Annotated in this window: 61 protein-coding genes (1 of these 61 only partly in view); 28 read left to right on the top strand and 33 right to left on the bottom strand. The window is 68.8% G+C overall.

The window, feature by feature from the left end:
• Nucleotides 1–49 precede the first annotated feature (49 nt).
• The 5 genes from ACFYPD_RS16650 (at nt 50) to ACFYPD_RS16630 (ending at nt 7034) form a co-directional block, all read left to right on the top strand.
• The gene (locus ACFYPD_RS16650) at nt 50–1195 is read left to right on the top strand and encodes an ROK family protein (protein WP_387113706.1); all 1146 of its coding nucleotides are present in this window, start codon (nt 50–52) and stop codon (nt 1193–1195) included.
• Between the two features lie 12 nt (nt 1196–1207).
• The gene (locus ACFYPD_RS16645) at nt 1208–2677 is read left to right on the top strand and encodes a M81 family metallopeptidase (protein ID WP_387113704.1); all 1470 of its coding nucleotides are present in this window, start codon (nt 1208–1210) and stop codon (nt 2675–2677) included.
• Between the two features lie 4 nt (nt 2678–2681).
• Nucleotides 2682–3641, top strand: a complete 960-nt coding sequence (locus tag ACFYPD_RS16640; RefSeq protein ID WP_387113702.1) for an ROK family protein — start codon at nt 2682–2684, stop codon at nt 3639–3641.
• Between the two features lie 166 nt (nt 3642–3807).
• Nucleotides 3808–5184 carry a M1 family metallopeptidase gene (locus tag ACFYPD_RS16635; protein WP_387113700.1) on the top strand — a complete coding sequence of 459 codons (1377 nt, stop codon included), beginning with the start codon at nt 3808–3810 and terminating at the stop codon, nt 5182–5184.
• Nucleotides 5185–5369: 185 nt separating this feature from the next.
• Nucleotides 5370–7034: a DUF885 domain-containing protein gene (locus ACFYPD_RS16630; RefSeq protein ID WP_387113698.1), complete on the top strand. Its 1665-nt coding sequence runs from the start codon at nt 5370–5372 to the stop codon at nt 7032–7034.
• A 186-nt stretch (nt 7035–7220) separates the two neighbouring features.
• Here ACFYPD_RS16630 and ACFYPD_RS16625 read toward each other — a convergent pair whose 3' ends face one another.
• The 3 genes from ACFYPD_RS16625 to ACFYPD_RS16615 form a co-directional block, all read right to left on the bottom strand.
• Nucleotides 7221–8078 carry a PhzF family phenazine biosynthesis protein gene (locus tag ACFYPD_RS16625; RefSeq protein ID WP_387113696.1) on the bottom strand — a complete coding sequence of 286 codons (858 nt, stop codon included), beginning with the start codon at nt 8076–8078 and terminating at the stop codon, nt 7221–7223.
• Nucleotides 8078–8521, bottom strand: a complete 444-nt coding sequence (locus ACFYPD_RS16620; RefSeq protein WP_387113694.1) for a carboxymuconolactone decarboxylase family protein — start codon at nt 8519–8521, stop codon at nt 8078–8080. The genes ACFYPD_RS16625 and ACFYPD_RS16620 overlap by 1 nt, the downstream gene beginning before the upstream one ends.
• 202 nt (nt 8522–8723) lie before the next feature.
• A complete protein-coding gene (locus ACFYPD_RS16615) occupies nt 8724–9011 on the bottom strand; it encodes a winged helix-turn-helix transcriptional regulator (protein WP_387113692.1) in 288 nt (95 codons plus the stop codon).
• A gap of 177 nt (nt 9012–9188) precedes the next feature.
• Between ACFYPD_RS16615 and ACFYPD_RS16610 the strand changes: the two genes are divergently transcribed.
• Nucleotides 9189–10337 carry an HAD-IA family hydrolase gene (locus ACFYPD_RS16610; RefSeq protein ID WP_387113690.1) on the top strand — a complete coding sequence of 383 codons (1149 nt, stop codon included), beginning with the start codon at nt 9189–9191 and terminating at the stop codon, nt 10335–10337.
• Between the two features lie 193 nt (nt 10338–10530).
• Nucleotides 10531–10842 (top strand): EthD family reductase, encoded by a 312-nt coding sequence (locus ACFYPD_RS16605; RefSeq protein ID WP_357346010.1) that lies wholly within the window; start codon nt 10531–10533, stop codon nt 10840–10842.
• Nucleotides 10843–11287: 445 nt separating this feature from the next.
• Here ACFYPD_RS16605 and ACFYPD_RS16600 read toward each other — a convergent pair whose 3' ends face one another.
• Nucleotides 11288–12154: a GNAT family N-acetyltransferase gene (locus ACFYPD_RS16600; RefSeq protein WP_387113688.1), complete on the bottom strand. Its 867-nt coding sequence runs from the start codon at nt 12152–12154 to the stop codon at nt 11288–11290.
• A 112-nt stretch (nt 12155–12266) separates the two neighbouring features.
• Here ACFYPD_RS16600 and ACFYPD_RS16595 point away from each other — a divergent pair, with 112 nt between their 5' ends.
• Nucleotides 12267–13004, top strand: coding sequence for a VOC family protein (locus tag ACFYPD_RS16595; protein ID WP_387113685.1), 738 nt, complete (start codon nt 12267–12269; stop codon nt 13002–13004).
• Nucleotides 13005–13286: 282 nt separating this feature from the next.
• Here the strand turns inward: ACFYPD_RS16595 and ACFYPD_RS16590 are convergent, their stop codons facing one another.
• From ACFYPD_RS16590 to ACFYPD_RS16580, 3 genes are all read right to left on the bottom strand, one after another.
• Entirely contained in the window at nt 13287–14894 is a 1608-nt protein-coding gene (locus ACFYPD_RS16590; protein WP_387113683.1) for an alpha/beta hydrolase fold domain-containing protein, read from the bottom strand.
• A 363-nt stretch (nt 14895–15257) separates the two neighbouring features.
• Entirely contained in the window at nt 15258–15485 is a 228-nt protein-coding gene (locus ACFYPD_RS16585) for a hypothetical protein (protein WP_387113681.1), read from the bottom strand.
• A gap of 44 nt (nt 15486–15529) precedes the next feature.
• Nucleotides 15530–15751 (bottom strand): hypothetical protein, encoded by a 222-nt coding sequence (locus ACFYPD_RS16580; RefSeq protein ID WP_387113679.1) that lies wholly within the window; start codon nt 15749–15751, stop codon nt 15530–15532.
• A gap of 71 nt (nt 15752–15822) precedes the next feature.
• Here ACFYPD_RS16580 and ACFYPD_RS16575 point away from each other — a divergent pair, with 71 nt between their 5' ends.
• The 3 genes from ACFYPD_RS16575 (at nt 15823) to ACFYPD_RS16565 (ending at nt 17797) form a co-directional block, all read left to right on the top strand.
• Nucleotides 15823–16449: a hypothetical protein gene (locus tag ACFYPD_RS16575; RefSeq protein ID WP_387113677.1), complete on the top strand. Its 627-nt coding sequence runs from the start codon at nt 15823–15825 to the stop codon at nt 16447–16449.
• Nucleotides 16450–16456: 7 nt separating this feature from the next.
• The gene (locus tag ACFYPD_RS16570) at nt 16457–17053 is read left to right on the top strand and encodes a suppressor of fused domain protein (RefSeq protein ID WP_387113675.1); all 597 of its coding nucleotides are present in this window, start codon (nt 16457–16459) and stop codon (nt 17051–17053) included.
• Nucleotides 17054–17191: 138 nt separating this feature from the next.
• Nucleotides 17192–17797, top strand: coding sequence for a hypothetical protein (locus tag ACFYPD_RS16565; RefSeq protein WP_387113673.1), 606 nt, complete (start codon nt 17192–17194; stop codon nt 17795–17797).
• Between the two features lie 377 nt (nt 17798–18174).
• On the opposite strand, the gene coaD is transcribed toward ACFYPD_RS16565, so the two are convergent.
• Together coaD and ACFYPD_RS16555 are read right to left on the bottom strand one after the other, a co-directional pair.
• Nucleotides 18175–18579, bottom strand: coding sequence for a pantetheine-phosphate adenylyltransferase (coaD, locus tag ACFYPD_RS16560; protein WP_387113671.1), 405 nt, complete (start codon nt 18577–18579; stop codon nt 18175–18177).
• 56 nt (nt 18580–18635) lie between these two features.
• A complete protein-coding gene (locus tag ACFYPD_RS16555) occupies nt 18636–19169 on the bottom strand; it encodes a DUF6817 domain-containing protein (RefSeq protein WP_387113669.1) in 534 nt (177 codons plus the stop codon).
• 551 nt (nt 19170–19720) lie between these two features.
• On the opposite strand from ACFYPD_RS16555, the gene ACFYPD_RS16550 reads away from it, so the two are divergent.
• The 4 genes from ACFYPD_RS16550 (at nt 19721) to ACFYPD_RS16535 (ending at nt 23470) form a co-directional block, all read left to right on the top strand.
• A complete protein-coding gene (locus tag ACFYPD_RS16550; protein ID WP_387113667.1) occupies nt 19721–20647 on the top strand; it encodes a DUF1062 domain-containing protein in 927 nt (308 codons plus the stop codon).
• A 30-nt stretch (nt 20648–20677) separates the two neighbouring features.
• On the top strand, nt 20678–21358 hold the full coding sequence (locus ACFYPD_RS16545) for a GNAT family N-acetyltransferase (protein WP_387113666.1): 681 nt from the start codon (nt 20678–20680) through the stop codon (nt 21356–21358).
• Nucleotides 21359–21581: 223 nt separating this feature from the next.
• Nucleotides 21582–21953: a VOC family protein gene (locus ACFYPD_RS16540; RefSeq protein WP_387114375.1), complete on the top strand. Its 372-nt coding sequence runs from the start codon at nt 21582–21584 to the stop codon at nt 21951–21953.
• A gap of 938 nt (nt 21954–22891) precedes the next feature.
• The gene (locus tag ACFYPD_RS16535; protein ID WP_387113664.1) at nt 22892–23470 is read left to right on the top strand and encodes a LuxR C-terminal-related transcriptional regulator; all 579 of its coding nucleotides are present in this window, start codon (nt 22892–22894) and stop codon (nt 23468–23470) included.
• A 200-nt stretch (nt 23471–23670) separates the two neighbouring features.
• Here ACFYPD_RS16535 and ACFYPD_RS16530 read toward each other — a convergent pair whose 3' ends face one another.
• Nucleotides 23671–23889, bottom strand: a complete 219-nt coding sequence (locus ACFYPD_RS16530) for a hypothetical protein (protein WP_387113662.1) — start codon at nt 23887–23889, stop codon at nt 23671–23673.
• Between the two features lie 20 nt (nt 23890–23909).
• Nucleotides 23910–24080 (bottom strand): hypothetical protein, encoded by a 171-nt coding sequence (locus ACFYPD_RS16525; protein ID WP_387113660.1) that lies wholly within the window; start codon nt 24078–24080, stop codon nt 23910–23912.
• Nucleotides 24081–24312: 232 nt separating this feature from the next.
• On the opposite strand from ACFYPD_RS16525, the gene ACFYPD_RS16520 reads away from it, so the two are divergent.
• Both ACFYPD_RS16520 and ACFYPD_RS16515 read left to right on the top strand, forming a co-directional pair.
• Nucleotides 24313–25740, top strand: coding sequence for a cytochrome ubiquinol oxidase subunit I (locus ACFYPD_RS16520; protein ID WP_387113658.1), 1428 nt, complete (start codon nt 24313–24315; stop codon nt 25738–25740).
• Complete coding sequence (locus tag ACFYPD_RS16515; RefSeq protein WP_387113656.1) at nt 25737–26732, top strand: cytochrome d ubiquinol oxidase subunit II; 996 nt, start codon at nt 25737–25739, stop codon at nt 26730–26732. The genes ACFYPD_RS16520 and ACFYPD_RS16515 overlap by 4 nt, the downstream gene beginning before the upstream one ends.
• Before the next feature lie 326 nt (nt 26733–27058).
• Here the strand turns inward: ACFYPD_RS16515 and ACFYPD_RS16510 are convergent, their stop codons facing one another.
• Nucleotides 27059–27337, bottom strand: coding sequence for a hypothetical protein (locus ACFYPD_RS16510; RefSeq protein WP_387113654.1), 279 nt, complete (start codon nt 27335–27337; stop codon nt 27059–27061).
• Between the two features lie 118 nt (nt 27338–27455).
• Here ACFYPD_RS16510 and ACFYPD_RS16505 point away from each other — a divergent pair, with 118 nt between their 5' ends.
• Together ACFYPD_RS16505 and ACFYPD_RS16500 are read left to right on the top strand one after the other, a co-directional pair.
• On the top strand, nt 27456–28466 hold the full coding sequence (locus ACFYPD_RS16505) for a mechanosensitive ion channel family protein (protein WP_387113652.1): 1011 nt from the start codon (nt 27456–27458) through the stop codon (nt 28464–28466).
• Between the two features lie 341 nt (nt 28467–28807).
• Complete coding sequence (locus ACFYPD_RS16500) at nt 28808–28951, top strand: hypothetical protein (protein WP_387113651.1); 144 nt, start codon at nt 28808–28810, stop codon at nt 28949–28951.
• A 208-nt stretch (nt 28952–29159) separates the two neighbouring features.
• Here ACFYPD_RS16500 and ACFYPD_RS16495 read toward each other — a convergent pair whose 3' ends face one another.
• Nucleotides 29160–29468 (bottom strand): hypothetical protein, encoded by a 309-nt coding sequence (locus ACFYPD_RS16495; RefSeq protein ID WP_387113649.1) that lies wholly within the window; start codon nt 29466–29468, stop codon nt 29160–29162.
• A gap of 25 nt (nt 29469–29493) precedes the next feature.
• Complete coding sequence (locus ACFYPD_RS16490; protein ID WP_387113647.1) at nt 29494–29850, bottom strand: hypothetical protein; 357 nt, start codon at nt 29848–29850, stop codon at nt 29494–29496.
• Between ACFYPD_RS16490 and ACFYPD_RS16485 the strand changes: the two genes are divergently transcribed.
• A complete protein-coding gene (locus ACFYPD_RS16485) occupies nt 29849–30757 on the top strand; it encodes a hypothetical protein (protein ID WP_387113645.1) in 909 nt (302 codons plus the stop codon). The two genes, ACFYPD_RS16490 and ACFYPD_RS16485, sit on opposite strands and share 2 nt — an antisense overlap.
• 236 nt (nt 30758–30993) lie before the next feature.
• Here ACFYPD_RS16485 and ACFYPD_RS16480 read toward each other — a convergent pair whose 3' ends face one another.
• The gene (locus ACFYPD_RS16480; protein ID WP_387114372.1) at nt 30994–32091 is read right to left on the bottom strand and encodes an IS630 family transposase; all 1098 of its coding nucleotides are present in this window, start codon (nt 32089–32091) and stop codon (nt 30994–30996) included.
• A 155-nt stretch (nt 32092–32246) separates the two neighbouring features.
• Between ACFYPD_RS16480 and ACFYPD_RS16475 the strand changes: the two genes are divergently transcribed.
• Complete coding sequence (locus tag ACFYPD_RS16475) at nt 32247–32942, top strand: suppressor of fused domain protein (RefSeq protein WP_387113643.1); 696 nt, start codon at nt 32247–32249, stop codon at nt 32940–32942.
• A 313-nt stretch (nt 32943–33255) separates the two neighbouring features.
• Here ACFYPD_RS16475 and ACFYPD_RS16470 read toward each other — a convergent pair whose 3' ends face one another.
• The 6 genes from ACFYPD_RS16470 to ACFYPD_RS16445 all read right to left on the bottom strand — a co-directional run bounded on the left by ACFYPD_RS16470 (nt 33256) and on the right by ACFYPD_RS16445 (nt 39090).
• Nucleotides 33256–33822 carry a heme-degrading domain-containing protein gene (locus ACFYPD_RS16470; protein ID WP_387113641.1) on the bottom strand — a complete coding sequence of 189 codons (567 nt, stop codon included), beginning with the start codon at nt 33820–33822 and terminating at the stop codon, nt 33256–33258.
• A gap of 186 nt (nt 33823–34008) precedes the next feature.
• Entirely contained in the window at nt 34009–34911 is a 903-nt protein-coding gene (locus ACFYPD_RS16465; RefSeq protein WP_387113639.1) for a shikimate dehydrogenase family protein, read from the bottom strand.
• A 67-nt stretch (nt 34912–34978) separates the two neighbouring features.
• A complete protein-coding gene (locus ACFYPD_RS16460) occupies nt 34979–35239 on the bottom strand; it encodes a hypothetical protein (RefSeq protein ID WP_387113637.1) in 261 nt (86 codons plus the stop codon).
• A gap of 39 nt (nt 35240–35278) precedes the next feature.
• A complete protein-coding gene (locus ACFYPD_RS16455; RefSeq protein WP_387113635.1) occupies nt 35279–35695 on the bottom strand; it encodes a YeeE/YedE thiosulfate transporter family protein in 417 nt (138 codons plus the stop codon).
• Nucleotides 35695–36351 carry a YeeE/YedE family protein gene (locus tag ACFYPD_RS16450; RefSeq protein ID WP_387113633.1) on the bottom strand — a complete coding sequence of 219 codons (657 nt, stop codon included), beginning with the start codon at nt 36349–36351 and terminating at the stop codon, nt 35695–35697. Before ACFYPD_RS16450 ends, ACFYPD_RS16455 begins: the two co-directional genes overlap by 1 nt.
• 1440 nt (nt 36352–37791) lie before the next feature.
• Nucleotides 37792–39090, bottom strand: coding sequence for an MFS transporter (locus ACFYPD_RS16445; RefSeq protein ID WP_387113631.1), 1299 nt, complete (start codon nt 39088–39090; stop codon nt 37792–37794).
• Nucleotides 39091–39148: 58 nt separating this feature from the next.
• On the opposite strand from ACFYPD_RS16445, the gene ACFYPD_RS16440 reads away from it, so the two are divergent.
• Nucleotides 39149–40108 (top strand): ArsR/SmtB family transcription factor, encoded by a 960-nt coding sequence (locus ACFYPD_RS16440; protein WP_387113630.1) that lies wholly within the window; start codon nt 39149–39151, stop codon nt 40106–40108.
• A gap of 99 nt (nt 40109–40207) precedes the next feature.
• Here the strand turns inward: ACFYPD_RS16440 and ACFYPD_RS16435 are convergent, their stop codons facing one another.
• The 4 genes from ACFYPD_RS16435 to ACFYPD_RS16420 all read right to left on the bottom strand — a co-directional run bounded on the left by ACFYPD_RS16435 (nt 40208) and on the right by ACFYPD_RS16420 (nt 44124).
• Nucleotides 40208–40792 (bottom strand): hypothetical protein, encoded by a 585-nt coding sequence (locus tag ACFYPD_RS16435; RefSeq protein ID WP_387113628.1) that lies wholly within the window; start codon nt 40790–40792, stop codon nt 40208–40210.
• Between the two features lie 703 nt (nt 40793–41495).
• Nucleotides 41496–42077 carry a dihydrofolate reductase family protein gene (locus tag ACFYPD_RS16430; protein WP_387113626.1) on the bottom strand — a complete coding sequence of 194 codons (582 nt, stop codon included), beginning with the start codon at nt 42075–42077 and terminating at the stop codon, nt 41496–41498.
• A 66-nt stretch (nt 42078–42143) separates the two neighbouring features.
• Nucleotides 42144–43148 (bottom strand): helix-turn-helix domain-containing protein, encoded by a 1005-nt coding sequence (locus ACFYPD_RS16425; RefSeq protein ID WP_387113624.1) that lies wholly within the window; start codon nt 43146–43148, stop codon nt 42144–42146.
• Nucleotides 43149–43389: 241 nt separating this feature from the next.
• Nucleotides 43390–44124, bottom strand: a complete 735-nt coding sequence (locus ACFYPD_RS16420; RefSeq protein ID WP_387114369.1) for an SDR family NAD(P)-dependent oxidoreductase — start codon at nt 44122–44124, stop codon at nt 43390–43392.
• A 175-nt stretch (nt 44125–44299) separates the two neighbouring features.
• On the opposite strand from ACFYPD_RS16420, the gene ACFYPD_RS16415 reads away from it, so the two are divergent.
• From ACFYPD_RS16415 to ACFYPD_RS16405, 3 genes are all read left to right on the top strand, one after another.
• The gene (locus ACFYPD_RS16415) at nt 44300–44626 is read left to right on the top strand and encodes a TraR/DksA C4-type zinc finger protein (protein ID WP_154937180.1); all 327 of its coding nucleotides are present in this window, start codon (nt 44300–44302) and stop codon (nt 44624–44626) included.
• Between the two features lie 262 nt (nt 44627–44888).
• The gene (locus ACFYPD_RS16410; RefSeq protein ID WP_387113622.1) at nt 44889–45977 is read left to right on the top strand and encodes a hypothetical protein; all 1089 of its coding nucleotides are present in this window, start codon (nt 44889–44891) and stop codon (nt 45975–45977) included.
• 210 nt (nt 45978–46187) lie between these two features.
• Nucleotides 46188–46667 carry a GNAT family N-acetyltransferase gene (locus ACFYPD_RS16405; RefSeq protein ID WP_387113620.1) on the top strand — a complete coding sequence of 160 codons (480 nt, stop codon included), beginning with the start codon at nt 46188–46190 and terminating at the stop codon, nt 46665–46667.
• Between the two features lie 141 nt (nt 46668–46808).
• Here the strand turns inward: ACFYPD_RS16405 and ACFYPD_RS16400 are convergent, their stop codons facing one another.
• Nucleotides 46809–47378: a dienelactone hydrolase family protein gene (locus tag ACFYPD_RS16400; protein ID WP_387113619.1), complete on the bottom strand. Its 570-nt coding sequence runs from the start codon at nt 47376–47378 to the stop codon at nt 46809–46811.
• A 65-nt stretch (nt 47379–47443) separates the two neighbouring features.
• Here ACFYPD_RS16400 and ACFYPD_RS16395 point away from each other — a divergent pair, with 65 nt between their 5' ends.
• Together ACFYPD_RS16395 and ACFYPD_RS16390 are read left to right on the top strand one after the other, a co-directional pair.
• Entirely contained in the window at nt 47444–48007 is a 564-nt protein-coding gene (locus ACFYPD_RS16395) for an ArsR/SmtB family transcription factor (protein WP_387113617.1), read from the top strand.
• 337 nt (nt 48008–48344) lie between these two features.
• Nucleotides 48345–49019 carry a PhzF family phenazine biosynthesis protein gene (locus ACFYPD_RS16390; protein WP_387113615.1) on the top strand — a complete coding sequence of 225 codons (675 nt, stop codon included), beginning with the start codon at nt 48345–48347 and terminating at the stop codon, nt 49017–49019.
• A 179-nt stretch (nt 49020–49198) separates the two neighbouring features.
• Here the strand turns inward: ACFYPD_RS16390 and hemC are convergent, their stop codons facing one another.
• On the bottom strand, nt 49199–50140 hold the full coding sequence (gene hemC, locus ACFYPD_RS16385) for a hydroxymethylbilane synthase (protein WP_387113613.1): 942 nt from the start codon (nt 50138–50140) through the stop codon (nt 49199–49201).
• A 130-nt stretch (nt 50141–50270) separates the two neighbouring features.
• The gene (locus ACFYPD_RS16380) at nt 50271–50726 is read right to left on the bottom strand and encodes a GNAT family N-acetyltransferase (protein ID WP_387113611.1); all 456 of its coding nucleotides are present in this window, start codon (nt 50724–50726) and stop codon (nt 50271–50273) included.
• 1202 nt (nt 50727–51928) lie between these two features.
• Between ACFYPD_RS16380 and ACFYPD_RS16375 the strand changes: the two genes are divergently transcribed.
• Nucleotides 51929–52309: a hypothetical protein gene (locus tag ACFYPD_RS16375; RefSeq protein WP_387113609.1), complete on the top strand. Its 381-nt coding sequence runs from the start codon at nt 51929–51931 to the stop codon at nt 52307–52309.
• Between the two features lie 156 nt (nt 52310–52465).
• On the opposite strand, the gene ACFYPD_RS16370 is transcribed toward ACFYPD_RS16375, so the two are convergent.
• The 5 genes from ACFYPD_RS16370 to ACFYPD_RS16350 form a co-directional block, all read right to left on the bottom strand.
• On the bottom strand, nt 52466–52855 hold the full coding sequence (locus ACFYPD_RS16370) for a hypothetical protein (protein ID WP_387113607.1): 390 nt from the start codon (nt 52853–52855) through the stop codon (nt 52466–52468).
• A 126-nt stretch (nt 52856–52981) separates the two neighbouring features.
• Nucleotides 52982–53806, bottom strand: a complete 825-nt coding sequence (locus ACFYPD_RS16365; RefSeq protein ID WP_387113605.1) for a MarR family winged helix-turn-helix transcriptional regulator — start codon at nt 53804–53806, stop codon at nt 52982–52984.
• Nucleotides 53807–54058: 252 nt separating this feature from the next.
• Nucleotides 54059–54400 carry a hypothetical protein gene (locus tag ACFYPD_RS16360; RefSeq protein ID WP_387113603.1) on the bottom strand — a complete coding sequence of 114 codons (342 nt, stop codon included), beginning with the start codon at nt 54398–54400 and terminating at the stop codon, nt 54059–54061.
• A gap of 625 nt (nt 54401–55025) precedes the next feature.
• Nucleotides 55026–55505 carry a hypothetical protein gene (locus tag ACFYPD_RS16355; RefSeq protein WP_387113601.1) on the bottom strand — a complete coding sequence of 160 codons (480 nt, stop codon included), beginning with the start codon at nt 55503–55505 and terminating at the stop codon, nt 55026–55028.
• A gap of 57 nt (nt 55506–55562) precedes the next feature.
• Nucleotides 55563–55566, bottom strand: partial view of a DoxX family protein gene (locus tag ACFYPD_RS16350; protein ID WP_387113599.1) — the 3' end only. It continues 404 nt past the right edge of the window; only the last 4 of its 408 coding nucleotides appear in the window; the start codon falls outside the window, past its right edge; its stop codon occupies nt 55563–55565.

Genomic DNA, 55566 nt, shown 5'->3' with positions numbered 1-55566 from the left:
GCGACACTGAGGCGGCGCCGGAGGACCGCCCGAACAAGGAGAGGCACCCTTGGAACCATCGATCTCCGCCACGCTGCGAGACCAGACCCTGAGCCTGCTGGCCAGCGGCACGGTCACCTCGCGCGCCGACCTCATCGAGGCGTTGCAGGTCGCCCCCTCGACCGTCACGAGCGTGGTACGCCGGCTGCTGGAGGAGGGCGTCATCCTCGAGGAGGGGGTGGGTCGGTCCACCGGGGGACGACGCCCCCGGATCCTGCGCCTGCGGGAGACCAAGGGGATCCTCGCCGTCGCGGAGCTGGGCGGCAGGCACGCCCGGGTGGGGTTGTGCGCGCCCGACGGAGGGCTGCTCACCACCGAGGAGGTGGCCATCGACATCGCCGCCGGGCCAGCGGAGGTGTTCGAGGTCGTCGGGGCGACGGTCGACCGGCTCCAGGCGGCGACCGCGGCCGGCCAGGAGCTGCTCGGGGTCGGCGTGGCCCTGCCGGGTCCGGTCGAGTTCCCCGGTGGGCGGCTGATCGGCCCGGCCCGGATGCCGGGCTGGAGCGGCGTCGACGCGAGGGCCCGCCTCGCCGAGCGCTTCCCGGTGCCGGTGGTCGTCGACAACGACGCCAAGGCGGCGGCGATCGGCGAGTACGTCACCCGGAGAGACGAGTTCGGCGACATGATCTACGTCAAGGCCGGCACCGGCATCGGCGCCTGTCTGGTCAGCGGCGGTCAGATCTACCGGGGCGGGCGCGGCCTCAGCGGCGATGTCACCCACGTCCGTGTGGCGGACAGCGGCGAGCGGGAGTGTTCCTGCGGCAGCCGGGGCTGCCTGGAGACGGTTGCCAGCGGTGCCGCCCTGGCCCGCCAGTTGGCCGAGCAGGGCTCGTCGGCGACCTCGATCCGGGAGATCGTGGCAGCGGTCAGCGACGCCGACCCGACCGTGGTGACCATGGTGCGGCACGCCGGCCGGCTGCTCGGCGTCGCCCTCTCCGGCCTGGTCAACTTCCTCAATCCCGATGCCGTCGTCATCGGCGGCGCGCTGTCCAGCCTCGACGTCTACGTGGCCGCGACCCGGGGGATGCTCTACGAGCGCTGCCTACCGTCCGTGACCCAGTCCCTGACCATCGAAGCCAGCGTCGCGGGCCCGGATGCGGCCCTGGTCGGCCTCGGGCACCTGCTGCGCACGACGACCGACGTACGACCCTCCTGAGGAGCAACACCCGTGCCCCGTCCCCTCCGCGTCGCCATCGGCGGCGTCCACATCGAGTCCAGCACGTTCTCGCCGCACCTGAGCACCGCCGACGACTTCGAGGTCACCCGCGGCGATGCGCTGCTGGCGCGATACGACTGGCTCTCCCCCGCCCAGCCCTGGGCCGCCGACGTCGAGTGGATCCCGCTCGTGCACGCCCGGGCCCTGCCCGGCGGGGCGGTGGACCCGGCGACGTACGAGGTCTGGGCCACCGAGATGGTGGAGAAGCTGGGTGCGGCCGGCCCCCTGGACGGCATGCTGCTGGACATCCACGGCGCGATGACCGTCGTCGGAAGCGACGACGCGGAGGGCGAACTCGTCACCGCCATCCGGTCGGTGATCGGGCCGGAGCCGTTCATCTCCGCCGCGATGGACCTGCACGGCAACGTCTCGCAGGTGCTCTTCGACGCCTGCGACCTGCTCACCTGCTACCGCACCGCCCCGCACGTCGACGTGTGGGAGACCCGTGAACGCGCCGCCCGGAACCTGGTCGAGGCGCTGCGCCGGCAGCAGCGCCCGCACAAGGCGCTGGTCCACGTGCCGATCCTGCTGCCGGGCGAGATGACCAGCACCCGCGAGGAGCCGGCCCGGGGCCTCTACGCCCGGATCCCGGAGGTCGAGGCCCGGGACGGCGTCGTCGATGCGGCGATCTGGATCGGGTTCGCCTGGGCCGACCAGCCGCGCTGCCGGGGCGCGGTCGTCGTCACCGGCACCGACGCCACCGCCACCACCGAGGCGGCCCGCGAGCTCGGCGGGCACTTCTGGGCGGCCCGCGACGAGTTCGCCTTCGTCGCCCCCACCGGCTCGATGGACGAGTGCCTCGACACCGCCCTGGCCGCGGTCGCCGATCCGGCCCGGCGACCGTTCTTCATCAGCGACTCCGGCGACAACCCGGGCGCCGGCGGCGCCGACGACGTCACCTTCGCCCCGGAACGGATGCTGGCCCGCCCCGAGATCCGCGACGGCTCCCGTCGTGCCGTGTTCGCCTCGCTGGTCGACCCGCAGGCCGTGGCGCAGATCGCCGACCAGCCGCTCGGCTCGCCGGTCCGGGTGACCGTCGGCGGGCGGATCGACTCCCGGGACCCGGGGCCGCTGCCGCTCGACGGGATCCTGGAGGCGGTCGCCGACGATCCCGACGGCGGGCGGTGCGTCAGCGTACGGGTCGGCGGGCTCAGCGTCCTCGTCACCTCCCGCCGGATGCAGTACCGCCTGCTGGACTCCTACGCACGGCTGGGCATCAAGGTCGACGAGATGGATCTCGTCGTGGTGAAGATCGGCTATCTCGAACCCGAACTGTTCGACGCGGCCGGAGACTGGCTGCTCGCCCTGACGCCGGGCGGCGTCGACCAGGACCTCGCGCGGCTGCCGTACCAGAATGTGGTGCGACCGGTGTTTCCCCTGGACCGCGGCTTCACCGCGGACCTCGCCGTGGTGACCGGGTGATCGCGTGACCCAGCCCGAAGGTCATTGCGTCCTCGCCGTCGACGTCGGCGGAACGACCATCAAGGGGGCCGTGGTCGGCGAGGACGGCCGACGCCGGCACACGCTGACCGTGCCGTCGCGCGCGGACGACGACCCGGTCAAGGCGGTCCGGTCCCTGTGCCTGCAGCTGCGCGACGACGCGCTCGATCGCGGTGCCACACCCGCCGCGATCGGCGTGGTGACGCCGGGCCTCGTCGACGAGACGAACGGGGTGGTGCGGTACGCCGCCAACCTCCGGTTCCGCAACGTGCCGCTCCGTGCCCTCGTCGGGGACGACCTCGGGCTCCCGGTGGCGGTCGGGCATGACGCGCGGGCGGCCGGCGTCGCCGAAGCGGTGGCCGGGGCGGCCCGTGGGCTGGACAACTTCCTGCTGCTGCCGCTGGGCACCGGCATCGCCGCGGCGGTGGTGGTGCACGGCGAGCCGGTGCCGGGCGCGACCGGCTCGGCCGGCGAGGTCGGCCACATGCCGGTCCACCCCGGCGGGGAGCCGTGCAGTTGCGGGCAGCGGGGATGCCTGGAGGTTTACGCCTCCGCCGGCGGGCTGGCCCGCCGCTATGCCCGACTCGGCGGAACCCCGGACTCGGACAGCCGAGCCATCGCCGACGCGGTGGCCACCAATCCGGTCGCCGCCGCCGTCTGGAACGACGCGACCCAGGCGCTGGGGATCGCCCTGGCCACCCTCACCCTGACCCTCGACCCGGCCCGCATCGTTCTCGGCGGTGGGCTGGCCGACGCGGGCGCGCTGTTCTTCGACCCGGTACGCGACGCCCTGCGCGCGGCCCTCGCCTGGCGGACCCCGCCCCCGGTGCTGGGCTCCGTCTTCGGTCCGCAGGCCGCACAGATCGGCGCCGCCATCCTGGCCCGACGGCTCGCCGGCCTGTCCGTTCCCGACGGCTGGGGGGCACCGGAGCGAGGAGAGGAATGAGCCGGTTGCCTCGGTGACGTGGCCTGGAGACCTTGACGATGCCCGTTCGGTGCGGGTGGATGGGGCAGACACCTCTGGCGGTCAGCGGTGCCACGGCAGTCCACGGGAGAGGATCCACATGACAGTCCCACGCCTGCGCGGTGCCGCGCTCGTCACAGTCGCCCTGGTGACTGTCGGATCAGTGGTGGCACCGGACGCGGCCGGCGCAGCACCGGGCAACCCCGGAGCCCCTCGCTACTCGGCTGGCGCCGCGAGCGTCGGCGACCCGTACTTCCCCGACGAGGGCAACGGCGGATACGACGTCCAGCACTACGACATCAACTTCTCCTACGACCCGGCAACCCGGTTCATGGCCGCCACCGCCACCATCACCGCGATCGCCACGCAGGATCTCGACCGGTTCAACCTGGACTTCCGCGGTCCGGAGATCTCGTCGCTGACCGTCAACGGGCACGCGCACGACTTCGTCCGAGACGGCCAGGAACTGGTCGTCACGCCCCGCCCGAAGCTCAAGACCGGGCAGGCTTTCACCACCGTCGTGAGGTACGCCGGCGTACCGGGTCCGATCACCGATCCGGACGGGTCGATCGAAGGCTGGGTGCCCACCGACGACGGCGCCTTCGTCGTCGGGGAGCCGCAGGGCACACCGGCCTGGCTGCCCACCAACGACCACCCGACCGACAAGGCCACCTTCCGGTTCACCGCGAAGGTGCCGGAGGGACTCACCGCCGTCGGCAACGGCCAGTTGCTGTCCGAGGAGACCCGGGACGGCTGGACCACCTTCACCTGGGACTCGACCGAGCCGATGGCCACCTACCTGGCGACGATCACCATCGGCAACTTCGTGGTCACCAAGTCGACCACGGCGAGTGGGATCCCCGTGTACGTCGCGATCGACCCGCGGCAGGTCGCCGGGTCCGCCGCCGCGGTCGCGCAGATCCCAAAGATGATCGACTTCCTCTCCTCGACGTTCGGCCCGTACCCCTTCGCCTCGACCGGTGCGATCATCGACCGGGCCCCCGACGTGGGCTACGCCCTCGAGACCCAGACCAAGCCGATCTTCTCCAGCGCGGCGAGCGTCGGCACGATGGCGCACGAGCTGGCACACCAGTGGTACGGCGACTCCGTCTCCCCGCAGCGTTGGTCGGACATCTGGCTCAACGAGGGCTTCGCCACCTACGCCCAGTGGATGTACACCGAGTACAACGGCGGCGCGTCAGTCAGCCAGACCTTCAACAGCAGCAGCAACTACGGTCGGGCCGCGTCGTCGTCGTTCTGGCAGATCGTCCTCGCCGACCCCGGCCCCGAGGACATGTTCAGCAACATCCCGTACAACCGGGGGGCGATGACGCTGCACGCGTTGCGGGGCAAGGTCGGCGACGACACCTTCTTCCGCATCCTGCGCAAGTGGGCGGCCAACCACCGGTACCGCCACGCCGCAACGGCCGACTTCATCGCCCTCTGCGAGCGGGAAACCGGGCAGAACCTCACCGCCTTCTTCGACGTGTGGCTGTTCGAGAAGGGCAAGCCCACAACCTGGTGACGTGCGTGGGGTCCCGCGACCGAGATGGTCGCCGACAGCGCGTGACGGAGCGCGGCCGGCCGTCCCAGCAGTGGCCGCGCACGGACATGCCGATGAGCGGAAGTTGTCAGATGGTTCTGAGCCTCTTGCCGCGATCGATGCAGGCTCGGACCACGGCAGCTAGGGCAAGGCCCTAGCATTCCCCCATGATCGAGGACTTCGCGGATCGGCTCCTGTGCGACATGGCCGGCCTCGACCCCTGCACAGCGGTCGTCGAGGCTGGCGAGCAGGATGTCGATGGGCTGACCGACTACGGCCCGGAGGGCCACCAGGCCCGCGCCGACCTCGCAGCCCGCGCCCTGCGCGAGCTCGAGATCTTAGGTGACGCACTGCCGGCCGCGACCCCGCTGCACGCCCACCTCGCCGAACGGCTGCATACGCGTATCGCCTTCCATGACGCCGGGGAGGACCTGCGCGAACTGCACGCGGCGGCCACCGGTCCGCTCCAGCTCATCCGCCAGGCCGTCGAGGCCGCGGTTCCCGGCCGCGGCGCCGAGGGCGCGGAATTCGAGGAGGGCTGGGCTCGTGTCAGCGCACGCCTGGCCGCGATCCCCGCGGCCCTGGACGGGTATGCCCGCAGCCTTCTACTCGCCGCGGAGCGCGGCAATTTGCCGGCGCGGCGTCAGGTGGAGCTCGTCACGCAGCGCTGCCGCAACTGGATCGACGACGATGTCGCCCTGGTGGATCGCTACGGCGAGGGGCGTCAGCGGGCGTCGTTGCAGGCCGCAGCGACGGGCTCGCGAGAGGCGTACCAGAAACTGGCCGAGATGCTGACCGCGGACCTGGCACCGCGGGCCGTTGAGGAGGAAGCGTTCGGCCAGCAGCGGTACGCACTCTGGGTGCGCACCTTCCTCGCGGCCCAGCCTGACCTGCGCGAGCTGTACGACTGGGGCTGGGACGAGTTCCGAGCGATAGAGGCAGAGCTGATCGCGGAAGCGAAGGCCCTGGGCGGGAGCGTGCCAGAGGTGCTTGCCTGGCTCGGCAGCCCCGACGCACCCGGCACGCTGCACAGCAGGGAGGCGTTCGCCGCGTGGCTGCAGGAGCTGTTGGAGGCAACCACCGAGCGGCTGGACGGCGTGTACTTCGACATTCCCGCCCCGCTGCGGCGCATCGAGTCGCGGTTGACCACGTCGTCCGGCATTGCCTATATCGGGCCGTCGCGGGATCTGGCGCGGCCGGGTCGGGTCTGGTGGTCCCTCCCCGAGGACGGAGCGAGTTTCCCCACTTGGTACGCCTACAGCACCGCCTATCACGAGGGCGTCCCCGGCCACCACCTCCACCTCGGCTCCGAGGTCTGCCGGGGAGGCCTCGGGCAGCGGCTGAACCTGCTCGGCGGCCTCTCCGGCAGCCAGGAGGGCTGGGCACTGTACGCCGAGCGGTTCATGGACGAGCTCGGGCTCTATGAACAGCCGGGTGCTCGACTGGGACATCTATACATGCAGCTCCTGCGGGCGGCACGGGTTGTGCTCGACATCGGCCTGCACCTGCGACTGCCGATGCCCTCTGGTGACGGAGCAGTGTGGACGCCGGATGCTGCGCTGGAGCTTCTGCGGGACCGCTGTCACCAGGGGCCGTACGCCTCCGCCGAACTCGGGCGTTACCTGGGCCGGCCAGGGCAGGCGCTGGCCTACAAGGTGGGTGAGCGCGTGTGGCTGGCAGGCCGCTCGTCCTTCCCCGGCGACCGGCGCGCATTCCATCGTCACGCGCTGGAGCTGGGTTCGCTGGGCTTGGATCAGTTGACGTCCGCCCTCCAGGCTGACCGCGCACCACTCGTGCACCGCAGTGCAACAAGCCAGGGACGGCGCTTGTAGCTGCACGTCCTTGACGTCCGACCAGTCTGAACCAGGGCCAGACTCAACAGCGCGTACGACCTTCGTATATCAACACGGTCATGGTCTTTTCCACGTCCGGATCTGCCGCGATCCGATCGCTACGCTACGTGACGGCTCCGCCCGGCTGGTCAGCGTGCGGACATGCCGATGACCGTGCACCGCGTTTCAGCCGAGAACGATGGGCGGGCCGAGGTCGACCACTCCGCCGATTCTCGCCACGATGCCGGATTCGGTACGGGTCGCGCTCGCGGAGATCGATGATGGCCTCTTGAGTGTGTCACCCTGGTGGACTTCGATGTCGCCGTTGCCGGAGGTGTCGAGGAGGTGGGCGGCGAGGCAGCCGACACTGTTGGCGTTCGCGATGTCCTCGTTGACCCCGATCGCGGGGGCGAACATGCGGGCTGCCGCCGTTCTTGTGGTCGGCGAGAGTGCGTAGGTGAAGCAGCCGAGATACCCGAGTCGCCGGCACTCGGTTGCCAGCCGATCGAAGTCGGGCTGCATGGACTGCAGCGTCCCGTGATCCTGGACGGGGACGAGCAGTCGTGGCGTGCCCGGCGAAGCCACTCGTACGCCGGCGGCGATGTCCGCTCGTTGCAGGCCGAGGGCCGCGATGATGCCACCACCGGTGGCGTCGCCGTCGTCAGCCAGGGCGATGGCGCCTTGGTCGAACCAGACTTCGACGCCTTCGCGACGGCGGATGGCGGTCGTGGCGAAGGTGCGACCTGCGGTGTGCTGGCGCCCGTGGTGCTCGATGGCGCCGCTGCGGTGCAGCAGGACGGCTTGCGCGGCGATGGTGCCATGGCCGCAGTTCGTGAGTTCCCCGGCGCTGGTGAAGAAGCGCACCGTGGGCGTGTCCGCTGTGCCGGTGTCGATGAACGCGGTGTGGGAGGTGCCGGTCCTACGGGTGATGGCGTGCCGGTCGCCGTCGGTGAGCGTGGCGTCGTCGATCACGACCGCGGTGGGGCTGCCGCCCTGCCCGTCGCGGGTGCAGGCGTTCACCACTGCCACCGGTGGGCCGGCCATCAGGTGGGTGTGACGTCGGCGAAGCGGGGAGCACCGGCCTCGAGGTCGACGCGAGCGGCGCGGGCGGCGAAGCAGATCGCGTGGTACCACCCGCACAGCAGGAGCACGTCGAGCAGTTGCCGCTCGTCGAACGACTCCTGCGCGGATCGCCACAGTGCGTCGTTGATGTCGCACGAGTCGTGCAGGGCGTCCACCATTCGGATGAGCGTGGCTTCGCGGCCGGCCGTCCAGCAGGGATCGTCAGGGCACCCGTGGGTGAGCGAGGTGACCTCGGCCGCCGTGAGTGCAGCACGGTCAGCGAAGACCATCACGTGGACGCCCCACTCGTATTCGCAGCCGCAGCGCGCGCAGGTGCGCAGGATGACGATCTCCCGCTCTCGGAGTGTCAGGGTCAGGTCACGGCCGAGTTCATACCTGCCCAAGTGGCTCATCGCGACGGTCATCGGCAAGTTCTTGGCCAATGTCCGGAAAAGGCCGATAGGAGGCACGCCAGCCGGCGTCATCGTGGCGAGTTGTGCCGCCACGTCTGGCGTGAATGGCGGTTCGAGCGCTGGGATACGGGCCATAACCCCTCCAGGTGATTCGGATTCAGAAGCACCGTAGCGATTCGGTTTCCGAAGCGCCAGGGGGCGGTGCTTCAGGGGGTCAGTGTTCGCCGTCCTCGCCCAGGGCCGAGGCCCACGCGTCGGACCAGCGGGCGAGCGGGCGCAATGCCTGGTAGGCGCCGCGGCCCAGCTCGGTGAGCGTGTAGGCCGCGTCCGGCTGCTGGCCGACGAGGTGGGCGTCAAGGAGCTCGGTCAGCCGTTGCCGCAGGACGCTGGAGGACATGTTGTCGCAGCGCTGCTGCAACGCGCGGAACCCGACCGGCCCGTGCCGCAGCTCCCAGACGATGCGCAGGTTCCAGCGGCGGCCGAACAGGTCGAGGGCGGCCATGAGGGGTCGCCCGGTGCTCGATCCGCGTACCGGCCGGCCTGGCCTGGGTGCCGTCATCGCCTGTGCCACCCCTCTTGATGCCTCGAACTTCGATACAGTACCCTCCGCTGTGGTGATTCGATTTCCGAAGCGATAGGGGGAAGGCTTCGTGAGGCGACTGCGCGGCGTGGCGGTGCGATGACGCTCCCGCCGCTGCCGGAGAAGGACCACCACTGCGAATCGTGTGGTCTGCGATACGGCGACCTGACCCCGTCGGCGGCCCTCGGGCTGATCCGCAGCCATCCCGCGCAGTACCGCCGCCGGCTGCAACACCTGTCCGTCGACGTCCTGCGTCGGCGGCCCGCGTCCGGGGTGTGGTCGGCGCTGGAGTACGCCTGCCATGTCCGCGACGTGTACGACGTCTACGAGACCCGGGTTCGCCGCACGCTGACCGAGCACGAGCCCACGCTCGAGCCGATGCGCAACGACGAGCGCGCCGCACAGCGCGCCTACAACCAGCAACCGCTGGCCGCCGTACTGCTGGACCTCGAACGGAACGCTGACCGGTTCGCCGCCCTCGCGAGCGAGATCAGCGAATTGCAGTGGAGCCGCTGCGCCGTCCGGCTCCCTCGGGAACGCCGCTCCGTCCTGTGGATGGTGCGGCAGGCCGCGCACGAAGGGCTGCATCACCTCCACGACATCGGCGCGGGCCCTACCGACAGGGCAGTGTTGTTCGACGTCGACGGCGTGCTCGTCGATTCGTACCTCGCGTACCGCCGGATCTGGAGCCGATGGGCAGACCACCGCAACCTCGATCCAGATCTGGTCTGGTCACACACCCACGGCCGCCGGGCCGTCGACACCATCCAGGTGGTGGCGCCACACCTCGACGCCGCCGCCGAATACCGGCTGATCAGGGAACTCATGACCCCCGAAGACGGCAGCTTTCCCGTGTACCCCGACGCCGCCGCGGTGTTGGGCCTGCTGAAGGACCGGCGGTGGGGCGTGGTGACCTCAGGCCGAACGGCCACGGTCCTACACCGCCTGCGTGCCGGTGGGCTACCCGATCCTCCGGTCCTGGTCGACAGCAGCCAGGTCCGACGCGGCAAACCCGATCCGGAGGGCTACCTGCGCGCGGCCCAACTCCTCAACGTGCCGGCGCCCGACTGCCTGGTGATCGAGGACGCTCCCGCCGGCGTAGCAGCAGCCCGTACCGCAGGCATGACGGTGATCGCCGTACGCACCACCCACCCTGACGACGAACTCGCCGGCGCACACCACCGCGCCGACACCCTCAGCGACGCCCTCCCCCTCATCACCGACTGGCTGGACAGGACGCAACCGTAACCAAAGGAACCGAACGATTCGATCTGATCGTCGCCGATGCGGGCCGTTGGCTCCGTGCCCGCGATCCGCGCCGCCCAACCCAGGCTCACACCGCCGTCGTCGAAGGCAGCCGGTGTTCGCGGTGGTACCCGTACAGGCGACGGCTCGAGATCCCCGGGTGTTACCGGTCGCCAGCTACTCAACGGAGGTTCTCATGCACAAGCTGGTGGTCCTGTACCCCCACCCCGCCGATCCCGACCACTTCCGCGACTACTACGTGACCAACCACCTTCCCCTGGTCACCCGCCTGCCCGGCCTGCTCGCGTGGCGCTACAGCTTCGACGTCGCAGCCACACAGGGACAAGCGCCATACTTCGCGATCTTCGAAGCCGAGTTCGCTGACGCTGCGACCATGAACGCGGCGAGAGCGTCGCCGCACGGCCAGCAGGTGGCCGCCGATGTCGCCAACTACGCCACCGGTGGTGCGGTCGTCATCCACTACACGGTGCAACACGGCACCGGCTGAGCCTGAACCCGGACGAAGCGCCCCACGTCCGAAGAGCGCCACGTCGGCCTCAACACCAACGGCGCCAGCCCCGGCGGGTCAACACCGCGACCGTCATCACCGCCGTGACCGCGTTTGTTCGGGTCGCCTGAATGCGGGATCGAGCCGCTCGATCGGACGCCGAGGAGCTGCCGCCGAAAGGCCCTCGCCGAGCCGAGAATCGCTCGAACCTAACCCCGCGAAGGACGGTGCGCTGCCCCCGACACGTTGCTGACCTCGACACAGAGAACGTGCAGTTGCAGGCAAAGGCTTTGGTCGACCGGCGAGACGCATGCGGCGAATTGTCTCGGCCGCTGATCGGCTGCGCGCTCATGCCGCCGAGTGTGCGCGGATCTGCCGATGAGCGGATGTGTGCGTGGTGGCTCCCACGGTGCGCTGCGGCCGGCGGCCGAGCCTTCTGCTCCGCTCAGGTCACTGACGTGAGATCTAGCTGATAGAGCAGGCTGCGGTGGGTGGGCCGATAGCCGAAGGAATCGTTGATCCGGCGCATCGCCGTGTTGCTGTCCGCGGTGTCGGCGAGCAACCCGGCGAGGCGGGGGAATCGGTTGCGGGTGCGCGTGATCTGCTCGACCTTCATCCAGCGGGCCAGGCCACGACCGCGGTGCTCGGCCAAAACACCCGTGCCGTAGTGCTGGCCGTCGCCCGTGCCGTCGCCCGGCACCACCAGCTCGGTGAACCCGGCGATTTCACCGTCGGCCGCCACCGCGGCCGTGGTGCACAGGATCTCGCCGCGACGGGCGACCGCGTCCGCGACCGCGTGCAAGCGCTCGACGTCCCAGGGCTGCGGGACGTAAGCGGCGTCGTCCATCGGCATGTCGTCCATCGCCCGGCGGGAGCGGGCGAACGTGTTCGCCAGCTCATCCGGGACCGTGCCTTCCCAGTGGATCAGCCGGTAGCCGGATACCGGGGCGTTCACCAACGTGTCGCCGTCCAGCGGCAGGCGGGTGTAAGTGAGGGCCAGCACCTGTCGCAGGCCATGTGCCCTACAGAAGTGGTCGCCCTCCGCGCCCTGCCGGACCGGCTCGGTGAGCAGGCCGCGCATCCCCAAATCGGTTGCGGCGTCGTTGACCGTTTCGAGCAGCCGGGTACCGACGTTGGCGCGGCGCTCGGCGGGGTGCACCTGGAGCTCCAGATCCGCGACGCCGCCGGTGGCGGGGACCCGTAGGAAAGCGGTGCCGAGTGGCCGGCCGTCCACGCCAGTGGCGAGCCATGCCAGCCGGTAGCCTGACGAGCTGTGGGCCGGATCGATCAGCGGCGTGATTTGCAGGATCATGGCCGCCATTCTGACGGACGGGCGAGCGCACGGATCTGCCGCACTGCGCGCGCTCAAGCCGAGATCAGTACGGCTGATCTTGACGTGCCAGACTGCCGCTAGCATCGCCGGCATGGCAACGCGGCTTGTTCAAATCAACATGAAGGCTCGGGACGACTCCGCGCTGGGCGGTTTCTGGGCAGAGACGCTCGGCTGGGCAGTCTCCAGCGAGGGACCCGGCGTGACCAACCTCGAACCCGAGGGCTTCGTCTACCCCGACCCCGTCGCTGTCTGCCTCGACCTCATCGCCTCCCCGGAACCCAAGACGGTGAAGAACCGCGTGCACGTCGACCTCGCCACCACCTCGGCGGCCCACCAGGCGGAGCTGTTCACGCGCCTGAAGGATCTCGGCGCAACACCCGCCGACGTAGGCCAGGGCGACGTCCCATGGACGGTCATGGCCGACCCGGAGGGCAACGAGTTCTGCGTGCTGGACCCCCGACCGCTCTACCGAGACACCGGGCCGATCGCCGCGGTAGTGGTCGACTGCGCGGATCCGCGAGCCATGGCCCGCTTCTGGGGCACGGCCATGGACTGGACCCTGCACGAGGTGACCGACCACACCGCGGTACTGCGCTGCGCCAGGGGCGTCGGCCCATATCTGCAGTTCCTCCGCACACCCGACGTGAAGACCGTGTGGAACCGCGTCCATCTCGACATCCGCCCATACCCAGGCGACGACCTGCAGGCCGAGGCGGCCAGACTGCGGACTCTCGGCGCCACCACCATCGACCTGGGCCCGAGCGATGTCCCGTGGACGGTCCTAGCCGACCCGGAAGGCAACGAGTTCTGCCTCCTCACCCCTGGCTGACCAAAAAACGGCGATGCCGGCAGTGAGGACGTTGCGCCGGACCTGCACCAGATCAACGCCGGGCGGCAAGGACTCCTGCGCGATCACGTGGGCCGGCCCGCGGACGGTCCGGCGCCGGCGCCGTCGGGCGAACTGGTCGAGGAGGTTCGGATCCGGGCCGGCCCGGGCATCGTCGGCGACCGGTAGTTCGGCAAGCAGGCGCATCGCGACGCGTGCGTGACCGCACATACCGATGTACGGGCGAGGCCAGCAGCTGGACGATCCGCGACATGGCAGCCAGCGTCACCCGATGACCTTGCGCCCTCGCATTGGCGCACCATCCAACGGGTGTGCGGCCGAGGCCTCCCCGAACGCCTGGCGCAGGTGCAGGGCGACCTCCTCTTGGGCGTGCGCGGCCTTGTCCAGCACCGCGGCAAGGCCGAAGAAGTCGTGCATCACTCCCCCGTAACGGACCGACGTGGCCCGCACGCCGGCGGCCTCCAAGCGGGCGCACCACTCGTCGCCCTGGCTCTGCAGCACGTCGCGGTCTGTGGTGACGATCAGTGTCGGCGGCAGACCGGCGAGGCCCTGCGCGGAGAGCGGGAGCAGATCGGCCCTGGGGTCTTTCAGGCTGTCGGTCACGCCACGGAAGGCGTGCATCAGCATCCAGGACAGCAGTGGACGATTCAGCGGCCGGGCGTCTGCGGCGTCTCGCATGGACGCGCCGTACTGGGCGGTGGTGGTCAGCGGGCAGACGAGCACCTGCGCCACGGGCAGTGGCTCACCTGCCTGCTTGAGCTGACCGCAGGTCGCGGCCGCCATGTTCGCCCCGACGCCCTCGCCACCGATGGCGATGCGTGACGGGTCGCCGCCGAGCCCGGTGGCGTTGGTCCGGAGCCATCGGTAGGTGGCCAGCACGTCCTCGTGGGCGGCCGGGAACACGTGCTCGGGAGCCTTGCGATACTCCGGCGACACCACGATCACGCCCGTCCGGTTGACCAGGGCGCGGCAGGACGCGTCATAGTCGTCGTTCGTGAACAGGATCCAACCGCCACCGTGCACCCACATCACGACGGGCACCGGATCGGAGGTCTGGCCGAGCGGCTTGTAGACGCGTACGACCAGATCACCACCCGGGCCGGGCACGGTGACGTCCGCTGTCGATCCGACCTCCTCGGGGTCCGTCGGCCGCCCGTCCTGCTGCAGGATCTCCATCGCCGCGTCGGCGAGGCTCGGCTGCTGGCGGGCCTGCTCGAGGGTGAGGAGCTCGTACGGGGCCAGTACCAGTCGAGACCAGGTGTCGAGGATCCGCTGCGCCTGGGTGTCGAGCAGCCAGGAGGCGTCGGTCGACAGGACGTTGCTGCGGCCGGATACCCGGTCGCGTACCTTGTCCATGAGCCCGGCGGCCACGTGCATGAGCCTGCGACGGCGTCCGGTGGGCGGGACGGTGGGATGCGAGCGGGCCGGGACCGACCGCTTGGCGGCGAGGTACCGCTCGCCGAGCCGACCCATCTCCTCCGCGCCCACCGCCCGACGCAGCGCCGGCAGGAACTCCCGTTCCTCCTTCTCGATGTGATGCCGGATACCGCCGATCAGCTTGTTCAGCGCCCCCTCGAACTTGCGGCTGCCGGGATCCGCATGGTCAAGCAGGACGAGCAGCCTCTTGAGGGCCTGGTGCTCGTCCCGCCCCTCCTCGGCCTCCGCGGCGGCGCCGATCTCGGCCAGCGCCGGATACAACACCTCCTCCTCGGCGTGGGCGTGCAGGGCGCGGCCGTAACTCACCTGGTCGACCAGCATGCGCCGGTCACCGCGTCCGGCCTCGAGGTGCTCGAAGAGGCGGTTCGCCACCACGTGCTCGTCGGCGATCAGGTGGTCGAGGTCGCCCGGCAAGGTCGCGTACGGCAGCGTCATCGGACACCTCCTCCTCCACACTTACCGCAACCGGCACCGCCTTCGCGGCATAACCTGGCATGTCGCCAAGAACCCGAACGGGCGGGTCGACGCTGGTCAGCGCACGTCCCAGCCAGGCGTTGGCGCCCGGCTCCCCCCGCAGTGAACATGGGTCGGCCGCGTACACTCACGCCTGTCTCCCCCGTCAGCAGAGCCCGCGTGATCATCCGGCGCATGCGCCCTCCGAGGGGGTACGGACGGCCCGCGGGGGCGAGCGCGGCCGACCCGGCTGACCGGGGAGACCTACTTGGTCGTCGCCGCCTGGAACGCTTCGCCGTACTACCGCCGCAGATCCCGCGTCGCCTTGATCAGCTCCACCACGATTCACGCTCGCTCGCTGTCGGACATCTCGCGGAGCGCGCGGAGATCGGCACCCTGCCAGTCGAGTTCCCGATCCGAGCGCGAACGTTCCGCCCACCAGCTCAGAGCTTCCGGCCGGTTGTCGGCCAGCTCACGGTCGAGGAATTCCACCGAGCTCTCCACCCGGCTCAGGGCCCGCCGGCACAGCTCAGCACTCTCCTCCGGGGTCAGCCACGCCATCTTCTCGAACATGTTTGTGACTTCGCATTTGACGGCGACCCGGACATCGTCGAGGTTTACGTCAGCAACCTGCGCAAAAGATCGACGAGCCTTTCGGGCGTTCTGCTATTCAGACCGTACGACTCGTCGGCTACCGACTGGATCCCGATGGCGGCTGATCGCCAGCAATGACGAAAACGCTTCGCGACGGTGCGGGCACGTCCCACCTTGGCCGCCACGGTGACCGTCGTGTCGCGCTGGTGCTCACCGCAGTCAGTCTGGTCGTGTTCCTGCGTCATTCGCTCGTGGAACGCGTCGAGGCGATCGCGAAGGTGCGGGCCGAGGACGTGGCCACCCTCGCCCGCCAGGGATGCTGCCCGCAGCGTTGGCGGTCGAAGGCGACGACGGCAGCATCGCCCAGGTCGTGGACGGCGCCGGGCGGGTCTTGGCCGCGTCCGCCGGCCTGCGGCGCGACCAGCCGCTCGCCCACTTCCGGCCGGGGGGTTCGGCGTCGGAGGCACGGACAATCCACGATCTTCCATTCGGCGATGGCAGCTTCCGCGTCATCGCCCTGGAAGCCGACACTCCCGACTGGCCGGTGACCGTCTACGTCGCGGCGAGCCTCTCGCCGGTCGATGACGCAGTCGAGTTCCTCCAGGGCGCCCTCGCCGCCGGCGCGCCGCTGCTGCTGGCACTCGTCGCGGTCACCACGTGGATGGTGGTGGGACGGACGTTGCGGCCGGTCGACGCCATCCGCGCGCAGGATCCCCACGCTTACCGCGATCGCACAGCGCTACACCCGCACCGGCGACACGCACCGGCCCACCGCGACGGTGATCGACGCAGCCCAAGCCGAGCTCTGCGCGCTAACAACGCTGGTCGACACGACCGCGCGGTAGTTGCTGAGCCGTACCCCGTTCACGGGCTCTGTGTCTTGGGGCGGGGCCAACACATGGTGGCAGGGGGCGAGCTTTCGTCGTGGCTTGATCGGAGATGATCACCGAGTGGCTGGGTTGATTGAACACTTGGAGTCGTTCCTCGGGCTCATCGCGGGTGGTAGCCGAGGCGACGATACGACGCCGGAGGGCGTTCAGGTGGCGTGGTTTGGCCCCGACGTCCCGTTCGGCGGGGTCACGACCCTGGTGACCGTCGGGCTGTCGCGGCGTCATCTCAACCTGCCGAGTGGCGGGGCCTTGCACCAAGAGTTGGTGATGCACGTTCCAACCGATGACTTCCCGGCTCGGGCGGCCGGGCTGTTGTTCCAGGTGGCCGGTGAGATGGTGCGCCGCAGGACCGGCTTGTCGAATGGCCAGGTGATTGGCCCGCGCGGGCCTCTCTTCCCGGGCGGCCAGACCACAGCCATCGTGGCGATCAGCCCGAGATATTTGCCGGAGTCCTTCGCCGTCTGTCACACCGAACCCGCGCCGGTGGTCTTCACGTGGTTGGTTCCGATCACCACGGGTGAAGCTGAGGTAATCCAGAAGTTCGGGTGGGGGACGCTGGAGCAGGCGTTCGCGGCCCAGGATCCTGACCTGGCTGACCCCGGTCGGGCAGAAGTGGCGCTGGATGGGTTGGGCTCGCAGGCCTCAGCGGGCGGGTGATCGAGTATCCGGATCTGCCGCTGACCGCGCGCCCACCAGCCGCTGCCGCCCGACTCTGCTGAGACGAGTGAACGGTCAGCGCAGAACCTTCCACCCACCGACCCGCCTCGGGTAGAAAGATTTCTTGTGTTCGAGCGCATGACGACCGACGCCCGGGCGGTGATCGCGCGCATTCCGCGCCTCGCCCTGGCGGCGGACCGGCGCGAGATGACCCTCTGGGACCTGGCGGCGGCGTTGCCCGCACCGTCGGGCAACACCGCCGCGCTCTGGCACGCCCCTATCGCAGAGCCTCCGCCCGCCGCCGAGCCGTCCGCCACCGAATGCAGGACCGCCGGCACCGTGCCGCCGGCGAGCGTGAGCGGTGCTGCGCCGGGCCTACGCTTCGACCGCGAGGCACGGGCGGTGCTGGAGCAGGCGGTACTGGTCGCGCTGCAGGAGCGGGCCGAGCACATCGGCACCGAGCACCTCCTCGCCGCACTGTTGCGTACCGGGCCACCCGACGTCGTGGCCTGGTACGCCGCCCGCAGCGCCACCGCCGAGGCCGTCGACGCCTTGCTGGCTCGGCTGCACGGCGGCCCGGGCGTCGAGCGACTCCCGGCCAAGCCATCGAGGGCCGACCGGCGGAATTGGCGGCGGGCGACGGCGCGGGTGCATGGCGGCCAGCGGACACCGCGCCCGCTCCCCACGGTCGCCGTCGTCGTCACCATCATGGTGGTGCTCGCCGCCTGTATCTGGGGGTCGTGATCCGTCCGCGAGGTCGCCTCCCGTCAGCATCGCCACCCGCAACCGGGCATCGTCGTCAACGCCGACTCATCAGCTCCATGCCGATCCACGGTCGAACGCACGCTTCTGCCGCGTAGTTTGTGCTAAGCAGCATCACACCGAGCTGGTCCGGCCGTGCCAGGTTGTGGACGTCGCAACCAGGACGAGTCGCAGCCGGTGTGGATGTTGTCCCTTGGTCGCCGGACCGCCTCTGCGGCCTGTCGAAGGACATTTGGTGGACTTTTTGATCTGCGGACCGCTGCGACGGCCTTCTTGACGCGGCAGTCTCCAAATTGTCCGGCGGCGGTCCGACGAGGGGTTCGCCAATCTCCGGCGGTCTACGGCTGCGTGGACGAAGGTCATCTCCCCAGCGTGCGCACCGCAGTCGAAGACACCGCGGCCAGTTCGGGCTGCGCAGGCAGAAATACCGTGGGGACACCCAGCGACTGGTTCATCGCGGCGAGCTGGTACTCGGTCCGAAGGTCGGTGGTGTTACGCACGCCGCGGACGATCACTCCTACTTCATGGCGACGGCAGTAGGTGGAGGTCAACCCGCTCCAGGCCACAACGGTGACGGAGGTCCACTCGACCGGCAGAATGGCCCGAACAGCGGCCGCTCGCTCCTCTTCGTCGGTGCCCGGATGCTTGATGCTGTTGACCGCGACGAGCACGACCACTTCGTCGAAGAGGTCACGCGCCCGGTTCACCACATTCACATGCCCGGGATGGAAGGGATCGAAGGTGCCGGGGTAGACGGCTCGCACACGTACGCGACCGGGGGTGCGTGCGATCGAACGTGGCCCTGCCGATGGTTCGGGTGTCACGGCCGCAAGACCCGCTGCGCATCGCGGATGACCTGACCAGAGGCCAGTGGGGCCCAAGAGGCGAACAGTTCCCGGAAGTAGGTACCGTGCCGCTCCACCACCGCAGGATCGTGCTCGATGACGTCCAGTTCGTTGACGATGCTCAGATCCATGAGCGACCGAAGCTGAGCCGCATTCGGCGTTCTCACCTGACGTACGAAGCGGTCGAAAACCTGGCCGGTCTTTGCCAGCTCCCGCCAGCTGCGGCTACGGTCGCAAGCGCCATACAGATAGACAAGCTCCTCGGCGTCGGCACCAACGAGATCCTGTAGCACAGCACGATCGGCCCGATCAAGCAGGGCGAGGTCGAACCCGTCGGTGCCGTAGACGGCGTGGGTGAGGCCCGCAGCTTGCACGTCACCGCTGCAGCCAAGCACGGCGAGTCGTTCGCTGACTCGACATAGGTGGGCGTACAGGTTGCCCCCGGGATGCGCGATCTGCTCAGCTCCATGCCGGCGGAGCCAGACCCGCACGCCGTTGTTGGTGCTCATGGCCCGACTGTAGATATCGGCTGTCGGATTCGCTGGCCCCTGGGTGTGGGCAATATGTCACACCGCCGTGGATACGTCTGGCACTTGCCTGGCTGGGGGTCGGCAAACCCCAGCACGCCACCTGGTTTCGGTGTTGGGCGTGGCACGAGATGAGGACGGCCACCGCGCTTGATCATCGATGACTGTGAGGACAACAGAAGATCGTGCGGTGGCCGTGGGCCACGGCGTAGACCCCGCCGGGGTGGCGGGTCATCCTGGACGAGGCGGTGACGCGTGTCGCGGGCCGATTCGTGCGGGTGGAGCCGCGCCGGACCGCCGGGCAGTTCGGGGAGAAGGGTTGCTGTCGGGCGTGGAACGCCAAGCTGCTGGTCCGAGCGGCCCGCGGATCGACGCGGCCCCGGAGAAATCTCTCGCCGCGACGCAGCCAATCCCTCCGACCCCCGTTTCGCACGCGTCGCTGACAGCTACCGAAGGACAGGGCGAAGGCAGCGCCCCACCGGGGCGGCCGGAATACGGCAGAAGGGGCCGCGGCGGCGATCGGCGCGTGGTCGATGCCCAGCTCGCCGACTCCGCCCCTCAGTGCTCGGCACCCGGGCAAAAGTGGGTGGCCTCGCCAGCCCGTCCCGCCCTACCTTGTAACTGGATCTTCTTCTCCGACCCACTCACGACAGGACTTCACCCCGCGTGACACCGCCTGCTCGTTAGACCTGACACCTTCCCCGTGCATCGGTCGCCGACGTCGCCGTCGGCTCTTTTCCCATGCCTTCCGTCAAGTCTTCAGAGGGATCATGTCTACGCGTCCTCATATCGTGCTGTCCTGGGCCCTTCGGCGCACGCGCCTTCCCCTGCTCGCGTTCCGCTGCGTCCACTGCCATTCCGGCCTCGCCAGCCCCGGCGACGGCAAGTTCGGTGTCAATGCCAACGGCAAACTCGTCGACATCTGGCTCCTGGTCGCCTGCGTTTGCTGCGACCGCACCAGCAAACGCACCGGTCACGATCGCGTCCGGGTCCGGTACCTGGATCCGATCCTTCTGCGGCCCTGCTCCGGCAACTCCTCTGCCCTCGTCGCCCGCCTCCCTCTCGACCCGCTGATCGCCCGGCGCAACCGGGTCGCCCTGGAGCAGGACTCATGCTGGGAACTGCTCGCCGCGTCCCCTCCCGAAAGCCCCTGGCCCGTCCAGGTGTCGGTCATCTTCGACGACCCCGTGCCTCTTCGCCCCGAACGGCTCATCGCCCACGGGGCTGGGCACCAGCCGCGGGAAGATCGCTCACCGCGTCAAGTTCGGTATCCCGCCGAACCGCAGAACTCACCGGAACCACTCGTTCGTCCTGCGATGAGCCGCCGTCGTGGGCCTGAGCCGGGGCGAGGAGCAAGGTGGCCTTGCCCCGGACTGCATCAGGCGGCGGTCCGCGCGCGGTCGCTCCTGACCGGGCGCGAACCAGCTTCGGGGCCGGCCCGATACCGGCGACGAAGGTGAACGCTTGGGTGCATACATCCGGACGTGTCGATGAGCGAGCACGTCGTTCCGCCCGCCCGCCGAGAAAACCCATTGCGAGTGGCCGGCACCGGATATCTGGTTGATCGGCCACCGATCGCGGGAGGGAACATGACGCGCATGTCGCTGCCAACCCCCACGCTGCACACCACTCGCCTTAGACTGCGTCCCTTCGGCGACGCGGATGCGAACGACCTGTTCGCGCTGCACAGCAGCGCCTACGTGCTGCGCTACTGGGACGCGCCGCCGTGGAGCGATCGCGTGCGCGCCGAGCGGTTCATCACGGCTTGCCGGCAGATGGCAGAGGAGGGCACCGGGACGCGACTGGCCGTGGATAGCATCTCCGACGGGGCATTCATCGGCTGGTGCAGCCTGAACCGGTGGAATCCGGAGTACCGCAGCGCATCGCTGGGCTACTGCTTCGCCGATGCGGCGTGGGGCCACGGCTACGCAACGGAGGCCGCGCGCGCTTTGCTGCGGTGGGCATTCGACACGCTGGACCTGAACCGCGTCCAGGCTGAGACCGACACACGCAACGTGGCATCTGCCCGCGTGCTGGAGAAGCTCGGGTTCGTGCGCGAAGGGACGTTGCGGGAAGACTGCATCGTGAACGGCGAGGTCTCCGACTCGTGGGTCTACGGGCTGATCAGGCGAGAGTGGCGGCCCTCGGCCGAGCCGGTGCCCGCCCGCTGAGTCCTCTCTCCCTCGCGCGACGTCGCCCGGCGTGCTTCGCCTCGCTGCGTCGAGGGCCGGCACCGGGCACTCCCATACCGCTGTGCGCTCGGGTAGCGGTCCCTTGTGGCGTCACCTTCGTGGCGACGATGAAACGGACGCGGTCCGGACATGACATTTCCCTTGCGCAAGCGGCCATACTGACCGTGCGGGCCGGGGCCCGACCACGAAGGAGGTGGCCGCTTTGCCGATCGGTCGGCTCCACCATCCGATCGTCGACTGCCCGGATCCGATGGTCGAGGCGCGTTTCTGGAGCGCAGTCCTCGGCGACCCGATCACCTACGCGGACGAGGACTTCGTCGTCGTGTCGGCCAGCACGTCGGCCTCCGGGCTGGCGTTTCAGCGCGCCGCCGACCTCACGCCGCCTACGTGGCCGGAGTCGGCAGTGCCCCAGCAGATGCACCTCGACGTGATGGTTGACGACCAGGCTGCGGCAGGGGAGGCAGTGCTCGCGCTGGGCGCGCGGCCGTTGCCCGGCGATCACGTTTACGCCGATCCGGCCGGCCACCCGTTCTGCCTGATCAGGCGCCCTACCTGGGCGCCACCCGTGAACTGAGCTCAGCCCTGGCTCGTGCTCAGGACCGGCGCGGCTCACCTCGGCAACCACTTGATCGTCCGGCCGACCGGCAACTGCCAAGCCGGCCGGTGTCGGAGCCCCCGGCTTGATCCGGTACGCACGACTGCCGCCGGCCGCGCGCCCACCACCCGCCGCCGCCCGACCCTTCTCCGGGCGTCAGCAGCGGTCGAGGTCCTCAGCGAGGCGCCGATCTCGATTTCCGGCTCGACGTCCATCGGCTGGTACGGGCGTCCTCGGTTGCCGTTACGGCTGATAGAACTTGCACCGGCTGCACAGCAGCCTGGGCCACCCCCCGCCGACCAGGAGGCCGCCCTGGCGGCCTGACCACCACACCGATGGCACAGCGGAACGAGCTCAGACCACAGAAGTGTCAGAACGTATGGACGGAAGTGCAGGCAGCCCGTGGGCGGTAACCGGTCTGGATCCACTGGCCGGGCGGGTGTTGGAGCACCTGGTGGCCGTGCCGTCGGCGGACGCCACCGAGGTAGCGGCCGCGGTCGGGGTGTCCTCGGCGGAGGCGGAACGAGCGCTGCGGCACCTGGCGGACTCCGCACTGGCGCTGCAGATCGACGGCACGACACCGCGATGGGCGGCCGGCCCCCCACGGTCATCCCTCAGCGCCCTGCTGGCCCGGCGGCGGGCCGAGCTGGCCCGCGTCGAGGGCATCGTGGAGCGGCTTCACGAGGTGTACGAGGCGGTGTCCGGGCCGCGCGCTGCGCACCTGGTGGAGGTGCTGGAGCGCGAGGACGAGGTGCCGGCGCGCTACGGTCAGCTGCTGAAGGGGAGTTCGGTCGAGGTGCTGCATCTGGCCAAGCCGCCGTACGTGACGGCCGCGCAGCCGTCCGTCGGGGAGTCGGGAGTGGCGCCCGGGGTGCGGTTGCGGTCGGTGTACGAGACCGAGGGCTTTCACCGACGCCGTGTCGCTCAAGACGGCGCTGCGCGGGACGGGTCAGGGCGGGGAACTGCGGCTGGCGTCACGGCTGCCGGTGAAGTTGGTGGTGTTCGACCGGGCGGCGGCTCTGCTGCCGGTGCGCGGGGACCGCCCGGCGGCGGGTTCAATGGTGGTGCACTCCCCCGCGCTGGTGGTGGCGCTGGTGGCGCTGTTCGAGAGCGTGTGGGAGCGCGCCGACCCGGTGTCGCTGGCGAGCCGACACGATGGGACGGCCCCGAAGGGCAGTCTGACAGCCGTGGGGCCGGATCGGCGAACACGGGAGATCCTGCACATGATGGCGACCGGGATGAAGGACGAGGCGATCGCCCGCGTGCTCAAGGTGAACCGCCGTACCGTGCAGAAGCATGTCAGCGAAGCGGGTTCCCTGCTCGGCGCCCGGACCCGGTTCCAGATCGCGCTGCTGGCGGCGGAGCGGGAGTGGCTGAAGGAGCCGGTGAGGACTGGCGGCCGCACAGAGCCTGGCGGTCCGGCACCCGCAGCGGCCCCTCCTTCATTTTCGGTGTCGGCCACAGCTTCGACGGACGCTCCGTGCATTGAACAGTGACTCGGCTGGCCGCGGTGCTCCCGTCGTCCTCCACACGCCGCGTCTGCCGCAACTCCTCTGCTGCTTCATGCCTCGATCCGACTCGCACATCCCTACGATCGAACCTCGTCGACCAGGGCATGTCCCGAACGCGCGGCGCGCCGGGGCCGCCGTGAGGGGGTCCCGGCGCATCGTTGTTCAGCGCGCCCGCTAGCAGGGGCTCACTCGCAGGACTTGGCTCCCTTCGCGTACGCCAGGCCGAAACCGCCCGCCGACGAGTCCATGAAGATCACCTCGCGCCCTGCGCCCGCCGTCGCGAACATCTGCGCGCCCGGGCTGCACGACGCCGGCCCGACGTACTTTCCGTTGTACGTGTACTGCTTGAGCTTCGCGTTGAGCGAGTTGTCCGGGTAGCCGCCGGTCGCGAGCCAGAGGTCCACGGGGGCCTCCTCGGTGATCGTCAGGGTCGTGTCGGACAGCGTGAGGACGTCGGCGCGGATCCCTGCGGGGAGTTCTCCTCGAAGAGCAGATGGCTGGTGCCCGAGGCGAAGTCGAAGAGCCGCACGGAGTCGTTGAACGTCCCCTGGCTCCACTCGCCGTCGACGTAGTGGCCGTAGTCGCGGTTGATCACCCGCCGTTGATGCTCGGAACGAGCCGGCTGGTGGCCAGCAGGTCGTTGATAACGGCGGCCGCCTCCGCTAGGTCCGCGGCCGAGGCGTTGCTGATGACAACCCCCTGATGCTGGGGTCACGGCGGGCGGGAGGGCGGTCGGCCCGAAGATCCAGTCGACGTAGCTGTATGAACCGCCCTAATCCTCACCCCATCGGTACGTTTCCGGCCCCCGTCAACGGGTAGCACCCGCCATGCCTGGTCTGTCACTGATGCCGCTCGGCGCCAGCCTCGTGCTCGCCGATCCGGCGCAGCTGCTGCCGGCGCGCGAGCAGATGGCCTTCACTCTCGGCTTCCACATCATCCTGGTGCCGTTCGGGGTGGCCTTCACATTCCTGATGCTGATCGCGAACGCCCGCGGCATTCGCCGGAACGACGAGACTGCGCTGCTGCTGGCCCGGCGCTGGTCACAGGTGGCGGCGGTGCTGTTCGCCGTCGGCGCCGTCTCCGGCACGGTGCTGTCGTTCGAGCTCGGGCTGCTCTGGCCGCGACTGATGGGCAACTACGGCGCGGCGTTCGGCATCCCATTCGCGATCGAGGGTCTGTTCTTCTTCCTGGAAGCGATCTTCGTCGCCATCTACGTCTACGGGTGGCGGCGGATGCGCCCATGGCCACACTTCTGGACAGGGGTCCCGGTGGTGCTCTCCGGGATCGGCGGCACGTTGTCGGTGGTCGCGGCGAACGCCTGGATGAACCAGCCGGGCGGATTCACCATGCGGGACGGCAAGATCGTGGAGGTCCGCCCACTCGAGGTGATCTTCAACGACGCGTTCTGGTACGAGGCCATCCACATGCTGCTGGCCGCGTACGTGGTCGCCGGGTTCGTCATCGCCGGCGTCTACGCGGCCGGGATGCTGCGCGGCCGCCGCGACCGCTACCACCGGCTCGGCCTGCTGATACCGCTGACCGTCGCGGCGCTGGCCACCCCGGTACAGGTCTTCGTCGGCGACATCGCCGCGCGCGAGGTCTTCCGAAACGAGCCTGCGAAGTTCGCCGCGATCGAGGCCGTCCCGACCACGAGCACCCACGTACCGGAGGTGCTGGGCGGCTACTACGCGGACGGAGAGACGCACGGCGGCATCAAGATCCCCTCCGGGGGCTCGCTCCTGTCCGGTTACTCGCCGTCCACCCGCATCCAGGGCCTGGACGCCATACCCACCGAGCTGCGGCCGTCGGACCGGCAGGTCACAATCGTCCACCTCAGCTTCGACGTGATGGTCGGCATCGGCTCCGCGTTGCTGGCCCTCTCCGCCTGGTACGCGCTGGCCTGGTGGCGCCGGCGCGACCTGCCGCGCAGCAGATGGTTCCTACGGGCGATCACGGTCAGCGGTTTGCTCGCGGTGCTGGCGCTGGAGGCGGGCTGGGTGGTCACCGAGGTCGGCCGGCAGCCGTGGACGGTCCGCGGTCACCTCCTCACCCGGGACGCGGTCACCACCTCCGGCAACCTGTGGCTGTTCTTCGCCGCCACCGTCGCGCTCTATGCCGCGGTCGGCGCCACCACCGTGTACGTCCTGCGACTGCTGCGCCGCCGCTGGCGCGACCAGAGCGGGGCTACCGAGACGGACGTGCCCTACGGCCCACCCCGGTCCTCGGAGTCCGCGCCCAGCGGAGGGCAGGCGTGAGTACTTTCGCCGCCGTCGTGTTGTTCATCGGCGTCACCGCCTACGCCGTGCTCGGCGGCGCGGACTACGGTGCCGGCTTCTGGGATCTCACCGCCGGTGGTGCGCGGCGTGGGCAGGCCCCCCGGCACCTGATCGACCATACGTTGGCACCGGTGTGGGAGGCCAACCACGTATGGCTGATCTTCTGCCTCGTGATGCTCTGGACAGGCTTCCCGTCCGCCTTCGCCGCGATCATGACCACGCTCTACATCCCGCTGGGCCTCACCGCGCTGGGCATCGTGATCCGCGGCAGCGGGTTCGCATTCCGAAAGGTGGTGGTGAACACCGACCAACAGCGGGCGACCGGGGCGGCGTTCGCCACCTCGTCGGTGATCACACCGTTCTTCCTCGGCACGGTCGTCGGCGGAATCGCCTCCGGGCGGGTGCCCGCCGACGGACACGGCAAGCCCGTGACCAGCTGGGTCAACCCGACGTCGCTGCTCGGCGGGGTGCTCGCGGTCGGGGTGTGCGCGTTCGTCGCCGCGGTGTTCCTCACCGCCGAGGCCCGTACCCACGCCGACGCCCGCCTGGAGCGCTGGTTCCGCCGTCGAGCCCAGGCCAGCGCCGTGGCGACCGGCGCCGTGGCGCTGGCGGGCATCGCCATCCTGCACGCTGACGCCGGGCGTCTGTTCTCCGGGCTGACCGGCCGCGGCCTGCCCTTGGTGCTGGTCTCCGCGGCATGCGGACTGGCCAGCATCGCCCTGCTTCACCGGGCCGCGCCCCGGTTGCTGCAGGCGCTCGCCGTCAGCGCGGCCGGCACGGTGGTGGTCGGCTGGGGCGTCGCGCAGTACCCGTACCTCCTGGGCACCCACCTACGCATCGACGAGGCCGCCGCTCCCGACGCCACCCTGACGTCGCTCACCCTCGTCGCCGCCGCGGCGCTCCTGCTCGTCGTGCCGGCCATGGCACTGCTGTTCGTCCTGCACCAGCGCGGTCGCCTGGACGCCGCCTGACTCCGTTCACGCTGGCATTCTGCCGGCCCACGGCCGGTTCGAGATTCGTTGGTGGTCTCGCGGCATTGGGTTAGAGCGACGTGGGCTCCAGCGGATGGAGGAGATGGCGTGTCACATCCTCGACTGGGTTTGCCGAGATTCCTGCCCAGCCCGGTGAACGACGACGAACTCGTCTACCGATGGGTTTTCCGCGCACCGCCCGAGCTGGTGTAGCGGTGCCTCATCGAGCCCGCCGAGCTCGCGCATTTCTGGGGCCCGCGAGGAATGGCCATCCCGGTCGACGGCGTCATTGTCGAACTCCACATCGGCTTGGTATCTGAAGTTGCTCATTGCCCACGCGCCGGGCGGGTGACCACTTCGGGTGCGCCGAAGAGGTCGCCGCTCAGGAAGCCCTGCTCACAGAGTGCTGGGCGGTGCGCAGCGCCTCGGGGGCGGCAGCGGGCCGCACGCTCCGGCACGCCCAAGAGCAGCTGACAGCGCTGCATGAGCGGCCCCGGCAGGTCGGCGACCGGCCATAGGGTGCCGATCACGCATCCTGCGCCGGCTCGCAGGAAGCCTGCGGGCAGGCCGACCGTCTCGTTCGGCAGCCGCCGGGCGTCGGTCACGGCCGTCTGGCATTCTCGATATCCGCCGCTTGCCACCGGATCTGATGGCACCCTGAACGCGGGGAGGCGGTCGCGAGCCCGGGAGAGGCGGCATCGGGATCACGGTGAACGGCTTCTGATGCGTACCGCGTTGATCGTGTTGGCCGCGATGGCGGCGGCCGTGGTCGTGGACCTGGTCTCCGGCGTGCTGGTCCGTCGGGTTGCCCGTGGCCGCTACAAGTGGCTGCTGGAGCCGCTGCGGCACGCCTGCCGCCGCCCGGCAGCCACGGTCCTGCTGGTCGGGGCGCTGTACTATACGCTGCCGCCCGGACCGGCCGGGTGGCAGCGTTATCTGCGGCACGCCAACGTGCTGGTCCTGGTCGCCGTCGGTGCGTGGCTGGTGGTCAAGGCATTGCACGTCGCCGAGGCGGTCGCGTTCAGCCGGCTGCCGAGCGATTTGCTCACGAGCCGGCGGGTCCGGCGGGCGCGGACCCAGATCCGTCCGGTGCGGCGGCTCACGGTGGCCGTTGTCACGGTCCTCGCGGTCGGCCTGATCCTGATCACCTTCCGGCCGGTACGCCTCTTCGGCATCTCCATTCTGACCTCAGCCGGGGTGATCAGCGCGCTGATCGGCCTCTCCGCCCGAACCGCGCTCGGCAACGCGTTCGCCGGCATCCAGGTCGCCTTCGCCGACGGGCTGCACGTCGGCGACGTGCTGGTGGTGGACGGCGAATGGGGCCGGGTCGAGGAGGTGAAGCTGACCAACGTGGTGATCCGGCTCTGGGACGACCGTGTGCTCGTCCTGCCGACCACGTACTTCACCGAGCGGCCGTTCCAGAACTGGACCCGGAACGAGTCGCGGGTGATCGGCAAGATCCAGCTACATGTCGACCACACCGCCGACCTGGACGACCTGCGCCGGGAGGCACGCCGACTGGTCGAGTCCTCACCGCTGTGGGATCGAGACCGGTGGGTGCTCCAGATGGTCGACGTCACCCCACAGACCGTGGTCATCCAGGTGCAGGCCTCCGCCGCGGACGGCGCCAGCGCCTGGGACCTGCGCTGCGACCTGCGCGAGGGAATGATCCGCTACCTGCGCAACCAGCACCCCCAGTGGCTGCCCCGCACCCGCAGCCAGTACCAGCCCTGACCAGCGGGTCGGGCGCGGCCGCCCGGGCGCGGATGAATGAGTCGGCGCCTACCGGGGACTAGCTGGACCAGGCGACAGGGACGGGAGGCAGCGATGGGCGTCGACCGGGACTGCACCGAGGTGCAAGACGACTTCGTCCGGGTCACCCGTGCCGTCAACGCTCCCACCGGCCACGTCTTCGAGTACGTCATCAACGTCGACCTGAGCCACATCTTCCCCCAGAACCGGGCACTCGCCGGCAATCGTGCGCCGGCAGCGTCACCATCGACTGGAACACCCCGGGCCTGCGCCGGACGAACGCCTCCGACGACGGCTCGACCAACGAGGAGGAACTGCTGACGGTGGAGCCGCCGAACTCGATCTCGTACCGGATCGACAACTTCAGCTCGCCGCGGCTGCGCGAAATGGACGACAACATCGAGGGGTCGTGGTGCTTCAGCGACCAGGAGGACGGGACCACGAGCATCGAGTGGACGTACGCCTGAACCCCAGCATCGCCCGGCGTACCGGTCATGAAGACCGCGTCATTTCCCGTGACCATTTACGCTCCCCGACTGCGGACCCCACCGCTCGCCCGTGCTGTCCAGGCCACGCGTCGTACTCGCGCCCATCTCCTCGGAGATGTCGCACTGAAGATCGTCCGAACCACATCCTCGACTCGGCGCCAGCGGATCGTTGCCGGTCCGGAAGTTGTCAGCCCTCCTGTTCGCCGGCGTTCGCGATGGCTAGGAATCTCTCGAACTCCTCCAGCATGCTGCCAGCGTCACCACCCGCCGACACGAACATTGCGACCGCATCTCGCATCATCTCGGCGGTCCACCGGTCCAGGTGCAGCGTCATCCAATCGCGTGGATCCACCGCGTCGACGAAGACTTCGGGAAAGCGCTCGCGGATGAGCCGCGCCGCCTCCTCAGCCTCCTGCTGGCTCATGGAGGTTGTCGACAGCGTCCAGAACTCTTCTGGTCGAAATCGGTCGTGACCCGAGTCGTGGGTGTTCAGCACGTCCCGATGGTAGGCGTCCTGGGACCTACCACTTCCGATCATCGGCACGTCCGGACGTTGGGCGCCTGTCGAGCGGCACGAGGTCAAGCCCAATACGCAGGTCGACGCCCTTCTGCTGGCCGTCCATGCCGAACCGGCCGAGCCGCAACTTGACCTTGGGCACCTCGCCGATGCGCTGTTGCTGGGAATCGGGCACACCGTCCTTCGCTGAGTCGTACCAGTGCACCCGCAGCACCGACAGCTCCGACATCCTCTCGGCCTGCCGAACAAGCGCGGCAATCAGCGGGCGCGGGTTCCCGCCGCGAGGTAGCGCTTCGACCATCGTCAACGCGCTGGTCAGGCTCGCGCTGCCCCAGTCGGTCCGTGACATGATGGCGCCCATGGGGAAGCAGCAGGACGTCGGCGGGCCTGATCGTCACAGCGGGTCAGGTACCACCGCCCACCGTGCGGTCGGTGGGAGCGTCGACGCGCGGCTCGCCGTCGCGCAGGACCCCGCAACGCCACAGATGACCCTCATCGACTTAGCGTCCGACCCGTCGGCTGTGGTCCGTAAGGCGGTCGCGGCCCGGACCGACGCACCCGCGCAGGCACTGCGACCGCTGACCCGAGACCATGATCGTCAGGTCCGGGAGGCCGTGGCAAGAAACCCTTCGACCTCGGTCGCCAATCTGTTGCGTCTCGTCAAAGACGCCGACCGGTGGGTCCGCTGGGCGGTCGCCGGCAACCCGGCTTGCGACGAGTCGGTTCGCCGGGTGATGTCAGAGGCACCCGACAAGGAGCTTCGTGGCCTCCTCGCGGAGATGCGGGAGTTGGAGCCCGATCTGGCCGCCAGGCTGATCGACGACGTCTCACCCGAGGTACGGGAACGACTCGCCACCCACACCCACGACCCCGACGTGATCACCGCTCTGATGGCCGATCGCACCGCACGCGTACGCAAGGGGGTCGCCCGCAACCCGCGGACCACCGCCGAGCAGCGCACCGCGCTTGCCCAGGACCCCGTGGTCGACGTCCGTGCCGCGCTGGTCCGCGCGGTCCAGCTGGACGAGGCGGATCTGGAACGCCTGGTTGACGACCGTTCGGTGCAGGTCCGACTGGCGATGGCAAAATCTGAGGTCATCCCGCCGCACATCCGGCGGGCCCTCGAGCGCGATCCCGACGATACGGTGGCCGGCGCGGCGCGGGGTTTCCGCCCGGCGTCTGGCAACTCCCCAGTGATACGGGCTCCACGCGTCGGTCACCGGCCCTCCAGGACCGACCCAGGTCGACCGGGCGGCGCCGCACGCTAAGGCCGCGGTATCCCTGCCACGGCCATACCGGGCGGGCACGTCCCGCCACGGCGAACCCACCCTGGTCCGCCACCCGATTCCGTCGATCAACTGCCGTCTCGTCCACTTCCGCAGACGACCCCGTCAAGGCTCGTGGTTCAGTCACGGTTCAGGTGTGGGTCGTCAATCACCCGGATGACGCCAGCATGGCTGCGGGCCCGCGACGCACAGGTTGAAGATCAAGCTAGTGTTCTGTCTCAGTTTTGACTAGCCACTTGCTGGAGGGCGACTCGTCCACGTCGGACCTTGGCCAGGATCGATTCGGCGGTGGCGGTCCACACGAACGGCTTCGGGTCATCGTTGTGCACGCGCAGGTACTCCTCGATCGCGGCGACGAGGTCGTCGACGCTGCGGAACACGCCACGGCGGATCATCTTCTCGGTCAGGTCGGCGAACCAGCGCTCAACGAGGTTGAGCCAGGACGAGCTGGTCGGGGTGAAGTGCAGGTGAAAACGCGGGTGCTTGGCCAGCCATGCCTTGACGTTGGGGTGGGTGTGGGTGCCGTAGTTGTCGACGATCAGGTGGATCTGCAGCTTGCGGGGCACGGAGGTGTCGATCGTGCGCAGGAACCGCAGGAGCTCGTCGTGCCGGTGCCGGGCGAAGCACTTGCCGATCACCTTGCCGGTCAGCACATCCAACGCGGCGAACAGGGTCGTGGTGCCGTGGCGCTTGTAGTCGTGGGTCATCGTGCCGGCCCGCCCGGGCTTGAGCGGCAGGCTCGGCTGGGTGCGGTCCAACGCCTGGATCTGCGATTTTTCGTCCATGCACAAGACCACCGCCTTGTCCGGCGGGTTCAGGTACAGGCCCACGACGTCGACGAGCTTCTCCTCGAACCGCTTGTCGTTGGACAGCTTGAACGTTTCCACCAGGTGCGGCTTGAGCCCTCGGGCGTCCCACACCCGCTGCACCGTCGCCGGACTCACACCGACCTTCGCCGCCATCGACCGGCACGACCAGTGCGTCGTCCCCTCCGGCTTCGAGTGCAGCGTCAACTCCACAATCTCATCGATCGTGGCCTGCGGAATCGACGCCTTACGGCCACGACCCGGCGCGACCCTGCCCAGATCGGCCAGACCACGCTCGGCGAACTCGGACCGCCATGCCCGCACCGTCACCCGGGTCACCCCGGCCAGCACCGCATTGTCGGCGTTGGACATCCCGTCCGCGGCGCGCAGCAGCACCTGCGCCCGCTGCACCAGCCGATGCTCGACCGTGCGCGACTTGGCAAGAGACTCCAGCAGTTCCCGCTGGCCGGGTTCGAGCACCAGTGGTGCGGCAGAACGTGTCACGTCCAGAGCTTACAAAAACGGCTAGATATTTGCGAGACAGAACACTAGGGGCGCTCAGGCGGTACGGCGCCGTTTGGTGGCGATCCTGCACCCTCACATGCCGACGAGCGTTCCTCCTGAGGTCGCGCTTTGGTTTGGACCGTCGTCTAGGGTGCGTCGTTATGGACGAGTCGCGCGGGTCAGGAGTCCTCCGTCATCAGTCGTTGCACGACGGGTTCGTGCCGGCGGAAGGGCCGCAGGAGGCATTCGCCGACGCTATCGATCGACACGTCGAGGAACACTTCGGGCCTGTGGAGTTCGTCTACCACGAGATCGCCTCGCACCTGGTCGGTGTGCATGTCTATGTCGTGGCACCGACCGAGGAACGCCCGTACCGGACGCTGATCACTTCTGGGATGAGTGAGCTGCCGATGATGGTCCCGGAGGGCCACGGCATCAGCCCGTACGCCGAACTGATGCTCAGCCTGCCTGCGGGTTGGCCGCTGACCGAGGTAGCCGGACTTGACAACCCAGCCGGGTGGCCGCTGCAAGTACTCAAACAGGTTGCTCGACTACCGCACGAGTACGGCACCTGGATCGGCGAGTGGCATTCTGTGCCGAACGGCGATCCCGCCCAGCCGTACGTTAAGGGCACCCCGTTCGCGGGAGTCGTCGTCGCGCCGATGCTGCGTGTGCCGCCCCAGGCTCGGACGATCGAAGTCCCCGGCGGCATCCGAATCGCGTTGCTCGCGCTGATCCCTCTTCATCCGGATGAGATGGTGGTCAAGGTTGACCGCGGCACGGATGCACTCATCGAGGTGCTCGATCGGGGCCGCGTCACCGAATTGCTGGACCCGCACCGGCCGTCGTACGCCTGACGGCTCGAACGTGCGCGCTGACCAAGGTCGCGTGCACGCTTCTGTCGCAGACCGCGCGTCACGCGCGGTAAGCAGCGGGCGTCCGCTGTCTCGGGCGGTGGTCGCTGGTCGCTGGTCGCTGGTCGCTGGTCGCTCAAGTGTCGGCAGCGGTGGCGTGGAGGCGATCGGAGGGGTCAACACCAAGATCAGTTGGTGAAGCGTCAGATGTCCAGGCGTGTCGGCTTCCCACTCTTACGACACCGCATCCTTTTCGGCTGACGTCGCCCTCCGTCACCGCCGGAAGTGAGACAGCCGAACGTTGAGGAAGAGCCGTTCACGAGACGACCCCCTTCTCGGAGGCCTTGGAGTTCAGGAACAGTTCGAGGGCCTCGACGACGAGGCGGTGGTCGTCGAGTTGGGGCAGTCCTGAGACGGTGACGGTGCCGACCGGGCCGGTGCCCCTGAGGATGATCGGGAAGCAGCCGCCGTGCGCGGCGTACCGGGCCGCGTCGAGGTGGGATTGTTCCTCGAAGGTGGTGCCACGGTCGCGGTAGGTCTGACCCACAAGGTAGGAGCTGTGTCCGAACCGGCGGACGACGCGGATCTTGCGTTCGATCCAGTCGTCGTTGTCGGCAGAGGTGCCGTGCAGCGCGTAGTGGAAAAGTTGCTGGTCGCCGAGGCGGATGTCGACGGTGACAGCGTGGCCGCGCTGTCTGGCCAGCCCGACCAGGCGAGTTCCCAGGTCCCACGCGTCGTCATGGTCAAAGCGGTCGAACTGGAGGCGTTCTTCCTGCTCCCGAAGCTCCGGCGTCACGGCGTACCGTTCCCTTCCTCGATCGTCCAAACGATCTAAGCAGAGGAAGAACCGGCGAGCGGAACGTTCCTCGTGCCGTACGTCCATCAGCAGATCGGGGTCATGCCGGCATCCGCGTCTGCCGCAGACGGTGAGCGGCGCACGTGGGGGTGGTCAAGCTCCATAAACTCTCCCCCAGCCTGCTACGTTGGCAGGTCGCCTGTCGTCGTCGAGGTAGCCGATGAGCGGGTGTGTCCAAGTTCTGGACTTCGGCGCGGCATATCCGGTGGCCGATCAGGGGCAAGCTTCAGGTCGCGCACGTAGGGGTGCTGCGAGCATGGCGAACCGGCCGGCCGTGTTCACTTCGTTCGAAAGATCGAGGATTGGGCCGAGCGCGGCGGCCCAACCGTGGCAGAACAGTTGCCAACCGTCGTGTACGACCAACCCATCATGAGTGCGGGCTTGCCGCAGCATGGCCAGGTCACCCCGGTAGTTCAGGTCCCACACGAGGGCAGCGGGTGGGAACTCGGCGACTGGCGACAGGGGGTTACCGGGACGGTCCTTGCCGAGTCCGGTGGCGTTGACGACGAGCGTTCCGGGCGGACCGGACGCGACGAGGTGATCCCATGGACCTGCACCGAGATGTACCTCGAGGCGCACTCGCCGGGACTCGGCCCACGGACCGAGCACGGCCTGCAGATGGCGGCCAGCCGCAGCGCTCCGGTCGGTGAACACCAAGCGGGCCGGCGGCACGGGACGGGCAAGCAGATGACGGCCGAGCGCGATCGCGCTACCGCCGGCTCCCAGACAGACGACGTGTTCTCCGTCGGGCCAGATGTCATCGACGACTCGCCCGATCGAGATCGGGTCCCGAGCGAAGCCGGCCAGCCTGCCCGTCTCACGGCGTAACGCGTTGACCTCTCCGCACTCGGCCGCCAACGGGTCGAGCCAGTCGACCAGGTCGCCAGCCTCGCGCAGTACGGCCACCTTGTGCGTCGTGATGACCGCGCCGAGAACCTCATCGCTGCCCGCCAGCTCGGTCATCAAGGCGCGGTACGCCTCAGCAGGTGCCGCCAAGGGCACGTCGCGACCGACGAGACGTACATCAAGACCAAGGTCACCCATCCAGATCGGGAACGCCTCATGGATCAACGACTTGCCTGTCGACACCCCAACGAACCAGACCATGGACGCCACCGGCCAAGGGTAATCGGCACCCAGCAGCCATCCTCATCCAGCCGCACGGCGAGCGCGGAGAGGCGGCTCAGTCGAACCAGTTGAACAGCAGGTCACCGAGCCGGCTCGGCTGGTGGTAGGCGACCTCCCGGCGTTCTTCTTCGGTAAGAGAGGGCAGGTGTCGGTCGTTGAGCGGCTGATTCAGATCTGCCGCGGTGGCGACCCGCAGCCCTGCCGGGCGGTAGATGTCCCCGCCGGCAACGTCAACGAACACCGCGTTGATCATGTGGGGATCTTGCTGTTCGGCTCCAGCGACCAGAAAGGCCGCAGCGTTGAAGAGGATGCTCAACGGCTTGCCATCACCGAATCGCATATCGCTCGCGTTCGGCTACCGCTCGCAGGATCCGCTGTCGAGGTGGAAGTACCTCGCGTTGGCCCAGCGGCAGAGCCGGATGCCGACGACTATGCCGGCGATCGTGACCAAGGCGGGGAGGTACCCGCTGGCAACTTGCACGATGGGGATCGCCGGGCAGCCACCCGAGATCGCCCAGCCGGTGCCGAAGAGCACTGCGCCGGGGATCACGCCGGCATGGATGCGACCTGGGGTGCGGCGGACGCGCAATACGGCGAATACCACGACGATGATCGCTACGCCGCCGGCGAAGGCCAGGAACATGCGAAGATCCTGGAAGGTGAACATACGGTTCAGTTCGGCGTAGTCGCCGAACCCGACGTTCGCGACGGTATAGCCCAGAGCCAGCCCAGCGATGATGTTAGCGACGAGTATCCCGCCCCGGGTACGCATCAGATCACCTTCCACAGCAGGAACGACACGAGGACGCCGGCGCCGAAGAAGACGGCAGTCGCGACGATGCTGACCGGCTGTAGCCGGCCACAGCCATTGAGCCCGTGACCGCTGCTGCACCCTCCGGCGAGACGGGTACCGAAGCCGACGAGTACCCCGCCGACGAACAACGCGCCAATCATTTCGATCGGTTTGTCGGTCACGATCTGGCCGAAGGCGTCGCCCATGTCGAGGCGGAGCTGGAAGCGGCCGCCAGTAACCGCCGCTGCCCACCCGCCGACGAAGACCGACAGGAGCAGGGCGACCTGGCTGACCAAGGGTGCCGGGAGCAGGCTCGCCAGTGAGAAACTCGGCGAGGCAGGTGGTCGCCCGTCCTGCCGCGGTGCCGGCGCGTCGCCGTGCGGGGCGGGATGCGCAGCAGGTGCCGCCGAAACGGCTCCGAACTGGTCGGCGGCGGCCGCGGCGAGAGCCTCGGCGAGGACACGTTCGTCAGCGAACTGCTCGTTCACCCGTTCGACCCGGCGTTCGGCGCGCCAGTGCAGCACGCGGTCCCACGCACCGGACACCCCGAAGGATCGATCGGTCGTGACGGCGTAGTTGATGGTGGTGAGAGCGAGCCCGACAGCCCCCGCCCACCAGGGCCAGTATTCAGTCATGCGGGACCTGCAATCCAATCTACGAGTCGGGTCCACCACCGGACCCGCCGAGGCGCCGGTGGGGCCGATGGGGTTCTGGCGGGATGGGAGCCGGTGCGGGCGAGCCGGGGTTGAAGCCTTGAGCGGGTGCCTGTACCGGGTTGAGCTCCCCGGCCGGCACCGGCTCGAACCGCTGCGAGGACCCCGGATCGAGCCGTGACGGGGGTGTCTGGCGTGCCGTGTCCGACCCCACACCGGCGGGTACGTGCCCCAGATATATCGCGTCGGCTCCATTCGGCAGGAGCGTGATCGGTACGAGCTGGCCCGTGCGGGACAGCTCATACCGAGCACATGTCAGCCAGCCCTGGGCACTGTCGCAGTAGTAGTTACGCCAGGCGCCCAAGCTTGCGTTGAGCAGCGGGAAGAGGGGGCAGTCCTGAGCATGTGAGCAGCCCATGTCACTCCGATCTGGCCAGCGTCAACCCGGCGAATGGGTGGGATGGCATGAGTTGGAGGGGCAGGTCTCGGTCAGCAAGCATACATACCGTATGGACGACTGACGATCGAATGCCGCTTTGATCAACGGCCTGGTCACGCCCCACTACGGCCTGGTCGCGGTCGGACGGCCGTTGCCCGTGGCCGATGACGCGTCCGCGTCGGCCGTCTAGTTCGCCCGACTGGCGCGGGGCCAGTCCCGCGCCCCGGTCGGCGCCGCGCGCCGAGCGTTCGCGCTGCGCGGCAAGCAGATCCCACGCCGGCGCGCCCTACGCCTCCCGCCACCGGGGGTGCTGTTGTTGTGGATCGGCGGACGTGTTGAAGCCGTGTGGGTGAGACCAGTCGGGAAGCGCAGTCCGCTGCAGTCAGACAGGCGAGCGCGTCGGCGGCCGCACAGTTCGACGGGATAGTCGCCGACTTGGCCAGCCGGAGGTCCGCGCTGAGGTCGGTCGCGAGCGCGACATCGGACGGCTGTCGCGCCAGCGTCACGAATGGCGTTTTCCCGCGCTACGCTACCGCCTTCAGTGCGGTAGAGGTGAGACCAGGCACGTCGGCTGGCCATTCCCACGCAGCTATTCACGCTGACCGGCTCGTCCGCGACCGTTAGGCGTCTCAGCGGCGGTGTCGCTGGTCGCGCTGGTGGTTTCGGCGTTGCAGGGTGGCGCTCTCGCTGACGCCGTGGATCGGCGCTATGGCAACGTACGAGTCTTCTATTCCCGTCCGCCGTCGACATGGGCGTCGCCTGCCGCGACACGTACGGTTCGGGCGCCTACGCCCAAACGTCGAATCCTGACGATCCATACGCCTGGCGGTGCTACCGCTGACCACCCGTGTCTCCGCCACTACAGAGGTTGAAAGGTCAGGATTACTGCGGTTCGGGACCGAGGGTCAGACCGGTGGGTCCAAGTGAGGACCGGTCTCGCCCGGGGTGGCCCGGCAGTTCAGGATCAGTGCGGCTGGGCCGGCTCAGGTTCGTGAGAGGTGGTCGCGCGGGCTTCTACCCGGCGGAATTCGGGCTTCTACCCGGCGGAATTCGGGCGATGTGACCGTTCGTAACGTCGCGGCGAGCACGAGGGCGCAGAGCGCTGCTCCGCCCCAGAAGACCGCTCTGACGCTGATCAGTTCCGCGGTGAGGCCGGCGACCAGAGCCCCCAGCGGCATCGATCCCCAGCTGATCAGGCGGCTGACCCCGCTGTAGCGCCCCATCATCTCGTCGGGCACGACGAGCGCGCGCAGCGAGCTGTAGGTGACGTTCCAGGCACCGGAGCCGGCGCCGCCCAGGACGGTCGTCACGGCGATCAGTCGGGGGGACGAGGTGATTGCTGGCGCTGCCAGCAGCACGGCGAAACAAGCCATCGACGTGGCGAGGACGACCCGCCGTCCCAGCCGGCGGGTGAGAGCGGGCGCGGCGGAGGCTGCCACGACGCCGCCCACTCCCAGGGAGCCAATCAGCAGTCCGTACTGCGAGCGGTTCAGGTCCAGCGGTCCGGGTGTGACCGCATAGACAACGATGACCGCCACCCAGGCCGCCCAGCATCCGCTCGCCGCGCCGGCGACCAGCAGCAGGGTTCGCAGAACCTTCTCGCGCCACACGTACTGGACGCCGTCCCAGATGTCGGCGCGGAGGCCGGACGCGCTCGTCCTTGATCCGGGGTGGCGGTCGCTGCGGTACCGGCCGGTCATGATCGCCAAGGCGATCAGCGCGCCCGCGTATCCCACTCCGCCGGCGCCGAGCGCGACGGCCAGTCCGGCGGCGGCCAGCAGGCCACCCAAGGGGGGCCCGATGAACTCGTTGGCCGCGGTCTCGGTCGCGGTCAACTTCGCGAACGCGGATTCCATGCGGTTGCGGGGCACGACCATCGGCACGACCGACATCCGGGTGGTGTCGGCGAACACCTCGGCGGTGCCGAGGAACAGCGACCCCGCGTACAGGCCGGCCAGCGGCAGCGTGTCCGCGAGGATGCCACCCACGAGCACGGCGAGGACCAAGGCGCGCGCGGCGGCCATCGTCATGATCAGGCGCCGGCGGTCGACCCGGTCGGCGAGCGCGCCAGCGTGCAGCGAGAACAACAGCCAGGGCAGGGTGTTGGCCAGGCTGATACCGGCGACCAGCGCCGGGGAGTTTGTCATCGAGACGGCCACCAGGGGCAGGGTCAGCTTGACGACTCCGTCGGCCAGGTTCGTGACCGCGGCACCGGCCCACAGCGCCATGAAGTTCCGCGCGCCGACGGTCGTCGGGTCGCTTGGCTGGGTGTCGCTCCGCATGGCCGGCAGCTTGCAGTATCCCGCGGTGCCACCCTAGAGTTTCGAATGGAGGCGAAACGTGGCGGTGTTCCTGGTCGACGCCGAAGTGATGGCGCAGGCGCGTTTCGGAACTTCGCAGCTCACCGAGACGTTGGGGGCGCTCAATATCCTGCGCCGGGGCCAGCCGCTTCCGTGGCACCGGGTCTGGCGGGACCAGTATGTCGATGCCTTCCATGGCTATCTCGACGGCGACCCGGTGACCGCGGCCATTCTGGCGCACGCGATCTCATCCTCCTGGATGGCTGACTTCCTGACGGTGCCGCCCGCCCGTCCGGACATGACGCTAGACGACGAGCTCGTGGAGCTGGAGTCGCTGTCGGATGGCCGAATCCGTGAGGATCTGGCCTACGTACGTTCCCCGTTGGCCCCGGAATTACGCGGTACAGGGTTGGCGAGCCGGACGGCCGCTCTGTTGCGCTGGGTCTGGCGCCACACGATTGAGGCGGACTGGCCGCGTCGGCAATCGGTGCTGCGCGCCGATGTGGTGTCCCGGATCTCCCGCCTGGGCAGGGACGGATGGTCCGGGGTCATCAACGACATGCGGCCGGGCATGCGCTGGCTCGGCGACGGGCGGCTGCAGGTCGAGGAGCGGCCTTACCCACCGTGCGACGTGCGGGGCGGGACGCTGACGTTCTTCGCGGCTCACTGCCGGGGAGGCTGGATCTCCTGGAGGTTGCCCGACCGCTTCGGGATTGTCTATCCGGTGACGGGGATCTTCACCGAGGCGGCTCTCAGCACACCGGATCCTCTGCGCCGCCTGCTCGGGACCGCACGGAGCAGGATTCTGGTGCAGGCGGCCGAGCCGGTCAGCACCACGGCCGTGGTCGCCGCGACCGGACTGCCGCTCGGCACGGTCGGTGGTCACCTGCGCGTGCTGACGGAGGCCGGTCTGCTCAAAAAGCGCCGGTCGGGTCGGGAAGTCCTCTATTGGTGGACGGATACAGCCAGGGCGCTCGTGGCCGGAGCCTCGTCGTTCTGACGGGGGCTCGGGCGCGGTACAGAGCCTCATCCACGTGAACGCGGACGGCGACCGCGAGATGCGGCACGCTGGCGGGGTAAAGGGGGCGGCCTCGGCCTGTCACTCGAGCAGTGGCACCCATGCGGCGGCGACGGTTCCCTCGCGTCGCGCCTCGGTGAGCCGTTGAGCCGGAAGCGGCTCGGAGTGCACTGCCTGCTGCAGGGGACCAACTCCGTAGACGACGGCGACGGCGCCCAGCGCCCTTGCGGCGGTCGCCCAAGTGGACGGTATCTCGGCGACGCCGTAGGCGAATACATGACCGGTCGGGTCATGCAACGCGAGACCCGTAGCGCCCAGACCCACACCCCAGGTGGTCACCCTCGCCGGATGTGTCGCCGATGGCCAGCGCGGCAGGCCCAACAAGATCGCCGCCTCCACCTGCGCCTCGCACCGCGAGCCAGTGAGGGTCTCCGTCCACGCGGCGCTGGCTGGCTCGAACCAGGCGACGGCGACGACCACCGGCCCGTCGGCGCGAGAAGGCTGCCCTGGCTGCGGGATGGGAAAAGGAGCAGCCCACGGCTTCTCCTGGCTCGTCACCCATACGTGCAGCCGTTCACCGCCGCGGCGTTTCGCATCATCGGCGACGGCAAGGACCCATGCATCGCTGACCTTGTCTCGCACGCCTGAGCTATCCGGTTGGTTCACCGGTGGAGTCGACTCCGTAGCACCTGCGCTTTCCGCAGCCGGTAATTTATCCGATGCCTCTCGCGATGTTGCTGATGTCCACGGGCGGCGTGCGTTCACCGGTTGAGTGGACCTGGGTACTGCCGCAGGTACGGGCCTGAACGCGTCGACTCCATTCGGCAGGAGCGTGATTGGCACGAGCTGGCCTGTCCTGTACAGCTGGTACCGAGCACATGTCAGCCAACCCTCCGCACTGTCGCAGTAGGCGTTGCGCCAGGCGCCCAAGCTTGCGTTGAGCAGCGGGAAGAGGGGGCAGTCCTGAGCGTGTGAGCAGCCCATGTCACTCCGATCTGGCCAGCGTCAACCCGGCGAATGGGTGGGATGGCATGAGTTGGAGGGGCAGGTCTCGGTCAGCAAGCATACATACTGTATGGACGACTGACGATCGAAAGGCGATCATGTCGAATGCCGCTTTGATCAACGGCCTGGTCACGCCCCACTACGGCCTGGTCGCGGTCGGACGGCCGTTGCCCGTGGCCGATGACGCGTCCGCGTCGGCCGTCTAGAAGAAGATCGGGGATGGCTGGTCAGGTGATCGCGCCCCTGGTCAGCCTGTCCGTCATTGTCGGGCAGAGCTGGTGGACTGCGATGCGCAAACGCAGCCGGAGGCCCGATCTTGTGTCACCGTTCGCAGTGGACTTCTTCGCGTACCCGCTCAGATCGGTCAGCGGCGCATTCGATAGCGCAGGTGAAGCACCCGGTTGCCCTGAATCACCACGTCAGGATCCTCCAACAGGTGCTGCGCGTGGACCGACCCGAAGTAGCGCTTGCCGGACCCGAACACGACGGGGACGACGTCCATGCGTACCTCGTCGACCAGGCCCGCGGCAAGCACCTGGCCACCGACGTCGCCAGCGGCGACCTCGACCATGCGGTCACCCGCAAGGTCCTGCGCCTTGGCCACGGCTGCCTCGACGCCGTCGACGAAGTGAAACGGCGCCTCGGGGTCCCAGCCCTCGGGCTCCGGCCGGTGCGTCACGACGACCACGTGGTCGATCCCGCCCGGAGGCTTCCCGTCCCAGCCGTCCGTCATGTCGAAGACGTGGCGGCCGACGATTGTCACCCCGATCTGGTCCCAGTACGGCCGGGTGTAGTCGTAGGACGTCTGCGACACCTTCACCTCGCCGCTCTCGTCCAACGGGACGTCACCGCTGGACAACCAGTCGAACAGCGGTCCGGGCTGGTCATTCTCGTCCGCGACGAAGCCGTCCACCGACACCGAGCTGTACATGACCACCTTGCCCACGGGGCTCTCCTCTGCTTTGGGATGCCCCCAAATTAGCGTGTCGTGAGCTGTCGCTCTTGTAAGAAATCAATCGGCCGGCAGCGGCCAGCCGTCCAGCGCGTGGCCGGGATGTTCGCGCAGGAACCGCCGCCGGACTTCGACGTACCGGGTCGGCGTGAGCCCGGTGAAGGCCCGGAACTCGTGGCCGAAGTGGGCCTGGTCGAAGTAGCCTGCGCCACCGGCGAGGTCGCCCCAGTCGATCGGTCCGGCGGGGTTGATCGCGAACACGGTGGCGGCGAAGCGGTAGGTGCGTGCCAGCCTCTTCGGCGTGACGCCGATGAGCTCCTTGAACCGCTGTGCCAGATGAGTGCTGCTGACACCGGCTGCCACCCTCAGGTCGCCGATCGCCACCGCCCCGCTGGTCGCCGCGATGACGTTGCTCGTATGGCGGACCAGCCCCAGGCCGGCGGTCTCGCACAGCCGTCGCATTAGCTCCTCCTCGAGCAGCGTCAGCATCTCGTGCGGTCCGTCCGCCGTGGCCGGCCGGTCTCGCAGCTCAGCAATGGCGGGCCGGCCCCAAACCTGCTCCACCGTCACGGGCCGGTCACACAGCTCGGCCGCGGGCATCGGCAGGAACGGCGCCAGCCCCCACGGCATGAAGTGCACGCCGACGGACCGGGTCTGGAGTGGGTAGCCGAACTCCCACGCGCGGGTGGGCATGGTGACCACGCAGCCGTCGGCGTACTCGGCCGTCTCGATGTCAGTGCCGGCGCGAATGCGGAACGGCGCCCCGAGGTTGACGATGAGCAACGCCGCCGGCATCGGCGGCAGCGTCAGCCGGGCGTACGGCGGCGCACCCTCCAGGTAGTAAAGGTCGTCGATCAGCCTGTCCAGCGGCGGTCGCGGCACTCTGGACACGTACTCCACACCCACAGCATCGCCGACGCCCCGCCGGCATCGCGCGCCGGGATGGTCCAGCCGCGCTGCCGCCAGCATCGAGCCGGCGCCGATCCCGGACAAGCGCCCGGCCGCGGACATTTGCGTGGGATACGCGTGCTGCGTGAGGGTTTGGGTGTGTGTCGGGATCGACACAAACCGATCCCCAACTCGGGCTGCGCGTTATCGGTGCCATCCCGATCAACTGACATGCACGCTACCGGGAGTGGATGAGCCCGGGCTGTCGTCCGGGCCCATCCGACGCCGAGAACTCCAATGCGGTGCGTCTCGTGCACGGGCACGACCAAGCTCGCGTCAACCTCCGTAGGCAGGTGGCGCAGAGATTGACCCGACGCGGTGCACTCACATGCCGAATAGCGGATGCCCCAACGCGGGTCTACGGGGTGTGCACGACAGGCTGATCACCTCCCCACATCTCCACCACGGTTCCACCGACTCCCTCTTGGATGAGATTCAAGACGACGGAGACAACCTCGGCCGGAGGAATCAGCGGGCGAGATGCCGCACGTTCATCGGCACTCATGCGCTCCCACTGGGCCTGGGCTCGGCTCAGCCCGATCCAGTCTGGCGCTACGGACATCATCCGGACCCCGTGGCTACTTTCCAAGCTGGCCAGACTGGCGGTGAAGCGAATCAGGCCAGCCTTGGCGGCCCCGTACTCGGGCGAGCCGTAGGACTCGAAGCCAATGCCACCGCTGGATGCGATGTTGATGATCGCGCCACCGCCTTGTTCCCGCATGGGGTCCAGAACGAGCTGACTAAGCAGCATCGGGGCGGTGAGGTTCAGGCTGATCGTCGCGGCCCACTCGGCAGCCGTCGCCTGCGGATACTGTCGCTGCGGGGTCCAGCCGCCGGCATTGTTGACGAGCACGTGAGGACCGCCGAGCTTCTGCGCTGCCGCCACGATGCGATTCATGTCGCCACGCTCTCGTACGTCGGCGCCTAACGCTTGTGCCGGCATTCCGCGCTTCTCGATCAAGCGTCCACACGCCTGCGCGGCTCGCTCATCGAGATCGGCTACGACGATGCCATAACCGGCGTGGGCAAGGCCAAGCGCGATTTCGCGTCCCAATCCATTGCCGGCGCCGGTAACGATCGCGGTGCGAACCATGATCACGCTCTCCCCTGAAGTCGCCCGTCGTGGTCGGCTCTTCCTACCCGCGGACTTGCCGTCTGAGACGCAAGCGGACACGGCCGATCGCCAGCGCCTCATCCGGATCTGCCGCCACCCGTGCGCGTCCCCTTCATGGCCTGCTGTGCCGGCTGGAGGCCGTTAGGCTACACATATGGTCCGGGATGAACTGCTGCGGCTGCGAGCGAGGGCGGAGGCTGAGGCGGCGACGCTGGCCCAGGATCTGGAGGCGCTGTTCCTGGCATCGCGGGATTCGAATGCCGACGACGAGCACGACCCGGAGGGCGCCACAATCGGCTTCGAACGCGCCCAGTTGACCGCGCTGCTGGCCGGGGCGCGGGAGCGGATCGCCGACGTTGACGACGCGCTGCGTCGGGTGGACGCGGCGACCTACGGCGTCTGCGAACGATGCGGGCAGCCGATCGGCGATGAACGGCTCGCCGCGCGGCCGTTCGCTCGCTTCTGCATGGCATGCGCATAGGGCATCAAGGAGTGAACACTGGGGGCGCTCACTAATTCCAGCGAAGCGTTTACGCGGGCCAGGACCAGATGCGCTCAACTGCCGCGGACAAGGCGCGCACTGGCCGTCTATGCTCGTCACTGTCCGTGTGCCTACCCGTTCCGCCATTGAGACGTGTCCGTCGCGTGCTCAAGCGCGAGCTGGCTCTTCGTGTCCAGTTGGCCTCGCGCGGCGCGCCACTTGGTCAACTACGCGGTTCGGTTCGGGCTCCTATACTCGCCCGATGATCGAGGGATGGTCGGTTGTCCCGGTTCGGGCGGCGGTGGAAGCTGCCGGCCCGAATGCTGAGGTGGTGCATGGTGATGGGGTCACCTTTGCGTATGGGGCCGACGCTCTGGTCGTGATCGCCGACGCCGGAGACCGGACTCACGGCAACGCTGTCGACAACGCGAACACGCTGATGCTGCGGGAGCCTTTGCCCAGCGAGGCGACTCAGTGGATAGATTCGAAGAACAAGTCTGGCCAGCCACTTCTGGGCTTTGTCAAGATGGCCGATGGCTGCCTGGCTCTCGGTGAGCTCTACCAAGCCTGCAGCATCTACGGCGGGACGGACCTGTCCACCGGAGAACAGGGCTCCCTCACGTTTGCGAGGCTGACCTGGGACAAGCGGCTTCCTCCCGACCTGCTGGACAAGGTGCTACCGACGCCGGCACTGCCGGTACCCGGCATCGACTGGCTGGACGATGTGCCTCAGGACCTGACCCGGGCACTGCAGTCCTTTCTGATTGGTTGGTACGCCGACGTGCCGATGCCACCGGCGCCACCCCCACGCGCGGCCATGACGCTTCCGCCCCCGTTGCTGGCCTTCCACGACATCGCCGCCGGCCGCGAGGAACTCCTCGGCCGACAGGACTTCATCGAGCCGCTCGACGAGATCGAGTACCTCGAAGACGAGCCCCTAGTGGTCTTCGCGGCCGAAAACCAGGGCGTCTGGGTCGCATCGATCGACCCCACCGACGACGATCCGGTCGTTTGGTACGACGGCGGCCCGGAGCGGCTGCGCGAGCGGGAACGCCTCGGCGGTTTCCTGCTCCAGTTCGCCCTCAACGAAGCGGTGAACACCTCACCGTTCAGCGGCTTCGCCACGATCACCCCGGAGGTGCTGGACCGGTTCGTCGAGGACCTGGTTCCCGTCCCGCTGCAGCCGATGCGTGTACCTGGCGACCCGACGCGCCATTGGGTGGCTCCCGGACTGGTCGCTGTGGCCGCCGACTACGGCGAGAGTGGTATCTGGCTAAGCGTCGGCAGCCGGCAACGCTCGGCCCTGCGGCCCCTACGCTCGCGCCTCGACTGGGAACACTTCAACGGCTAACCAACGAGATCTCTCCGGTCCCAGCACGCCGACTGCGGAGAGATTAGGCACGTACCGCTGGTCGGCGGTCTACCCAAGACCAAGTGCGCACATCTGCCGCTACGGGTGGGCTGGCGTTGATGGCCGCGGAGGTGGGTGCATGGGGCCGACCTGATGCTTGCGCGGAGAACGGGGTAGCTGTCCGCCGATTGGCGTGGGACCATCACCGCTGTGCCTGAGTTGATCGTACGGGACATGACGAGGGACGAGTTCGAGGAGTGGCGTGACCGCACCATCCGGGCATTCGCGGATGAGCAGGTAGCAGCCGGAAACTGGCCCGCGGACGAGGCCCTCGAGTTGGCCACCAAGGCAAACGACGTCCTGTTGCCGGATGGCTTTGCGACTGCCGGAATGCTGTTCTTGAGGGCCATGCTTCCCGACGGCAGCTATGTGGGTGTGTCGTGGCTGGGCTTGACGCATCCGCGCGGTGCCCCCGACTGCGCGTTCATCTACGACATCGAGATCGATGAGGCGTACCGCGGATCCGGCTACGGGCGCGCGCTCCTGGCTGCTGCGGAGGACGCGGCGCGATCTCGTGGCGTGGGTCGTGTAGAGCTCAACGTCTTCCGTGACAACGACCGGGCGATCCGGCTGTATGAGACTTCCGGCTATCGCGTCGTGACACAACAGATGCGTAAGTCGCTCAATTAAACGAGAGTCAGACCGTTGCCGCCGCCGGTGCACTGATCTGCCGCGTAGCGCTCGTCACGCAAGGCAACCAGTTCACGGTGCACGCATCCGGACATGCCGATGTCCGGATGAAACGTGGGCCAGCTAGTTGGGCCACGCCGGTCAGACGGAGGCGAGGAACGCTCGCACCCGCTGCATGAGTAGCGCGGACGCCTCAGGGTCGTACGCGTCGAGCGAGGAGTCGGCGAATAGGTGCTGGTCGCCCGGATAGACGAACAGCTCAGCGGCCGTCGTGGAGCCGGCGAGCTCGCGCGCGGCCGGCAGGTCCTCGTCGAAGAACTCGTCGTCCTCCTTGCCGTGGATCTGCACCGGCACGCCCTCGGGCCACCTCTGTCCGAATTCCGCCACCGGGAGACAGGAGTCGATGAGGAGCGCCCCGCGGGCACCGGGCCGGGTCTGCGCAAGCCGCTGGGCGATCGTCACGCCGAAGGAGAATCCGGCGTAGACGAGCTCGGGGCCGAGTTCGTCGGCCGCGGCGACGCCGCGCTCCCGGATCGCGTCGAGCCCCAACTCTCGGGCGAATCCGAACCCTTCCTCGATGCTGCCGAACGTGCGGCCGTCGAACAGGTCCGGCGTGTGCACGGTGTGCCCGGCCTGTCGCAGGCTGTCGGCGAAGCTCCGGACCCCGTCGGTCAGGCCTTGGATGTGGTGATAAAGCAGCACCTCGGTCACGGCGTTGAACTCCCTGCGAACGATCGGAATTTCTGGAACGTTCCGCGATGCTAGTCTGTTATGCCATGGCCGACAACCCCCCGGACTACGAGCTAGCCGACCGGATCGCGCTGACCAGACCGGACCAGGTGAAGGCCATCGGCCACCCGCTCCGCACGATGATCCTGCAGCTCCTCCACGAGCGGGCCGCAACCGTGACCGAGTTAGCGGAGGCAGTCGAGCGCCCCAAGAGCACGGTCGCGCACCACGTGGACGTGCTCACCCGGAACGGCCTGCTCCAGGTGGTGCGCACGCGGAAGGTGCGAGCGATCGAGGAGCGCTTCTACGGGCGCACCGCGCGCATGTTCTACATGGCAGCGGAGCCATCACCCACTGGCGAACAGATGCCGGGCGACTTCAACGACTTCGAGGTGGCGGCACGCGAGTCCGGGAAAGCGTTCGAGCAGGGAAAGCTTTGGGGCTTCATCCGGCATGCGCGTATCTCGCAGGATCAGGCCTCTCAGTTCTGGGACCGGATGGCGCAACTGGTTGATGAGTTCGACCGGATGCCAAGGTCCGGCGAAACCATGTACGGGTTCGCGATCGGCATCTATCCCACCGACCACCCGACGCTGCCAGCAGCGGAGTGAACACCTACTCGAGAATCGCGGACGGCCTGATCGTGCACCTGGTCAAGCAGGCTGCTGCCGTCGTCACTGACGATCGATCCGCCGGCAGACCAAGTCAGGCCGCCGTTCCTCCTCGGATAGCCGGACATCGGGTAAGACCTCGCCGTGCCAGTAGCCGGTGATTCTTCGGAGCGGAGTCTCGCGTTCGGCAAGCCAAGGCATGCCTCGCGTTGCGGCTTGCACGGTCATCAGAACGCTGCTGATCCTGTCGCATTGCCATGGGCGGAGTGCCCGGATCTGCCGATGAGCGCACGGTGCCGGTGTCCGCTCAGCAAGCCTGCTGTGGTTAGCATCGCTTGTGACAGATCTTCATGTACTTCGTGTGTTCTGCGGTCCCGGCGGTAGGTACGGAAACCAGCTCGGCGTTGTTCTTGACGGCCATGCCGTGGCCACTGGCCAGGACCGCCAAGCCGTGGCCGCGCGGCTGGGCTTCAGCGAAACTGTCTTCGTCGATGATGCCGGCACAGGGGTCGTCGATATCTATACGCCGAGCATGCGGCTGCCGTTTGCCGGGCATCCCCTGGTGGGGACGTCCTGGTTACTGGGTCGGCTCCGAGCCAGGCCGGAACTCCTACACCCGCCGGCGGGCTCGGTGCCAACCTGGCAGGAGGGCGAGTTCACCTGGATCAGGGGTCGCGCGCAGTGGGCGCCCGACAGGCGCATGCAGCAGTACGCCTCAGCCGAGGAGGTCGACTCGCTGCCGTGCCCGCCGCCAGGTGACGGGTGGCTGTACGCGTGGGCGTGGCAAGCCCGGGCCGCCGGTCGGGTGCGTACCAGGGGATTTCCCCGCCGGGGCGACGCCATCGTCGAGGATGAAGCCACCGGAGCGTCCGCGATCGTGCTGACCGCCGAACTGCGCCGGGCGCTGGACATCATGCAGGGCAAGGGATCGCAGATCCTGACTCGACCAGGTCCGAACGACACCGTCGATGTCGGCGGCCGGGTCATCCTTGAGGAAACCCGCTCCCTCTAAATGAGCCACCCCCACAGCGCCCAACCCAGGCCTGCAAATATCCGCACATGCCGCTGATCGGGCGTGGGCTGCTCGGCTGTTGCACAGTCATGCCAAGAACCGGTAACGCCCGGTCTGCGCCGCGGCCCCGTGCCTCCGATCTTCGGGTTGAGCTCGGGGCGACGGTATCTGACGGTCGGTCAGATTGACTCGTGGGCGGGCAGATCGAGGAGGTCACGGGCGCCTTGGCGCAACAGGGCCGCGGCGACGGAGGTCCCGAGGGTGATCCGGTCCGCCGCCCATTCGTGCACGTCGAGCACGGTCTTGCCGTCGAGGCTGATCACCCTCGCCCGCAGGCCGAGGCGCCCGTCGGGCTCAGTGCGCGCGAGCGCAGCAATCGGTGAGTGACAGTTGCCCTGCAGGATGTGCAACATGGTCCGCTCGGCCACGGTCTCCTGCTCGGTCCGCGGGTCGCCGAGGCTCGCGGCCAGGCCACGGGTACTGGTGTCGTCGTCACGGCACTGCAGGACCAGGGTGCCGGAGCCGACGGCCGGGACCATCGTGTCGACGTCGATCGGGTGGGTGATCCGGTCGGCCTGCCCGATCCGCTGCAGGCCGGAGACCGCGAGCAGCAGCGCGTCGTACGTCTCGCCGGCGTCGAGCTTGGCCAGCCGGCTGTTCGCGTTGCCCCGGATGGCCACCGGCACCAAATGCGGCCAGTGCAGGGCCAGCTGCGCGACCCGCCGCACCGCGGAGGTACCGATCCGGGTGCCGGCGGGCAGCTGCTCAATGCGCAGTCCGCCCGGGTGTACCAGGCAGTCCCGGACGTCGTCGCGGGTGAGGTAAGCGGCCATCACCGTGCCTGCCGGTGCCGGCCGGTCCCCGGGAACGTCCTTGACGCAGTGCACCACCAGGTCGACGTCCCCGGCGACCAGGGCGGCGTCCACCTCCTTGGTGAACGCCCCCTTGCCGCCCAGTGCGGCCAGGTCGCCGTGCCACCGGTCCCCGCTGGTCGACATCGACGCCACGTCCACGGTGACCTCGGGGTGCCGGTCGGCGAGCATCGCGCGGACCCGCTCGACTTGAGCCAGCGCCATCGGGGAGTTGCGAGTGCCGATACGCAGCAGGCGGGAGTCGGACATACCGGCGAGGGTAGTCCGCTAGATACGGGCGCCGACGACGACCTCGGAGCTGCATGATTCCACTACCGAAAATCAGCACCTCCGACGGGTCGCAAAAGGTCGGGAAGCCGAGCGGTCGGGCGGATCGCGGTCACAGGTCTTTGGCCATGTTGCGGGCGGTCTCGGTGAAGCCCAGCTGCTCGTAGAGGGCCCGGGCGCCGGTGTTGTGGGCGAAGACGCGCAGACCGATTCGGGTCAGCGCGTTGTCGCGGCACCAGCGCTCGGCGGCCAGCATGATCGCGCGGCCGTAGCCCTGACGGCGTACGTCGGGTTCGACGGCGACGTTGTAGACGAACGCGGTGTCGTGGGTGACTTTGACCCAGAGGAAACCGACCCGACGGTCGCCGTCGTAGGCGTACCAGAAATGGTGGTCAGGGGTGGCAAACTCGTCGGGAAGCAGCTGCGCGTAGGTGTGGGCGGCGTCGCGGGCCGCCTCCTGCGCCGACTGGCCCAACGCGGCGACGCTCTGCGCGTAGTGCGCCTCGGCCTCGGCCCGCCACGGCTTGTACTGATCCTCGCTCATCGGCTCCAGCCGAACGTCCGCCACGATTGACAACCTACCGAGTCAAAAGCACCCGCTCGCCCTCTCAGTACGGGGCCGCCGGTCCACGGCGACCCTAGCGTTACGCGCATGCGAACACGTACACGTCGTGCCGTCGACCGCTTACCGCCGGGCGGGCGACGTCGTCAGGATCGGCGTACGCTTCCCCGACGCCAAGGGCTGGTGGCGTAACTTCACCGCCGACGGCGCCCGGCTCACCCGTCCAGCTGGACGGCGTCGACCGCCCCGGCCACGGCCTGGCCCACCGCGACGCCAAGGGCCCGGTGACCGTCACGGTCCGCCTCTGACACGAGCGAGGCGGACCGTCAGAGGCGGAAGGCAGCCGGCGACGCCGAGTTCGCCGGAGGGACGGTCTTCCAGGTGCCGCCGTAGCTGGCGCGGATGGACGATGAGGAACTCGCGGTACTCGACGGCCCGGTGCCTTCTTAAGGAGGCCGGGCCAACGCGCAGCCGAGTGGCGTGCCGCAGGCTCGTAGCGTGAACGCCCTTCAAGGCCAGACATCCGGATCTGCCGCGAGGCGCGCGCTCCCGGCTACTGGCCAACCGCATCGGGGCCCACGCCTGAGCATTGCCGGTAGTGGAGCAGGTCGGCAGCATGAGGCAGTCGGATCGGCGGTGTGGCGTCGCGCATCGCGATCAGCCCGAGTATCGGTCCGCGGCGGATCGCGGTATCAATCGCGGACTGCGCGTCCGGATCCAGTGACTCCCCAGGTGGCCGCCGCCATGCAAGCCCCGCAGAGCTCGTCATAGCGTTCCTGCCTATCGACCAAGCCTCGTCGACCACACTCCGGCACCGATAGTCAAACATGGTCTTATCGTCCAAGGCAGTGCTGCGTCCAGCAATCAGAATCCGCCGGAAGGCCGCCACCGACGACCTCTGCCGCGATCCCGCAGTTGCTGTTGAAGAGTGGCATCCGGATGGGCCGTTTCGGGAGCTCGCTCATAATGAGCGGGCTCCCCGGAGCCTGGCTCCGACTCGAACGGTGCTGCCACCCCTGGGTTCAGTGACGCGCGGTACCGGCGCCGCGCGTTGGGCAGGCCGACCTCTGAGCGTAGTACGTCCGGGCGCAACGCAGGGGTGTCCGGATCTGCCGCGATCCGATCGCTACGCTACGTGACGGCTCCGCCCGGCTGGTCGGCGTGCGGACATGCCGATGACCGTGCACCGCGCGACGTAGTCTTCAACAGTGGACACAACGGCCCTCACACCCCGCGTGCTGGTGATCGGGTTGGATCCGTATCGGGTGCCGGGGCCGTGGGACCCCAAGCCAGTCGCAGACGGCATCGAAGTCGGGAGGGCCCGATTCGTCGAACACGGCGTGGGGGCTGAGTTCTGCCTGTTCGGCCTCGACGGCAGCGACGATGTGGAGGCGGTCGTCACCACTGCCCTTTGCGCCCAGCCTTGGGATTGCGTCGTCATTGGTGGCGGGGTGCGCAATCAGCCGGAACTGTTCGAGCTGGTGGTCAATCTGGTGCGGCGGCACGCGCCCGACGCAGCGATCGCATTCAACGCCACCCCGGCGGACACCTTCGACGCGGCCGCCCGCTGGGTTGAGGTGCCCGGATGATCGCTCATGCCGCGAAGCGCTCGTCATCGAAGGTGACTTCGGTGACGGTCGTCGGCGCCCGGACGTGCCGAGAAGAGCGCGTCCCCGATGATGACGACTGGCTTCAGGCGACGTCCTCGCGAGCGTAAGGGCACTCCTCAATGCCACCGTGCCGTCCTAGCGCACGCGGCCGTTGAAATAGACCAGGGCGCCGACACATGGGACTGTCCAGCCGGTGGTGGCAGCGACGAATCCTGCCAGAGCCGGCATCTGCCACCTGCGGGCGAGGTGCGCGCAGAGCGGCACCGCCAGCAGCAGGCTTGGGGCCAGGATCAAGGCCGTGTCCTGGAGGACGGCGCCGATGTCCGCCGGCTCCGAGGGGCATCCGAACTGGCCAGTGCACTCCTTCAAGCGGCTGCCGACGTACGAGTAGCCGGGCGCGCTGCCAGCCTCCGAACCGTTCATCATCGCCGTCAGGCTGGCCGGCAGACACCAAGCCACTGCATACCAAGCAGCGAGCGCCGTGTAGGCGCGCCCCGTCCGGCCGTCTACGCGATCCTCGATCATAATCGGAGCCTATATTCACTGCTCCAGAGCGCTCATCCGCCGCAGTGCGCTCGCTGCCGGACAGCGCACGAGAGTGACCGTGCGCAGCAACCGTCTGATCTCGTGGCCGTCGCCTGACGCGCCCGCTCAGTCGTCGGCTTCCTGTGCCGCGGCGGCGATCGGCTCGAGCCCCGCGATCAGCTCGTCGAGCTCGTCGGCGGTGAGCACGTCATACGCCGGAGCCGCCAGCTCGTCGGTGAGGGCCTCGATCCGCTGCTTGGTTTCCCGGCCGGCGTCGGTGAACCCGCCGGCGGCGTCCACGAGGCCGCGGCGGCGCAACCCGTCGACGACACCGGCGAGCTGTGCCTTGGGCAAGTGGTGGGTCCGGCCGAACTCCTCCGCCCTCATGCCGAGGGAGAGAGCGAGCAGGACGTGGGCCTCGGTGCCGCCGATGCCGTGGGCGAGGAGGGCGGCGTTGTGGCCGTCACCGCGGTGCTCCCGCAGCAGCGTCGCCGCGTGCCAGAGCCTGGCCACCGGCTCCGCGGGCACGTCGAGCGCCCGGAGTCCTGCGTACAGCGCGCGGCCCTCGGTCGGCGCACTGGCCGCTGCCCGGGTGGCGAGATCGGCGGCCCGCACCAGACCGGGGGCGTCGGCGAGCTGCCCGATCCTCTGCCGCAGCGCTGCGGCGCTGCCCCGCTCGCGCACCGCGATCGCCTCCTGCGGGGTGGTCTTCCCCCAGACCCACGGGATGTGGCGCGCCACCTCGCCGTCGGCGAAGTTGTAGAAGACCGCGTGCACCACCTCGGCCGGCGCCAGCCCCAGCGGCGCGGCCCGGCCCGCGAAGTACCCGTCCCAGTAATTGCGCATACCCAAGGCCAGGAACGCCTCGTTCGGCACCTCGGAGAAGGTGACGGTGGCGATCGGCTCGACGAGCTCGAACATGCGGTGGACCTTGGCCAGTGGGTGCTGCATCGGTCGACATCTCCTTTGGCCGTGACCGCGCCCTCGTGGGCGGCCTCTCACACAGCTACGAACAACGCAGCCCGGATACGACAACTCCGGCCGACATCAATCCAGCCAAGATCAGGCTTACTCTCATCAGCGTAAGACGTTCTGGTCAAGCGGTTGGTCGGGTGCCTCGTCCGTCGTCGGTCCCTGCATAGTCGTCGTCTTTCTCGTCGGTCTTGTCGAACGTCAGGTCTTCACTGCGCCGCGCCCACGAGGTCAACATGGGCTGCACGCACACGACCCGCGGTTGTTGGCGAGCTGGCCCAGCACCCGCCACCGGTGACCGGTCGGCTCACAGGCGACCGTCGCCGCCGCGAAGCCCTTGGACGCTGCCTGTTTCGCCGCCCAGTCCAACGCCGTCCCGAGGTTCCAGGCGTGGCACTTGAACCTCTTGCGGGCCAGCACCTTCGAGTCGTGGTCGGTGACCACGACCATCTGCTTCTCCTCGGCCAGGTCGATCCCGATGATCGCGTTCGAGACCGGCACCAGAGCCCGCAACCGGGCCAATCGCGCGTTGCGGTTGCGATCACCCCGGGATACGCCGCTACCGTTACCCACGAACGTCCTCCTCCTGCGATGGGACACCAAGCCCGCAAGCGCATCAGGAGGACGTTCCTACGCCCTGCAGCGACACGCAGAACGTCTTTCTATGCCCCCGGCCGGGCGCCGCAGGGCGTCACGAAGGGCCGGGCAGCGGGCACGCGGTCCTGCCGAGTTTCGCTGCGCTAGCTCGAGCACGTCGCGCCACAGCCCTCGCATCATGGCTCGATGGCGGTTGGTCCCGCCGCGCGGCATCAACCGGTCGACCCGCAGCTTGACCATGCCTGCTGAGCAGAGACCCACACCGGCGGCGACCGCCAGTGCTGCCGTGGCGAACAACGCCATTGTCACCGGAAGGCAGCGGACGAGCGCCGATACGAGGACCGACAGACCGAAGATCATCCCGATGGCGAGGCAACGGTATCCCCAGACCGGGCTGCGGTGGCCGCCGCTGCGTTGGACCCGCGCAACAGCCCTATCGAGTTTTTGTCGCCGCCACTGCCACCGTCCTCATCCCAGGGCGCCCAGTATGCACCGGGCCCAGAATCCGGCGTACAGGTCGACTCGTCCGTCGCCCGCCAGCCAGCCGCCGTCAGGTGGCGGCTGCTCTGGTGTTTCTTCTGGTACCGCCCGTTGGCGCGGTTCAGCCCTCGGCGAGGGTGATCCGGACCGCGAGCAGGTGCCCGGCAGCGTCGCGGTCGACCTGGACCGGGAAAACCCCATCGCCCCAGCTGGTCATGGCGAACAAGATCTGCGCGTCGCCGAGGGGCAGGGTGCCGCTCTCCGTATCGCTGGCCCGTACCTGGCGCATCACCTGCCAGTGGTGCGAGTGCGGCCGGAAGTCGACCGCCAGCCCTCGGCTGGGCTCGGCGTCCCGCCAGGCCTGCACCGTCATCGCCCGTCGGAGGGCGGAACGGATCGGCAGGTCCGTCCAGCCGTAGCTGCCCTCATCACCCAGCGTGGCGAGCGGCTCGGCGGTGAATTCCCGCGCCGCCGCCGGCGCGTCGGCACCCCAGAACGCCACATCGGCGAGGCCGTCCAACGGCTCCTCGTGGCGCCACAGATCGAGGGCGACCACGTCGGCGAAGGCCAGCCGAGCCGCGTCGACGCCGACCACGCCCACGTCGACCGTGGAGTGTGGACAGATCTAAGAAGGAAAGCAACCACTAGTCGCTGCTCCTCAG

The organism is Micromonospora sp. NPDC005299, from assembly GCF_042872345.1.
Lineage (GTDB): Bacteria > Actinomycetota > Actinomycetes > Mycobacteriales > Micromonosporaceae > Micromonospora.
The sequence above is the reverse complement of the archived record's forward strand: the minus strand, read 5'-3'. Positions and strand labels throughout refer to the sequence as shown.

What these genes read in the sequence shown, in the direction of transcription:
- ACFYPD_RS16415 (WP_154937180.1), top strand. Translation starts at nt 44,300, where the DNA reads ATGGTCCGGGATGAACTGCTGCGGCTGCGAGCGAGGGCGGAGGCTGAG.
- ACFYPD_RS16600 (WP_387113688.1), bottom strand. Translation starts at nt 12,154, where the DNA reads ATGATCCTGCAAATCACGCCGCTGATCGATCCGGCCCACAGCTCGTCA.
- ACFYPD_RS16545 (WP_387113666.1), top strand. Translation starts at nt 20,678, where the DNA reads ATGAGCGAGCACGTCGTTCCGCCCGCCCGCCGAGAAAACCCATTGCGA.
- hemC (WP_387113613.1), bottom strand. Translation starts at nt 50,140, where the DNA reads ATGTCCGACTCCCGCCTGCTGCGTATCGGCACTCGCAACTCCCCGATG.
- ACFYPD_RS16420 (WP_387114369.1), bottom strand. Translation starts at nt 44,124, where the DNA reads ATGGTTCGCACCGCGATCGTTACCGGCGCCGGCAATGGATTGGGACGC.
- ACFYPD_RS16620 (WP_387113694.1), bottom strand. Translation starts at nt 8,521, where the DNA reads ATGACCGTCGCGATGAGCCACTTGGGCAGGTATGAACTCGGCCGTGAC.
- ACFYPD_RS16625 (WP_387113696.1), bottom strand. Translation starts at nt 8,078, where the DNA reads ATGGCCGGCCCACCGGTGGCAGTGGTGAACGCCTGCACCCGCGACGGG.
- ACFYPD_RS16470 (WP_387113641.1), bottom strand. Translation starts at nt 33,822, where the DNA reads ATGGACGTACGGCACGAGGAACGTTCCGCTCGCCGGTTCTTCCTCTGC.
- ACFYPD_RS16580 (WP_387113679.1), bottom strand. Translation starts at nt 15,751, where the DNA reads ATGACGCAGGAACACGACCAGACTGACTGCGGTGAGCACCAGCGCGAC.
- ACFYPD_RS16475 (WP_387113643.1), top strand. Translation starts at nt 32,247, where the DNA reads ATGGACGAGTCGCGCGGGTCAGGAGTCCTCCGTCATCAGTCGTTGCAC.
- ACFYPD_RS16520 (WP_387113658.1), top strand. Translation starts at nt 24,313, where the DNA reads ATGCCTGGTCTGTCACTGATGCCGCTCGGCGCCAGCCTCGTGCTCGCC.
- ACFYPD_RS16450 (WP_387113633.1), bottom strand. Translation starts at nt 36,351, where the DNA reads ATGACTGAATACTGGCCCTGGTGGGCGGGGGCTGTCGGGCTCGCTCTC.
- ACFYPD_RS16585 (WP_387113681.1), bottom strand. Translation starts at nt 15,485, where the DNA reads ATGTTCGAGAAGATGGCGTGGCTGACCCCGGAGGAGAGTGCTGAGCTG.
- ACFYPD_RS16595 (WP_387113685.1), top strand. Translation starts at nt 12,267, where the DNA reads ATGGCAACGCGGCTTGTTCAAATCAACATGAAGGCTCGGGACGACTCC.
- ACFYPD_RS16370 (WP_387113607.1), bottom strand. Translation starts at nt 52,855, where the DNA reads ATGATCGAGGATCGCGTAGACGGCCGGACGGGGCGCGCCTACACGGCG.
- ACFYPD_RS16615 (WP_387113692.1), bottom strand. Translation starts at nt 9,011, where the DNA reads ATGGCCGCCCTCGACCTGTTCGGCCGCCGCTGGAACCTGCGCATCGTC.
- ACFYPD_RS16610 (WP_387113690.1), top strand. Translation starts at nt 9,189, where the DNA reads ATGACGCTCCCGCCGCTGCCGGAGAAGGACCACCACTGCGAATCGTGT.
- ACFYPD_RS16555 (WP_387113669.1), bottom strand. Translation starts at nt 19,169, where the DNA reads ATGAGCACCAACAACGGCGTGCGGGTCTGGCTCCGCCGGCATGGAGCT.
- ACFYPD_RS16575 (WP_387113677.1), top strand. Translation starts at nt 15,823, where the DNA reads ATGCTGCCCGCAGCGTTGGCGGTCGAAGGCGACGACGGCAGCATCGCC.
- ACFYPD_RS16550 (WP_387113667.1), top strand. Translation starts at nt 19,721, where the DNA reads ATGCCCAGCTCGCCGACTCCGCCCCTCAGTGCTCGGCACCCGGGCAAA.
- ACFYPD_RS16395 (WP_387113617.1), top strand. Translation starts at nt 47,444, where the DNA reads ATGGCCGACAACCCCCCGGACTACGAGCTAGCCGACCGGATCGCGCTG.
- ACFYPD_RS16490 (WP_387113647.1), bottom strand. Translation starts at nt 29,850, where the DNA reads ATGGGCGCCATCATGTCACGGACCGACTGGGGCAGCGCGAGCCTGACC.
- ACFYPD_RS16630 (WP_387113698.1), top strand. Translation starts at nt 5,370, where the DNA reads ATGATCGAGGACTTCGCGGATCGGCTCCTGTGCGACATGGCCGGCCTC.
- ACFYPD_RS16485 (WP_387113645.1), top strand. Translation starts at nt 29,849, where the DNA reads ATGGGGAAGCAGCAGGACGTCGGCGGGCCTGATCGTCACAGCGGGTCA.
- ACFYPD_RS16505 (WP_387113652.1), top strand. Translation starts at nt 27,456, where the DNA reads ATGCGTACCGCGTTGATCGTGTTGGCCGCGATGGCGGCGGCCGTGGTC.
- ACFYPD_RS16605 (WP_357346010.1), top strand. Translation starts at nt 10,531, where the DNA reads ATGCACAAGCTGGTGGTCCTGTACCCCCACCCCGCCGATCCCGACCAC.
- ACFYPD_RS16410 (WP_387113622.1), top strand. Translation starts at nt 44,889, where the DNA reads ATGATCGAGGGATGGTCGGTTGTCCCGGTTCGGGCGGCGGTGGAAGCT.
- ACFYPD_RS16590 (WP_387113683.1), bottom strand. Translation starts at nt 14,894, where the DNA reads ATGACGCTGCCGTACGCGACCTTGCCGGGCGACCTCGACCACCTGATC.
- ACFYPD_RS16445 (WP_387113631.1), bottom strand. Translation starts at nt 39,090, where the DNA reads ATGCGGAGCGACACCCAGCCAAGCGACCCGACGACCGTCGGCGCGCGG.
- ACFYPD_RS16565 (WP_387113673.1), top strand. Translation starts at nt 17,192, where the DNA reads ATGACGACCGACGCCCGGGCGGTGATCGCGCGCATTCCGCGCCTCGCC.
- ACFYPD_RS16455 (WP_387113635.1), bottom strand. Translation starts at nt 35,695, where the DNA reads ATGCGTACCCGGGGCGGGATACTCGTCGCTAACATCATCGCTGGGCTG.
- ACFYPD_RS16365 (WP_387113605.1), bottom strand. Translation starts at nt 53,806, where the DNA reads ATGCAGCACCCACTGGCCAAGGTCCACCGCATGTTCGAGCTCGTCGAG.